Consider the following 57,536-nt stretch of genomic DNA (forward strand, 5'->3'; position numbering starts at 1 on the left):
CACCGGGAAGCCGAGGATCAGTGCGGGTTTCGGTGCCCCGGCATCGAGCATTTCCAACAGGTAGAACAACGCGGTGGGGGCGTTGCCGATCACCACCACGCTGCCTTCCAGGTGCGGGCGCCACAGCTCCAGGGCCGCCGCCGAGCGGGTGTTGCCCAGCTCCCGGGCCAGCTCCGGCACGCTGTCGTCGCGCAGGGTGCAGATCACCTGATTGTGGGCGGGCAAACGCGCCCGCGTGATGCCTTCGCAGACCATCCGCGCATCGCAGAGGATCGGTGCACCGGCGGCCAGGGCATCGCGCCCGGCCTTGCCTGCGCCTGCCGAGAACTGCAGGCCGTCGATGGCCTCGACCATGCCGCAGGCGTGGATCACGCGCACCGCGAGTTTTTCCAGGTCGGCAGGGATGCGATCGAGCCTGGCTTCTTCGCGGATGATCGCGAAGGAGTTGCGATAGATCTCCTGACCGTCGCGGATGTAATCAATCATCAAGGTGACTCCGTGGGCGGGCTTCAAGTACAGCCTCTGCCGCTTCAATAGAAAGGTTACGTGCGTGCAACGTGCCGAAACCCGGCTGCGCGGCATCGCGAAAATAAACGTCATAGCGCCCGGGGGCCACGGCCAGCAAGGTGGCCGCAGCCACATGGGCGGCAGCACAGGAGCGCGAACAGGCCGACAGGTGCACATCCAGGCAGCGGCCGTGACGTTGCAGCAAGGCTGCCAGCCTGACGGCATCACCCTTGGTCTCGGCCAGGGCCTTGCCGCAACCGTTGGAACCGGTGCAGGCAATCAGATGGGCCAAGGCCTGCCCAGGGCTGCACAGCAGGCCCAGTTGACTCAGCTGCGCAGTGACTGCCGGAGCGTCCGCCAGGGCAATGAAGGGCAGCAGCAGGCTCTGCCAGGGGGTGAAACGCAGGCTGGCGTCGCCGTAACGCTGCGCCAACTGCGCGACGCCCTTGAGCACGTCGGGGTCGAGGCGTCCCAAGGGCGTGACCGCGCCGACATACACCCGCCCGCTGTCGCTCTGTGGATAAGTTCCCAGGTGCAGGCCTTCGGCGGCGGCCGGGCGCTGCCAGCCATCGATGTTCAGCAAGGGACGACTCAAACGCTGATCCAGCAGCGCGACAAAATCGCTCACCGGCATTTGCGCCAGCAAATGACGCATGCGCGTCTGCTCGGGCAGGGCCTGTTCGAGGAACAGTTCGAGCACCGCCACCAGCAGCTCGTGGCCCTGCTCCAGCGGCACCGCGGCTACAGGTTTATCCACAGGGCAACCGGCCAAGCCAAAGGCCAGCAGCAATTGTCCGTCGCGCTCAAGGGCCGCCAGCCACAGATCGTGGTGATGCTCGAGCATGGCCAGGGCCTCGCCGCCGTCGAGTTGCACGGCAAACTTGGCCGACAACTCGTGGAAGCGCGGATGGCTCTGCAAGGTCTCGAGGATCTGCCCGGCCAGGGGCCGGGTGTCCAGCAGCCGCAGCGGGTCAATGCCGGCGCTGGGGCTGAGCATCAGGTTGCGCACATCGTCGCCGGCGGCGGAGGTCGGTCCCAGGCCGGCCGCCAGCAGTTTGGCGATCAACGCCTGATGCTCCGCACCAATGCCGCGAATCTGCAGGTTGGCGCGATTGGTGGCCTCGATCACCCCGCCGGCATAAGCCTGCGCTGCTTCGGCCACCGCCAGCGCCTGGGTCGCGCTGATGGCCCCGCCCGCCAGCTTGATCCGGCAGATGCCACCGTCCAGCGCCGGGACGATGCGCAGCAACCCCGGGCAAGCCGAGGGACGGATGGCAGTGGACATCGAGCGTTCGTTCAAAGGGGTGGCCGGCAGTGTGGGAAAAGCGCTTCGTCAGCGAAGGCGCGGTATTATGCCTGCTTTGTCCGAAGGCATGAAAAGCCTGCCTGTCGGAACATCAGGTTTTATGTTCGAGGAAAAGTGATGTCGCCCTGGCTGACAGTAGTGGGAATCGGTGAAGACGGCTTCAAGGGCCTGGGCAGGAATGCCCGTCACGCCCTGCTGAGGGCCTCGCGGATCGTCGGCGGCCAGCGCCAGCTGGATCTGCTGCCGGCGTGCATCCGTGGCGAGCGCCAGCTGTGGCCCAGCCCGTTTTCACTGGAGCCGGTACTGAGCCAGCGGGGCACAGCAGTCTGCGTGCTGGCCAGCGGCGACCCGATGCTGTTCGGCGTCGGTGCCAGCCTGGCGCGGCAACTGCCGGCGCATGAACTGCAGGTGCTGCCCTTCCCTTCCGCTTATTCCCTGGCCGCCGCGCGCTTGGGCTGGCCGCTGCAGGAAGTGGTCACCCTGTCGGTGGTGGCGCGGCCAATCGCCGCGCTCAATACCCAGCTGTTCAGCGGCGTACGCCTGGTGGTGCTGAGCAATGACGGCCACAGCCCGGCGGCCATCGCCGGTCTGCTGCGTGAACGCGGCTTCGGCCCGAGCCGGATCAGTGTGCTGGAGCACCTGGGAGGGCCACTGGAGCGACGGGTAGATGGCACTGCCAATGACTGGAGCGATCCACCGATTGCCGACCTGAACCTGCTGGCCATCGAATGCCGGGCCGAGCCCAATACGCTGCGTCTGTCGCGCCTGGCCGGCCTGCCTGACTCAGCCTTTCAGCACGACGGCCAACTGACCAAGCGCGACGTGCGCGCCATCACCCTGGCGCGCCTGGCTCCGGTGCCCGGTGAATTGCTCTGGGATGTGGGGGCCGGCAGCGGCTCCATCGGCATCGAATGGATGCGCGCGCACCCTAGCTGCCGAGCCCTGGCCATCGAGGCCGACACTGGCCGCCAACAGTTGATCGAACACAACCGCGAAGTGCTTGGAGTGCCCGGACTGCAACTGATTCGCGGCAGCGCACCCCAGGCCCTGGTCGGGCTGGAGCGTCCGGACGCGGTGTTCATCGGCGGCGGCGTGACCCGTGACGGCGTACTGCAGGCCTGCTGGGAACAACTCAAGCCTGGCGGACGCCTGGTGGCCAATGCGGTGACCCTGCAAAGCGAAATGACCTTGATGGACTGGCGTGGCCGGCACGGCGGTGAACTGACCCGCATCCATATCGCCCAGGCCCAGCCCCTGGGGGAATTCGACACCTGGCGCCAAGCCTTGCCGATCACCCTGCTGGACCTGCAAAAAACCCAGGAATTGCCATGACCCTGGTAGCCGCGGGCTTGCCTGCGAACGCGTCCTCGTGCGGGTGCGCAAACGCTTGTTCACGGGCACGCTCGCCCTTGCAGGGTGTGCGCTATGCGTGAGGAAACGGCTGAGCAGCCCACGCCCCTGCGCAGTGGCCTGACCACCGGCAGTTGCGCCACCGCCACCAGCCTGGCCGCTGCTCGCCTGCTGTTGGCGGGCGTCAACGCGGATGCGGTGGATATCGTCCTGCCCAAGGGCAAGCAGGTACAGATGCGCCTGGAGTTCTGCCGCCACACCGTAGACGGCGCCGAAGCCGGAACCCTCAAGGACGCCGGCGACGATCCGGATGTTACCCACGGCGCCCTGCTGTACTCCCAGGTGTGCCTGACCCGCGAACCGGGAATTCGCTTCGTCGCAGGCTCAGGGGTCGGCACCGTGACCCGCCCCGGCCTGGTCCTGGCAGTGGGCGAGCCGGCGATCAATCCGGTACCGCGGCGGATGATCAGCGAGCATCTGCAGCGACTCGCCGAGGAGCAAGCCTACGCCGGCGGCTTCGAAGTCACGGTGAATGTCGAGGGCGGTGAAGCCCTGGCCCTGAAAACCATGAACCCGCGCCTGGGGATTCTCGGTGGGTTGTCGATCCTGGGCACCAGCGGCATTGTCCGGCCCTTCTCCTGCGCAGCCTATATCGCTTCGATCCACCAAGGCATCGATGTGGCCAAGACCAATGGCTACCAGCACATCGCCGCCTGCACCGGCAACGCCAGTGAGGACACCATGCGCCGGGTCTATGGGCTGCCGGAAATCGCCCTGATCGAAATGGGCGATTTTGTCGGCGCAGTGCTCAAGCACCTGCGCAAAGTGCCGGTGGCCAAACTCAGCCTGTGTGGTGGCTTCGGCAAGATCAGCAAGCTGGCGGCCGGGCACATGGACCTGCACAGCCGCCACTCCAGCATCGACTTGCCACAACTGGCGCAATGGGCTGCTGAAGTGGGCGCCGATCCGGCCCTGCAACAGGCCATCCGCGAGGCCAACACCAGCCAGCAGGCGCTGGCCATGGCCAGCGCTGCCGGGGTCGCCCTGGGCAACGCGGTGTGCCAGCACGCCCTGGACTTCGCCCGCAGCGTGGTGCCGTCCCAGGTCCAGGTGGAAGTCTTCGCCATCGATCGCCAGGGCGGCATCGTCGGCCACGCTGGAGCGTTGCAATGACCCGCATCCTGTTGTTGGGCGGGGTCACCGAGGCCTTGGCCATCGCCCGCACCCTGGGTCCGCAACATATCTACAGCCTGGCCGGCGTCGGCCGGGTGCCCAGCGACCTGGCCTGCCAGGTGCGGGTCGGCGGTTACGGCGGGGCCGAGGGCCTGGCAGGCTTTATTCGCGAGCAACGGATCAGCCTGTTGCTGGACGCCACTCACCCCTATGCCGCGCAGATCAGCGCCAATGCCGTGGCCGCTGCAACGCTCAGCGGCGTGCCCTGCTGGGCCCTGCGGCGCCCCGCCTGGCAACCCCAGGCGGGCGATGACTGGCGTGAAGTAGCCGACTGGTCACACCTGGTACAGGCCCTGCAGCCATTCAAGCGCCCCCTGTTCACCCTCGGCCGCGAACCCTTGCAGCACCTGGATGAAATCCCTCCCGAACAGTTCTGGACCCTGCGCGCCCTGGAGGCGTACCCCGGCAACCCGCGCTGTGAAGTGATTGGTGCCCGCGGGCCGTTCCTGATCGCGGAGGAGCGCGAACTGTTCGAGCGTCGGCAAATCGATGTGCTGATCAGCAAGAACAGCGGCAGCAGCGCCACCGAGCCCAAGCTGGAAGTGGCTCGCGAACGCGGGGTACCGGTCCTGGTGCTCAAGCGCCCCGACCTGCCCGAGGTCGACCGCAGCTTTGCCAGCGTGACCGAGGTCCTGGCCGCCCTGAGTCAACTGGCCTACGCCTGACAGACAAAGACGTCGTACCCCACACACTCTTGGGAAACCCCTGGCAGCGACTGGCCCGGCAATATTTTAGCCTCCTTGGAAAGGTTCAGCAGCGACCGCACCCGCTACAGGTCCGGTCGTCGCTCCACTGCGTTTAAGTCTGGCGAATGACTTGCCAGCTCGTATCCCAAGGAATACAGTCGCCACGTTCATCTTTGAGCAGACTCAGGAGTTCACCCGCTGGCTTGTACGTCTGAAAGCCCCCCAAGGAAAAACCCGCGTGCTGGCCCGGATCAGGGCTGCACAACTGGGCCGGTTCGGCGACTGTGAACCCGTGGGTGAAGGTGTTCATGAGATGCGCATTCATCGCGGCCCGGGTTATCGGGTGTACTTTACGCGCCGCGCCCAGACGATCTACCTGTTGTTGATAGGTGGCGACAAAGCCACCCAAAGTCGCGATATCCAACGGGCCAGGCAGCTGGCTCACGACCTCAAGAGCGAGGGCTGAAACATGCGTACCCCAGTGAGCCGCTTCGACGCGGCAGAGTATCTCAAGACCCCTGAAGACATGGTCGCCTACCTCGACGCCTGCTTCGAGGAAGACAGCGGCGATGGCGTACTGATCCGCGCCGCACTCAACGACATCGCCCGAGCCCGGGGCATGACCCAGGTCGCACGTGACACCGGCCTGGGCCGCGAGAGCCTGTACAAGGCCCTGGGCAGCCAGGGCAATCCCGAGTTCGCAACGATCATCAAGGTCATGAAGGCCCTGGGGCTGAAGCTCCACGTCAGCCCTGCCTGAGCCGGCACTGCGACACCACACCGCACACGGTGTTTTTTTACTTATCCACAGCGATCAGGCTAAATACCCGCCTGATCGCTCAACCGACGGATCGTCCATCATGTCCCGACAACGGCTCGCATTTGCCTGGATCGCCTGCTTCGCAGTGCTGTTCAACATGCTTACCATGCCGCTTTCCGGGGCCATGCAGCGCACTGGCCAAGGGCTGGACGAACAACTGCTGTGGGGCAGTTTCTGCTCGGCCAGCGGCACCAAGCTGGTGGCCATTTCCCTGGGCAAGCTTGAGCAGAATGCGCCACAGAATGACGACCACTCGAACATGCAGCACTGCTGGTGCTGCTCCGGCTCGGCCCCTCTGGTGGCCTTGCCCGGCCATCCGCCCCAGCTGAATTTCGTTCGCTTCGCCGCCCTGCCCGGCGCCCCGCAACCGAAGATCGAAATGCTCACGCTGCGCCAGCAATGGCCGAGCCTGAACCCTGGTGCCCCACCTCTGGCATGATTCCCTTTCGCAAGTGATCTGCGTTTTTGAATCGTTCTGGAGAACCGCCATGTTGAAACCGTCCCTGGTCAAGCAATCCCTGCTGCTGGCCGCGTTGCTGCTGCCTGCCTGTTTCGCCACCGCCCATGACTACAAGGCCGGCGAGTTGCAAATCGCCCACCCCTGGTCCCAGGAGCTGCCGCCGAACGCGCCGACCGTTGCGGCCTACTTCGTGGTGCACAACCCGGGCAAGAATGCCGACACCCTGCTCAGCGTCGACTCCCCGATTGCCGGCAGGGCCGAGCTGCATGAGCACGTCATGCAAGGCGACCTGATGAAGATGCAACAAGTGGACAAGGTTGCCGTACCTGCCAACGGCGAAGTGAAGTTCGCCCCCATGGGCTACCACGTGATGCTGATGGAGCTTAAGGACCGCAGCCTGCTCACCGATGGCAAGCGCTTCCCACTGACCCTGCACTTCGAGAAGTCCGGTGAGGTGACCGTCGAAGTGGCAGTGCAGAAGCAAGCGTCAGAGACCACGCCAGAGCATAAGCACGCCCAGTAAGTACTGACCGGCCTCTACCGTGAACGCCCCGCGTATGCCTGGCGTCAGGTGCCCCGTGCCGCGTCGAGACTCGCTCCGAGTCCGCCGCGGCAGCTGGCTCAGCCTGTTCGCCATGTTGATGATCTTTATCGGCCCGCTGATTTCCCAGTCGATGCCGATGGATCACGCGATGCCGATGAACATGTCCGTTGCGATGGACATGGGCGACAGTGCGCCCGGCTGTCACGGTGAAGCCCCGCAGCACTCGGAACACGGCAAGTCCCAGGGCGAGCAGCATGTGCTCTGGGAGAAATGCGGCTACTGCAGCCTGCTGTTCAACTGCCCGGCGCTGCCCTCGAGCCTGTCGTTCGCAGCCCTGTCGGCGCCCCCTACCCAGTCTTTCCTGATCCCCGCCACGCGCCTGGGCCACGCCCGGCAGACCGTGTTCCCCGGCGCACTGACCCGCGCCCCACCGATCATCGCCTGAGTCCCCCGCTCAACTCACACGGCCGGCTGTCATCGCGACAACCGCGTATTCGCGGCCGTGTCATTCAAGACCGATCGATGGAACATCTATGTTTTCTGCTAATACTCGCCTGGGCGTTGCCCTGCCTTCCAAGTCCTTTGCCCTGAGCCCTTCGCGCCAGGGTTTCAACCGTGCCCTCGCCGTGTTCTGCGGCGTGTTGCTGACCCCCCTGGCCCTGGCCGACGACGCCCCGACGGACCATTCCCAACACATCAACGAACTGAGCCCGACGGTGATCACCGCCATCGCCCCCAGCTCGCCCCTGACCGTGGTCACCAACCCCAAGGACCCGCGCCAGCCGGTCCCGGCCAGTGACGGCGGCGACTACCTGAAGACCATCCCCGGCTTCGCCCTGGTGCGCAACGGCGGTACCAACGGCGACCCGGTGCTGCGGGGCATGTTCGGCTCACGGCTGAATATCCTGACCAACGGCGGCATGATGCTCGGCGCCTGCCCGGGTCGCATGGACGCCCCGACGTCCTACATTTCACCAGAAACCTACGACAAGCTGACGGTGATCAAGGGACCGCAGACTGTGCTCTGGGGCCCAGGTGCCTCCGCCGGCACGGTGCTCTTCGAGCGTGAGCCGGAGCACTTCGGCGAGCTCGGGACCCGAGTCAACGCCAGCCTGCTGGCCGGTTCCAACGGGCGCTTCGACAAGACCCTGGACGCCGCCGCTGGCGGGCCCCTGGGTTATGTGCGGGTGATCGGCAACACCGCACATTCCGACGACTACAAGGATGGCAACAACGACACCGTGGCCTCGCGCTACGACAAGTGGAACGGTGACGTGGCCCTGGGCTGGACCCCGGACGCCGACACCCTGCTGGAGCTCACTGCCGGCAAGGGCGATGGCGAAGCCCGCTACGCTGGCCGCGGCATGGACGGCTCGCAGTTCAAGCGCGAAAGCCTGGGCCTGCGCTTCGAGAAATCCAACCTCGGCGAGGTGCTGGACAAGGTCGAGGCCCAGGTCTACTACAACTACGCCGACCACGTGATGGACAACTACAGCCTGCGCACTCCGTCCGGCACCGGGAAGATGGCCGGCCCCATGGCCTCCAACGTCGACCGTCGCACCCTCGGCGCGCGGATCAAGGCCACCTGGCGCTGGGCCGATGTACAGCTGATCAGCGGCATGGATGCGCAGACCAGCGAGCATCGCAACCGCGCCAGCAGCGGCATCGATACCTACAAGCAACTGCCACGGACCAAGGACGCCGACTTCCACAATTATGGCGTCTTCAGCGAACTGACCTGGTACGCCGCAGAACGGGATCGCCTGATCACCGGCGCCCGGGTCGACCGCGCCTCGGCCAAGGACTACCGCCAGAACATCGGCTCGGGAATGATGAGCCGCCCCAACCCCACCGCAGGCGACACCCGCGCCGACACCCTGCCCAGCGGTTTCGTGCGTTACGAGCATGACTTGGCCGACAGCCCGACCACGGTCTATGCCGGCATCGGCCACACCCAGCGCTTCCCCGACTACTGGGAGCTGTTCTCACCGAAGATGGGCCCGGCCGGCTCGGTGAATGCGTTTGATTCGATCAAGCCGGAAAAAACCACCCAACTGGACTTCGGCCTGCAATACCAGACCGCCGACCTGGAGGCCTGGGCCTCGGGCTACATCGGCCAGGTACGCGACTACATCCTGTTCGACTACCGAACCGCAATGATGGGCATGACCATGTCCAAGGCCGAAAACATCAACGCGCGAATCATGGGCGGCGAACTGGGCGCGGCCTACAAACTGACCTCCAACTGGAAAGCCGACGCGACCCTGGCCTATGCCTGGGGCAAGAACAGCAGCGATGGCAAGGCCCTGCCGCAGATGCCGCCACTGGATGCGCGCTTCGGCCTGACCTACAGCGAGGACAACTGGAGCGCCGGCGCCTTGTGGCGAGTGGTGGCAGCACAGAACCGGGTCGACCTGAACAAGGGCAACGTGGTCGGCAAGGACTTCGGCAAGAGCGGCGGCTTCGGGGTGTTCTCCCTCAACGGTGCCTACCGGATCAACAAGAACCTCAAGGTCAGCACCGGCGTCGACAACCTGTTCGGCAAGGCTTACGCCGAGCACTTGAACCTGGCGGGCAACGCCGGCTTCGGCTACCCGGCCAATGACCCACAGGCCATCAATGAACCGGGGCGCACGCTCTGGACCAAGGTCGACCTGAGCTTCTGAACATCCTTCGCCGGCCAGCCGGCTCCTGCACCCAGGAGTCGGCTGGCCGGTGAACAGGCGGTAACAACCGCCCCATAAAAACAGATCCATTGCCCTGCGGAGCGTTCCCTGATGAATCGACCCAAAGTGTCTTTCTACAACCTGGCCTGGCGCTGGCATTTCTACGCCGGGCTGTTCGTCGCCCCCTTCATGGTGATGCTGGCCCTGACCGGTATCGTCTACCTGTTCAAGCCGCAACTGGATCCGCTGATGTACGGCAGCCTGCTCAAAGTCCCCGCCGGGCATCACAGCCTCAGCGCCGATGAGTTGCTGCAACGGGTGCAATCGGCCTATCCCAAGGGCCAGGTCAAACAGTACCTGCCACCCATCGACGCCGAGCGCAGTGCCCAGTTCGTGGTGCAGGACGCGGGCCACGAGCTCAACGTGTTCATCGATCCCTACCACGGGGACGTGCTCGGCGAGCAGGATGCCAAGCGCAACCTGCAGGCTGTGGCCCGGGCCATTCATGGCGAACTGATGATGGGTACCGTCGGTGATCGGCTGGTGGAACTGGCCGCGGGCTGGGGCATCGTCCTGGTGGTCTCCGGCCTGTACCTGTGGTGGCCCCGGGGCCAATCCTCGGCGGGGGTGCTGTGGCCGCGCTTCAATGCTCGCGGCCGCCTGTTCTGGCGCGACCTGCACAGCGTGCTGGGTTTCTGGGGCGCCGCCTTCCTGCTGCTGATGCTGCTGAGCGGCATGACCTGGACCGGCGTCTGGGGCAAGCAGTATGCCGATCTGTGGAACCGCTTCCCGGTGGCGATGTGGAACAACGTGCCAACCTCCAACCAGCAAGCCGGAGAGCTCAACAGCGCAACCCGTCAGACTGTGCCCTGGGCCTTGGAAAACACCCCGATGCCGCTCTCCGGCGACCACGCCGAACACATGGCACACAACGCCGCGGATGCGGCACCGGCAGCACCGGGCATCAGCCTGCAGGCGGTCCAGGATATCGCCCACCAGCGCCAGGTGGAGCCGGGCTACAGCATCACCCTGCCGACCACCGCGATCGGGGTGTTCACCATCGCCGTATTCGCCGATGACCCACGCAACGACGCCACCTTGCATGTCGACCAATACACCGGCAAGGTCCTCGCCGATGTGCGCTGGCAGCACTACAGCAACGTGGCCCGGGCCACCGAAATGGGAGTGATGCTGCATGAGGGCAAGATGTTCGGCCGCGTCAACCAGATCATCGTGCTGGTGGTGTGCCTGATGATCCTGCTCAGTGCCGTGAGCGGCATCGTCATGTGGTGGAAGCGTCGTCCTCAAGGTCGACTCGGCGTCCCGCCGCTGCGCCACGATCTGCCACAGTGGAAAACCGCGATGCTGATCATGGCTCTGCTAGCCCTGGTCTTCCCGTTGGTGGGGGCTTCATTGATCGCGGTATGGCTGCTGGATCGGCTGCTGCTCTCACGCTTCAACCGTGGGCCTGAATCTGCCTCATCTTCAACATGAAGCAGCTGAGATGCGCGTTCTAGAGAGGTCTGTACAATTTCGGCGCTTAAGCCGCGCACAGTTATAATGTTACTTTATAACACTTAAGTGTAAGATCCTTGCCCGCAGTATCCCCCCACTGCGGGCAACCCTCTCGAAGAAGCGATTCACCGTCCCGATGAACAAGTACCTCCTGCCCAGCCTCTGCCTGCTCGCCCTACCGTCCCTGGCCCAGGCGACCGAGGCCGGCACCGCCCTGACCCTGCCCGCCGGCACCATCTCGGCCCCAGCCAGCGAAACCGCCGACCACATCAGCCTGAAGACGCCAACCAGCGCCGGCTCACGCCTGGGTCTCAGCGCCCTGGAAACCCCGGCCAGCACCGACAGCCTCAGTGGCGAGCAGATCCGCGCCCGGGGCGATCGCAGTATCCAGGACGCGGTCTCGCGCAGCGCTGGAATCAGCCGCACCGGCACCCCGGGGGACGGTGGCACCTCACTGTCGGCACGGGGCTTTACCGGGCAGAGCTCGGTGATGCAGCTCTATGACGGCAACCGCATGTACACCGGCATGGGTACCGTGACCTTTCCGGTGGACAGCTGGGCAGTGGAACGGGTTGACGTCCTGCGTGGCCCGGCCTCGGTGCTGTATGGCGAAGGCGCCACTGGCGCGGTGATCAACACCGTGCCGAAAAAGCCCTTCAGCGGCGAAATCGAAAACCACCTGCGCCTGGGCTACGGTTCCTTCGATCGCCAGCAACAGGCCCTGGACAGCGGCGGCTCCCTGAACGACACCTTGAGCTACCGGTTGAACCTCAATCGCCTGCGCAGCAACGGCTGGATCGACCGTGGCGATTCCTCCGGCGATTTCGTCAGCGCCGCCCTGCGCTGGCAGGCCCGCGATGACCTGGCCTTTACCCTGGCCCACGATTATGGCGACCAGAACCCGATGAACTACTTCGGCACGCCACTGATCGACGGACAATTCCACAAGAGCCTGCGGGACAAGAATTACAACGTCAGCAATAACAAGCAGCACTACAACGACCAGTGGACCCGCCTGACCAGCGAATGGCAGATTTCCGACAACGTCAGCGCCAGCAACGAGCTGTACTACCTCAAGGCCCAGCGCCGCTGGCAGAATGCCGAAAACTACAATTTCAACACTGCAGATCACCAACTGACCCGTAGCGGTTACTACGGCATCGGCCACCAGCAGGAACAGGTTGGCGATCGCCAGACCTTCACCTTCAAGCACTCGCTGTTCGGCCTCGACAGCCAGACCCTGGTGGGGATGGACTACAACCGAATCCGCTTTCATATGAAAAGCAATTCGCCGTTCAACGATGTGCTGAGCAGTGGCGATCCCATCGACCTGTATCACCCAGCCAAGGGCGGGTTTGTCAGCGCCAGCCCCTACATCGATCAGTTCAAGACCACCACCCGGCAAATCTCCGGCTTTGCCGAAAACCGCCTGCAGTTGAGCGAACGCTGGTCCCTGGTGACCGGTATACGCCGTGACTATGCGCATGTGGACCGTGATGACCTGGCGAAGGGCGGACGGGATGACAGGACCCTGACGGGCAACAACTGGAAAGCCGGGCTGGTATTCGCGGTGACGCCGGATACCTCCCTGTACGGGCAGTACTCCACCAGCACCGATGGCGTCGGCGGACTGATTTCCCTGAGCCCGAGCCAACAACAGTTCGACCTCTCCAATGCTAAACAGACCGAGATCGGCCTCAAGCAGGCCTTCTGGGACCAGCGCGGCGAATGGACCCTGGCCGCCTATCACATTGTCAAAAAGAAACTGCTGATCGATGTCCCGCAAATTGCCGGCGTCCCACAGCATAAGGATCAGGTCGGCCAGCAATCGTCCAACGGCCTGGAAGCCAGCCTCGACCTGCAACTGCCCCACGCCTGGCAGCTACAGGCCAACGCCGCCATCGTCCGTGCCCAGTACGACGACTTCACTCAGGTAGTAGACGGTCAGCAGGTTTCCCGCGACGGCAATCGCCCGATGGACGTCCCCCGCCGTACCGCCAACCTGTGGCTGAGCAAGGCCATCACCGATGACCTGCGGGCCGGTGCCGGGGTGCGTTACGTGGACGCGCGCTACGCCGACATGGCCAACCAGAATGAACTGCCTGGCTACACCGTGGTGGACGCGACCCTGTCGTGGAAAGCCCTGCGCAATACCACCCTGGGCCTGAAATTGAACAACCTGTTTGACCGCCAGTACGCGCAAAGCCAATACAATGACGGCCAGCAATGGATACTCGGCGAACCGCGCTCGTTCTTCGTCACCGCCGACTACACCTTTTAACTACTCCCGACGCCACGGCGCGGGGCTCACACGGACATGGCATGACCTCGCTGAACCTCACCAACCTGGCCTGGACGCCCCTGGGCCAGGGTCACTGTCATCACCAGTTCCAGCTGCGTGAGGCCAGCCTGCAGGTGGCGGCCGGGGAGTTTGTCGGCCTGATCGGCCCCAACGGCAGCGGCAAGACCAGCCTGTTGCGGTGTGCCTATCGCTTCAGCAAACCGCAGCAGGGCGAAGTGCAACTGGCCCAGCACAATGTGTGGAAGCAGTCGCCACGCTGGTGCGCACAACGCATCGCCGTGGTGCTCCAGGAGTTCCCCGACGCCTTCGGCCTGACCGTCGAGGAAGTGGTCGCCATGGGCCGCACCCCGCACAAGGGCCTGTTCGACGGCGACACCCTGGAGGACCGCCGTATCGCCCGCGAGGCCCTGGAATCGGTGGGCCTGCTGGGCTTCGAGCATCACGCCTTCGCCACCTTGTCCGGGGGTGAAAAGCAACGGGTGATCCTGGCCCGTGCCCTGGCCCAACAGCCGCAACTGCTGATCCTCGACGAACCCACCAATCACCTCGACCCGCGCTACCAGCTGGAGCTTCTGCAACGGGTCAAGCACCTGGGCATCGGCACCCTGGCCAGCATCCATGATCTGAACCTGGCCGCGGCCTTCTGCGACCGCCTGTATGTCCTCGATCACGGGCGCATCGTCGCCAGCGGCACGCCTGCCGAAGTGCTCACTGTCGAGCTGTTGCGCGAGGTGTTCGGAGTCGCCGCACTGATCGACTCCCACCCCCTGTCTGGCTACCCACGAATCACCTGGATCACCCAACCATGACCTTGCGCTCCCTGCTTCGCTCCAGCCTGTTTATCGCCCTGTCGCTGGGGGCTGCCCAGGCCTTCGCCGAGGCCACTCGTTACCCGCTGACCATCAACAGCTGTAACCGCGAGGTGACCTTCAAGCAAGCACCGCAGCACGCCCTCAGCCATGACATCAACATGACCCAAATGATGCTCGCCCTGGGGCTCAAGCCGCGCATGGTGGGCTACAGCGGGGTCAGCGGCTGGAAAGCCGTGACCCCGGAAATGGGCGCCCTGCTGGACGGCCTGCCGGAGCTGGCGGCCAAGTACCCCTCGGTGGAAACCCTGCTCAACGCCAACGTCGACTTCTTCTTCGCCGGCTGGGACTACGGCATGCGCGTCGGCGGCGACCTGACCCCGCAGACCCTGGCTCCGCTGGGCATCAATGTCTATGAACTGACCGAATCCTGCGCCTTCGTGATGAAGCGCCCGGCGGCCAGCCTCGACGACACCTACAACGACCTGCGCAACCTGGGAAAAATCTTCAATGTGCAGGACCGCGCCAACGCACTGATCGCGCAGATGCAGCAGCAAGTGGCGCAGGTCCAGCAGGACCTGCCCAAGGACAAGCCCCGGGTATTCCTCTATGACAGCGGCGAAGACCGGGCCATGACCTCGGGTCGCCTGGGCATGCCACAAGCGCTGATCGATGCCGCTGGCGGACACAACATCCTCGATGACGTCGAGGCCAGCTGGACGCGGATCAACTGGGAGACCGTGGTCGAACGCAACCCGCAGGTGATCGTGATCGTCGACTACAGCGAAGTCACCGCCGAACAGAAGCAGCAGTTCCTGCTCGACAACCCGGCCCTGCAAGGGGTCGACGCGATCAAGAACCAGCGCTTCATCGTCATCCCCTACGTGCAGGCCACACCGGGCATCGACAACGTGCTGGCGGTGGAAACCCTGGCCAAGGGCTTCCACGGCGAATGATCAACGGTCGTTATGCCTGGCTGTTGCTGATCCTCGGCGCCCTGCTGCTGGTGTCCTGCGTGCTGTCCCTGGGCTTTGGCCCGGCGCGGGTGCCGGTGGATGTGGTCTGGCGGATTCTCCTGCACAAGGCCCTGGGCCTGGGTGCAGCAGACTGGAGCCCGGGCCAGGAACATATCGTCTGGCTGATCCGCGTGCCGCGCATGCTCCTCGGCGCCCTGGTGGGGGCCGGGCTGGCGCTGATCGGCGCGGTGCTGCAAGCGGTGACCCGCAATCCACTGGCTGATCCGCACCTCTTGGGAGTGACCTCCGGCGCCACCCTTGGAGCAGTGATCGTGGTCCTGCATGTGGGGCAGATCATCGGCCTGCTGACCTTGCCCCTGGCAGCCTTTATCGGGGCCCTGGCGAGCATGCTCCTGGTGCTGGGCATCGCCGCCCGCAACGGCCGCCTCGACAGCGACCGCCTGCTGCTGTGCGGCGTGGCGGTGTCGTTCGTGATGATGGCGGCGGCCAACCTGCTGCTGTTCATGGGCGATCACCGGGCCAGTTCCGCGGTGATGTTCTGGATGCTCGGAGGCCTGGGCCTGGCGCGCTGGGAGCTGCTGGCGATTCCTGCCACCAGCGTGTTGCTGGGGCTGTTGTTGCTACTGGGCATGGCCCGCCCGTTGAATGCGCTGATGGCCGGTGAACAGACCGCCGTGACCCTGGGCCTGAATGCACGCAACGTGCGCCTGAAGGTGTTCCTGATCGCCTCGCTGATGACTGGGGTGCTGGTGTCCATCAGCGGCTCCATCGGTTTTGTCGGGCTGATGGTGCCGCACATTGCCCGGCGCCTGGTGGGCGCCGAGCACCGGCGCCTGCTGCCGGTATGCGTACTGTTGGGTAGCCTGTTCCTGGTCTGGGTCGATGTGGCCGCACGCACCCTGATCGCCCCCGAGGACCTGCCCATCGGTGTGGCCACCGCAGCCATTGGCGGGGTGTTCTTCATCGGCCTGATGCGCCGCCGCTAAGCTCGCCCCTGTAGGAGCCGGCTTGCCGGCGAAGGCACCCGTGAGCCTTGTGCCAGGATCGAGGGCCTCTTCGCTGGCAAGCCAGCTCCTACAATCGTTGCCCGTGCTTTAAGATCTAGCCCTTCAATCTCTCAGGATGAGTCTCATGCTTAAAACCGCGCTCCTGGCAGTACTGCTCGGTACCTCTCTTGGCGCCTTGGCCGCCACGCCTGTCGATGTCTCGAAAATCTACGGCAACATCCAGCTCGTCAACAGCTTCCCGGACTACAAGGTCAAGGTGGTGAACTCCTTTCCCGACCTGAAGGTGAAGCAGGTCAACGCCTTTCCCGACTCGGCGGGCAAGTGGAAGATCGTCAACAGTTTTCCCGATTACAAGATCCAGATCGTCGACTCTTTCCCGGACTTCACCATCAAGTATGTCGACGCCTTCCCTGGCGTGAATTGAAGCCTTCCTCCAGCCACGGCTGCCGCCCAGCGGCAGCACCACAATGACGCACCCCCACGCACCATCCTCCGCTCAAGGCCTCCTCTTGGGGCATCGCCGGCCCTGCGCCTGCCCGTAAAGCAAGGTTTTTCATGCCTTGCGCCGACTCGGCACACCCCTTGCAAAACAGCCCTTCAGTAGTCCGCATCTGCCTCTCAAAACAATTCAAGAGTTCATGGAGATCGCACAATGAAGCGTCGTAGCGTGCTCAAGGCTTTCACCCTCACGGCATCGATCGCCGCGATGGGCATGACCTGGACCGTCCAGGCCGCCGAGACCATCAAGGTGGGGATCCTGCACTCACTGTCGGGAACCATGGCGATCTCCGAAACGTCCCTCAAGGACATGGCGCTGATGACCATCGACGAGATCAATGCCAAGGGCGGGGTCAACGGCAAGCTGCTGGAACCGGTGGTGGTGGACCCGGCCTCGAACTGGCCGCTGTTCGCCGAGAAGGGCCGACAGTTGCTGACCCAGGACAAGGTCGCAGTGGTGTTTGGCTGCTGGACTTCGGTGTCGCGCAAGTCGGTGCTGCCAGTGTTCGAGGAACTCAACGGCCTGTTGTTCTACCCGGTGCAGTACGAAGGCGAAGAAATGTCGCCCAACGTGTTCTACACCGGTGCAGCGCCGAACCAACAGGCAATCCCGGCAGTGCAATACCTGATGAGCGAGGACGGTGGCAGCGCCAAGCGTTTCTTCCTGCTGGGCACCGACTACGTCTACCCACGCACCACCAACAAGATCCTGCGTTCGTTCCTGCATTCCAAAGGCGTAGCCGACAAGGACATCGAAGAGGTCTACACCCCGTTCGGCCACAGCGACTATCAAACCATCGTCGCCAACATCAAGAAGTTCTCCGCCGGCGGCAAGACCGCGGTGATCTCCACGGTCAACGGCGACTCCAATGTGCCCTTCTACAAGGAGTTGGCCAACCAGGGGCTGAAAGCCACCGATGTACCGGTAGTGGCCTTCTCTGTGGGTGAAGAGGAATTGCGCGGCATCGACACCAAGCCGCTGGTGGGCAACCTGGCGGCATGGAACTACTTCGAGTCGGTGGAGAACCCGGTCAACCAGAAATTCGTCGCTGACTGGAAGGCTTACGCCAAGGCCAAGAACCTGCCGGGGGCGGACAAGGCCGTGACCAACGACCCGATGGAAGCCACCTACGTGGGCATCCACCTGTGGGCCCAGGCGGTGGAGAAAGCCAAGTCCACCGACGTCGACAAGGTCCGCGAAGCCCTGGCCGGGCAGACCTTCGCCGCCCCTTCGGGCTACACCCTGACCATGGACCAGACCAACCACCACCTGCACAAGCCGGTGATGATCGGCGAGATCCAGCCCGACGGTCAGTTCAACGTGGTGTGGCAGACCGAGGGCCCGATCCGCGCCCAGCCCTGGAGCCCGTTCATCCCGGGCAACGACAAGAAGCCGGACTACGCAGTCAAGAGCAACTGATCCAGCCCCAGGCCTGACGCCTTCCCTGTAGGAGCGAGCTTGCTCGCGATGAGGTCCGCAGGACCTCCAACGAAAACCGCCCGGCTGGCCGCTGCGCGGATCGCGAGCAAGCTCGCTCCTACAGGTTACCCGGGTGCTTTCAAGGACATCGCCATGCCCACTGCCCTCTACCGTTTGATCCTCGCCTGCCTGTTGCTGCTGCCCATTGCAGCCCATGCCGGTGAAGCCGAAGATTTTGTTGCGGCCAATTCCAACCAACAGGCGCAACTGCTGGAAGCCTGGGCCGCGCAACCCGACCCCGCGCGCCTTGCGCTGCTCAACGCCCTGCAACAGGGCCAGTTGAACCTCGATGGCCAAGCCAAGACTCTGCGCCTGAACAACCGCCTGCGGGGGCTGATCGACATGGCCCTGGCCAGCCATCGACTGCTGGCCACCGACGCCCCAACCCGGCTCGATGCCGCCCGCCAACTGCAAAAAAGCGCCAGGCCGGCGCAACTGAAATTCCTCGATGCGCAACTGGCCGCCGAGCAAGACCCCGGTGTACACGATGCCCTGAGCCTGGCCCTGGCCAACCTGCAACTGGTGGACAACGACCCGGCGGTACGTCTGGCCGCCGTGCGCCTGCTGGGGGAAACCGGCGACCCGCTGGCCCGCACCCGCCTTGAAGGCTTGCTGGAACCGGGCGGCGAAGCCGACACGGCGGTACGTACCGCAGCAGAAACCAGCCTGGCCCAGGTCAAGCGCAAGCTGCTGGTCGGCGAAGTGCTGGGCCAGGCGTTCAGTGGCCTGTCCCTGGGTTCGATCCTGCTGCTGGCAGCCCTCGGTCTGGCCATTACCTTCGGCCTGCTGGGGGTAATCAACATGGCCCACGGCGAGATGCTGATGCTCGGCGCCTACGCCACCTATGTGGTGCAGTTGCTGTTCCAGCGCTACGCGCCCCAAGCCATCGAGTACTACCCGCTGCTGGCGCTGCCAGTGGCATTTTTCGTCACCGCCGGGATCGGCATGGTCCTGGAGCGCACGGTGATCCGTCATCTCTACGGACGCCCTCTGGAAACCCTGCTGGCCACCTGGGGCATCAGCCTGATGCTGATCCAATTGGTGCGCCTGCTGTTCGGCGCGCAGAACGTCGAAGTGGCGAACCCAGCCTGGCTTTCGGGTGGCATCCAGGTGCTGCCGAATCTGGTGCTGCCGTACAACCGCATCGTCATCATCGTCTTCGCCCTGGCGGTGGTGCTACTGACCTGGCTGCTGCTGAACAAAACCCGGCTGGGACTGAACGTGCGCGCCGTCACCCAGAACCGCAACATGGCGGCCTGCTGCGGCGTGCCTACCGGCCGTGTCGACATGCTCGCCTTCGGCCTCGGTTCGGGCATCGCCGGTCTCGGCGGCGTAGCCCTGAGCCAGATCGGCAACGTCGGCCCTGACCTGGGCCAAAGCTACATCATCGACTCATTCCTGGTGGTGGTGCTGGGCGGGGTCGGGCAACTGGCCGGCAGCGTGCTCGCGGCCTTCGGCCTGGGGATCGCCAACAAGATCCTCGAACCGCAGATCGGTGCCGTGCTCGGCAAGATCCTGATCCTCGCGCTGATCATTCTGTTCATCCAGAAACGCCCGCAGGGACTCTTCGCATTGAAAGGACGGGTGATCGACTGATGAATCAACCACTGCTGCTGACCGCCACCCAGAAAGCCGGGCCCAAATTCACTGTCGCCATCGGAGCCGTGCTCCTCGTCCTGCTGCTGGCCCTGCCACTGCTCTCCCTGCTGGCGCCGGACCATCCACTGCACGTCTCGGCCTACACCCTGACCCTGGTAGGCAAGATCCTCTGCTACGCCATCGTCGCCCTGGCCCTGGACCTGGTCTGGGGTTATGCCGGGCTGCTGTCGCTGGGCCACGGCCTGTTCTTCGCCCTGGGCGGCTATGCCATGGGCATGTACCTGATGCGCCAGGCCGCGGGGGATGGCCTGCCGGCGTTCATGACCTTCCTCTCGTGGAGCGAGTTGCCCTGGTACTGGACCGGCACCAGCAGCTTCCTCTGGTCCCTGTGCCTGGTGGTACTGGCACCCGGGCTGCTGGCCCTGGTGTTCGGCTTCTTCGCCTTCCGCTCGCGGATCAAGGGCGTGTACTTCTCGATCATGACCCAGGCCCTGACCTTCGCCGGCATGCTGCTGTTCTTTCGCAACGAAACCGGCTTTGGCGGCAACAACGGCTTTACCAATTTCCGCTCGATCCTCGGCTTCGGCATCACCGCACCCGGGACCCGCGCGGTGCTGTTCCTGGCCACGGTGCTGTTGCTGGTGGCCAGCCTGTACATCGGCTGGCGCCTGGCCCGGAGCAAGTTCGGCCGGGTCCTGACGGCGCTGCGCGATGCCGAGAATCGCCTGATGTTCTGCGGCTACGACCCCCGTGGCTTCAAGCTTTTCGTCTGGGTCTTGAGCGCAGTGCTGTGCGGCCTGGCCGGGGCCCTGTATGTGCCCCAGGTGGGCATCATCAACCCCAGCGAAATGTCCCCGACCAACTCCATCGAGGCCGCCGTATGGGTCGCCCTGGGCGGACGCGGCACGCTGATCGGTCCGTTGCTGGGGGCGGGGCTGGTGAACGGCATGAAGAGCTGGTTCACCGTGGCCTTTCCCGAATACTGGCTGTTCTTCCTCGGCGCGCTGTTCATCGTGGTGACCCTGTACCTGCCCAAGGGCGTGATCGGCCTGCTGAAGAAACGAGGTGAACAATGAGAGTCACGGCAACGGCTGATTTCATGCTCGAACCCATCCTCGAACCCAATAAGGATGCAGGTGCCAGCCGCGACGCCATCGGCCTCGGCCGGGCTGCCGGCAAGGGCCTCAACACCCGCCACGGAACCATCCTGACCCTGGAGGACATCAGCGTCAGCTTCGACGGGTTCAAGGCCCTCAACGACCTCAACCTGTACATCGGCGTCGGTGAACTGCGCTGCATCATCGGCCCCAACGGCGCCGGCAAGACCACCCTGATGGACGTGATCACCGGCAAGACCCGCCCGACCCAAGGCAAGGCCTGGTTCGGCGAAACCCTGGACCTGACCCAGATGAGCGAAGTGCAGATCGCCCAGGCGGGGATCGGCCGCAAGTTCCAGAAGCCCACGGTGTTCGAGGCCCTGAGCGTGTTCGAGAACCTGGAGCTGGCACAGAAGGCCGACAAGTCGGTGTGGGCCAGCCTCGGCGCCCGGCTCAGCGACGAGCAGCAAGCGCGCATCGAACAGGTGCTGGAGACCATCCGCCTGACGGCCTCGGCGCAGCGCCAGGCCGGCCTGCTGTCCCACGGCCAGAAGCAGTTCCTGGAAATCGGCATGCTGCTGATGCAGGACCCACAGTTACTGTTGCTCGACGAACCGGTGGCCGGCATGACCGACGCCGAGACCGAGTTCACCGCCGAACTGTTCAAGACCCTGGCCGGCAAACACTCACTGATGGTGGTGGAGCACGACATGGGTTTTGTCGGCTCGATTGCCGACCACGTCACCGTGCTGCACCAGGGCAGCGTGCTGGCCGAAGGGTCCCTGGAGCAGGTGCAGGAAAACCAACGGGTGATCGAGGTGTACCTCGGCCGTTAGCGCAACCGCCGTTCGCCGGCAAGCCGGCTCCTACCCCCTCCCGTAGGAGCTGGCTTGCCAGCGAAGACCACCCCGCAATTCCCACAAGATTCGAGTACCCGACCATGCTCCAAGTCGACCAGCTGCACCAGTACTACGGCGGTAGCCACATCCTCCGCGGCCTGAGCTTCGAAGCGCAGATCGGCGAAGTCACCTGCCTGCTCGGGCGCAACGGGGTGGGCAAGACCACCCTGCTCAAATGCCTGATGGGCCTGCTGCCGGCCAAGGAAGGCGCGGTCAACTGGGAGGGCCGGACCATCACCGGCTACAAGCCGCACCAGCGGGTCCACGCCGGGATTGCGTACGTGCCACAGGGCCGAGAGATCTTCGCTCGCCTGACGGTGGAGGAGAACCTGCTGATGGGCCTGTCGCGCTTTCCAGGCGCCGAAGCCAAAGAGGTTCCGGCGTTCATCTACGAGCTGTTTCCGGTGCTGCTGCAGATGAAGCAACGCCGTGGTGGCGACCTTTCCGGCGGCCAGCAGCAACAGTTGGCCATCGGCCGCGCCCTGGCCAGCCGCCCGCGGCTGCTGATCCTCGATGAGCCTACCGAAGGCATCCAGCCCTCGGTGATCAAGGAGATCGGTGCGGTGATCAAAAAGCTCGCGGCCCAGGGCGACATGGCCATTTTACTGGTGGAGCAGTTCTACGATTTTGCCGCCGAACTGGCGGACCAGTACCTGGTGATGTCCCGCGGCGAAATCGTCCAGCAGGGCCGCGGAGAAAATATGCAGGCAGAAGGTGTACGCGGCCTGGTTACGATCTAATCTGTAGCCTCCTAACGATAACGACCCAGCATGAACTCACCTGCCGCCACCGCCCTGTTCACCCCCAGTTGGCACGCCGAGCTGGAGCTGGCCTATGCCCGGTTCGGCGCTATCACGCGCCCGGTACTGCGCCGCCATCTAGGTCCGCTGCGGGTGCAGAAGCACCTGTACGCCGAAGGCCCGGAGGTTTGCCAGCACATCATCGTCCACCCTCCCGGCGGCATTGCCGGCGGTGACCGGCTGACGATCAATGCCCGTGTCGACAACGGTGCCTGGGCGCAATTGACCAGCCCCGGGGCCGCCAAGTGGTATCGCGCCACCGGCAGCGCCAGCCAGACCCTGAACCTGCAGGTCGCGCCGGGGGCAACCCTGGAGTGGCTGCCCCAGGAGACCATTGTGTTCAGCGCCGCCCAGGCCGAGCTGACAACCCTGATCGAATTGCACGGGGATGCGCGGTTGTTCTATTGGGACATCGTTGCCCTGGGACGCCCGGCCAGTGGCGAACGCTTCGAATACGGGCATTTCCAGGCGCAGCTGGATATCCGCCGCGACGGCCGACCGCTCTGGCATGAACGCCAGCGCATCAGTGGTGGCGATGGTTTGCTGGACTCGCCGATCGGCCTGGATGGCCAACCGGTGTTCGCCACCTTGCTGGTCACCGGCGAGGTCGACAGCCAACTGCTGGAACGCTGCCGCGCTCTGGAGCACCCGGTGCGCGGCGACCTGACACAACTGCCGGGCCTGTTGGTGGCCCGCTGCCTGGCCAGCGAAGCCCTGCAGGCCCGAGCCTGGCTGATCGCCCTGTGGCAGCTGTTGCGCCCGACCCTGCTGGGGCGCGAGGCCGTGCCGCCGAGGATCTGGAATACATGAAGCGACTGCGCCCCTTTTAACTGCCCAATGACGGATTGATCACGATGGACCTGACCCCACGCGAAAAAGACAAGCTGCTGATCTTTACCGCCGGCCTGGTAGCCGAACGGCGATTGGCCCGCGGCCTCAAGCTCAATTATCCGGAAGCCATTGCCTACATTTCCGCGGCGCTGCTCGAAGGTGCCCGGGACGGGCAGACCGTGGCCCAACTGATGCACTACGGCACCACCCTGCTCAGTCGCGAACAGGTGATGGAAGGCATCCCGGAGATGATTCCGGATATCCAGGTGGAAGCCACTTTCCCCGACGGCACCAAGCTGGTTACCGTTCACCAACCCATCGCCTGAGACCGTGCCATGACCTATCGCATCCGCGACGCGCTGCACGCTGACCTGCCGGCGATCCGCGACATCTACAACGACGCCGTACGCAACACCACGGCGATCTGGAACGAGCAGCCGGTGGACCTCGGTAATCGCCAGGCCTGGTTCAGCGCGCGCCAGGCCCAGGGCTATCCGATCCTGGTGATCGTCAACCCCGAGGAACAAGTGCTCGGCTACGCTTCTTTCGGCGACTGGCGCCCCTTCGATGGCTTTCGCCACACCGTGGAACATTCGGTCTACGTGCGCAGTGACCAGCGTGGCAATGGCCTGGGGCCGCAACTGATGACGGTGCTGCTGGAACGCGCCCGCAGCGCTGACAAACACGTGATGGTGGCCGCTATCGAAAGTGGCAACAGCGCCTCGATCCGCCTGCATCAGCGCCTGGGTTTCATCAGCACCGGACAGATGCCTCAGGTAGGCACCAAGTTCGGACGCTGGCTGGACCTGACCTTCATGCAGCTGATTCTCAACCCTGGGGCGCAACCGCCCGCCCCTCACAAGGAGTGAAATCTCGATGAACGCCGCCCAACTGCGCCGAGTCCATGGAGAAAGCTTTGCCCATTACCGCCAGGGTTTGATCGACCTGCTGCTCGACTCGGTGCAACACGGTGCGTCCGTCGGCTTCATGGCTGACCTCGACGACAGCCAGGCCCGGGACTACCTCAGCACTGTGCAGGCCGGTGTCGAAGACGGCAGCCTGCTGTTGTGGGTGGTGGTTCACGATGAGAAGGTCCTGGCCAGCGTGCAACTGGCGCTGTGCATGAAGGCCAACGGACGCAACCGCGCCGAAGTACAGAAGCTCCAGGTGCTGCACAGCGCTCGGCGCCGGGGGCTCGGCCAGCAGTTGATGTCGGCGCTGGAGCAAGCGGCTCATCAGCACCAGCGCGGGTTGTTGTACCTGGACACCGAGGCCGGCTCGGCCGCCGAGGACTTCTACCGCTCGCTGGGCTATACAAGGGTCGGCGAGCTGCCCAACTACTGCCAGAGCCCGGACGGCACCTACACCCCCACTGCCATCTACTTCAAGACCTTGGGACAACCCTCATGATTCCTGGCCAATACCAGATCCAGCCCGGCGAGATTGAACTCAATGCCGGGCGCCGCACCCTGAGCCTGAGCGTTGCCAACAGTGGCGACCGGCCGATCCAGGTTGGCTCCCACTACCACTTCTTCGAAACCAACGACGCCCTGACCTTCGATCGCGCCGCCAGCCGCGGCATGCGCTTGAATATCGCGGCGGGTACCGCCGTGCGCTTCGAACCGGGACAGACCCGGGAAGTGGAACTGGTGGATCTGGCGGGGCATCGTCGGGTGTTCGGTTTTGCCGGGCGCATCATGGGCGACCTCTGACCCCCTCGACGCCACGCGCGTAGGAGCCGGCTTGCCGGCGAAAAGGCCCGAAAGGTCGCCTTCGCTGGCAAGCCAGCTCCTACAGGTTTTGTTTTCTGTAAGGAGCTGCGATGAAGATTTCCCGTGAGGCCTATGCCGATATGTTCGGCCCGACAGTGGGCGACAAGGTGCGCCTGGCAGACACCGAGTTGTGGATCGAGGTGGAGAAGGATTTCACCACCTACGGCGAAGAGGTGAAGTTCGGCGGCGGCAAGGTGATCCGCGATGGCATGGGCCAGAGCCAACTGCTGGCCGCCGAGGTGGTGGATACGCTGATCACCAACGCGCTGATCATCGATCACTGGGGCATCGTCAAGGCCGACGTCGGCTTGAAGGACGGGCGCATCGCCGCCATCGGCAAGGCCGGCAATCCAGATATCCAGCCCGATGTGACCATCGCCATTGGCGCCAGCACCGAAGTGATCGCCGGCGAGGGCATGATCCTCACCGCCGGCGGTATCGATACCCATATTCACTTCATCTGTCCGCAGCAGATCGAGGAGGCGCTGATGAGTGGCGTCACCACCATGATCGGTGGCGGCACGGGGCCAGCCACCGGGACCAACGCCACCACCTGCACTTCGGGGCCCTGGCACATGGCGCGCATGCTCCAGGCGGCGGACGCCTTCGCGATGAACATCGGCTTTACCGGCAAGGGTAACGCCAGCCTGCCGGAACCGCTGATCGAGCAGGTCCGGGCTGGGGCCATCGGCCTCAAGCTGCACGAGGATTGGGGCAGCACTCCGGCGAGTATCGATAACTGCCTGAGCGTGGCCGACGCGTACGACGTGCAGGTGGCAATCCACACCGACACCTTGAATGAATCCGGCTTCGTCGAAACCACCCTCGGTGCCTTCAAGGGCCGGACCATCCACACCTACCACACCGAAGGCGCCGGCGGCGGCCACGCCCCGGACATCATCAAGGCCTGCGGCTTCGCCAACGTGCTGCCCAGCTCCACCAACCCGACCCGGCCCTTCACCCGCAACACCATCGACGAACACCTGGACATGCTCATGGTCTGCCACCACCTGGACCCGAGCATCGCCGAGGACGTGGCCTTCGCCGAAAGCCGCATCCGCCGGGAAACCATCGCTGCCGAGGATATCCTCCACGACCTGGGGGCGTTCTCGATGATCAGCTCCGACAGCCAGGCCATGGGCCGGGTTGGCGAGGTAGTGACCCGCACCTGGCAAACCGCCGACAAGATGCACCGCCAGCGCGGCCCGTTGCCGGGTGATGGCCCGGGCAACAGCAATTTCCGGGTCAAGCGCTACATCGCCAAGTACACCATCAACCCGGCGATCACCCACGGCATCAGCCATGAAGTGGGCTCGATCGAAATCGGCAAGTGGGCCGACCTGGTGCTCTGGCGCCCGGCGTTCTTCGGCGTCAAGCCGACCCTGATCCTCAAGGGCGGGGCGATTGCCGCGAGCCTGATGGGTGATGCCAATGCCTCGATCCCGACGCCACAGCCGGTGCACTACCGACCGATGTTCGCCAGCTACGGCGGCAGTCGCCACGCCACCAGCCTGACTTTCATCAGCCAGGCCGCGCTGGAGGCCGGGGTGCCGGAACAACTGGGGCTGAAAAAACGCATCGCGGTGGTCAAGGGTTGCCGTAACGTGCAGAAGACCGACCTGATCCACAACGACTACCTGCCGAACATCGAGGTCGATCCGCAGACGTATCAGGTCAAGGCGGACGGGGTTCTGCTGTGGTGCGAACCGGCGGATGTACTGCCCATGGCCCAACGCTACTTCCTGTTCTGAGGCGCACTCAGCCGCTGGATTAGGCGCTAAGATGCCTCTCGGTTTCCCCTCTCTGCCCAGTAAGGTGCCCGGCTATGCGCCTGTCCGATTTCATCGTGCAGCACGTTGATCGAATCGTTGATGAATGGGAGCAATTTGCCAGGACCCTGGCCCCCGAGCCCGGCACCATGACCCGCACCGACCTGCGCGATCACGCCAGGTCGATCCTGCTGGCCGCGGCCCGGGACATGCGCACCGTGCAGAGTCCCGGTGAACAAGTGGCCAAGGCCAGGGGCGAAGGCCCGGAAAAAACCCCCAGCCTGGATGTGGCCGCCGCCAGCCATGGCGAACTGCGCCATCACGTGGGCTTCGACCTGGTGCAAATGACCTCGGAGTTCCGTCACCTGAGGGCCAGCGTGATCCGCCTGTGGGTCGCCAGCCTGATCACCCCGGACCTGAACAATCTGCAGGACATGATCCGTTTCAACGAAGCCATCGACGAGGCCCTGGCCGAGTCCACAGCGGCCTATGCCGAACAGGTCAGCCGCTCGCGGGATATCTTCCTGGCGATTCTCGGCCACGACCTGCGGGCGCCATTGCAGGCGGTGAGCATGTCCACCGAGATGCTGGCGCGCAAAGTGGCGCTGGACAGCGATGCCCAGGCCTTTGTTTCTCGTATCAAGAGTGGCACCCGGCACATGGCGGCGATGGTCAGCGACTTGTTGGAGTTCGTCCGCAGCCGCCTGGGCAATGGCCTGCCCATCGACCCGGCCCCCATGGACCTGGCCAGCGCGGCCAAGGCCGCCATGGATGAAGCCTGCGCCGGGCAGCCCGATTGCACCCCGTTATTGAGTTTCGACGGTGATAGCCATGGCATCTGGGACCGTTGGCGCATCGAGCAGTTGCTGCAGAACCTGATTGGCAACGCCCTGCAGCACGGTAGCAACCGCCGTACCGTGACCGTGACCATCACCGGCGGTGCCGAACAAGTGCTGCTGACTGTGCACAACTATGGCACACCGATCCCCAAGGAAGCCCTGAACACCCTGTTCGACCCTTTGGTGCGCAGCGCCGACGAGGAACTGGGCAGTACCAGCACCAGTCTTGGCCTGGGCCTGTTCATCGTCAAGGAAGTGGTGACGGCGCACCAGGGCAGTATTGAAGTCAGCTCCAACGCCAGCGACGGCACCACCTTCACCGTGATCCTGCCGCGGGTTTCCCGCGCCACCTCGTAGGAGCTGGCTTGCCAGCGAAGGCGTCGGCACAGATTGCGCAAGGCCCGAGGGCCCTTTCGCCGGCAAGCCGGCTCCTACGACGAACGGATGGCAAACCGTAGGAGCTGGCTTGCCAGCGAAGGTGTCGGCACAGATTGCGCAAGGCCCAAGGGCCTCTTCGCCGGCAAGCCGGCTCCTACAACGAACGGGGGGCAAACCGTAGGAGCTGGCTTGCCAGCGAAGGCGTCGGCACAGATTGCGCAAGGCCCAAGGGCCCTTTCGCCGGCAAGCCGGCTCCTACGACGAACGGATGGCAAACCGTAGGAGCTGGCTTGCCAGCGAAGGTGTCGGCACAGGTTGCGCAAGGCCCGAGGGCCCCTTCGCCGGCAAGCCGGCTCCTACAACGAACGGGTGGCAAACCGTAGGAGCTGGCTTGCCAGCGAAGGCGTCGGCACAGGTTGCGCAAGGCCCAAGGGCCTCTTCGCCGGCAAGCCGGCTCCTACAACGAACGGGTGGCAAACCGTAGGAGCTGGCTTGCCAGCGAAGGCGTCGGCACAGATTGCGCAAGGCCCGAGGGCCCTTTCGCCGGCAAGCCGGCTCCTACGGGGCGGTCAGTCCGCCAGCAGGCGCCCCAGGCGCTGCTTGAGCATCTGGTTTTCGGCGCGCAGTTGTCGCACCTCATCCAGCAGGTCCAGCGCCAGGGCGACGCCTTCCCACTCCAGGTCCAGGTCGCGGCGCAGCTTCGCCGCACGCTTGGCCAGGGACAACTCAAAATCGTTGAAACGCCAATCCTTGGGCGTCGAGCCCTGAGGTTCGAGGATGCCATGTTCGACGATTTCGATCACGTAGGCCGCCGACAGGTCGGCCACTTCACAGAACTCTTCCATGTCCAGCTGAACGATCAGGGTACTCATGATCAGCGCCTCCTAGTGTCGAATCAGAAATGTTCCCGAGGATCGAACGCAGCCTTTTTCGCCAGTGCCTGCCACAACGCCTTGACCTCATCCCCGTCCTCCTTGGGCATCACCGCCTTGAGCTGCACGAACAGGTTGCCACGGTGGCCGGCCTTGTTCAGCAGGCCGTGACCCTTGGCGCGCATGCGCTGGCCGTTCTGGCTGCCGGCCGGAACCTTGAGGTTGATCTTGCCGGTCAGGGTCGGCACCGCGACCTCGGTACCCAGCGCCAGCTCCCAGGGGGCCAGCGGCAAGGTGATGATCAGGTTCTCGCCCTCGACATCGAACTTCGGATGAGGAGCAAAGCGGATAGTCAGGTACAGGTCGCCATTGGCTCCGCCGCCAACGCCCGGTGCGCCCTGGCCCTTGAGGCGGATGCGCTCGCCGTCGCTGACCCCGGCCGGAATCTTCACGTTCAGGCTCTTGCTGGTATTGCTGACGTGCTGGCCCGCAGCGTTGTATTGCGGCACCTGGAAGCTGATCTTCTTCGACTCGGTCGACAAGGTTTCTTCAAGAAAAATCGGCAGTTCCATTTCCACATCCTGTCCACGACGGCCACTGCTGCGGCGCTGCTCCGGGCCGCCGAATCCTGGCCCCCGGTTACCAAAGATCGAACTGAAGAAGTCCGAGAAATCGCCACCATCGGCGCCATCGCCGCCGCCAAAACCGCCACGGCTCTGCCAGCCCGGCGGGCCCTGGAACGGCTGGCCGTGCTGGCCGTACTTGCGCAGGTCGTCGTACTCGGCGCGCTTGTCGGCGCTTTTCAGCGCTTCATAGGCTTCCGAGGCGTCCTTGAACTTGGCCTCGGCGTCCTTTTCCTTGCTGACGTCGGGGTGATATTTGCGTGCCAGCTTGCGATAGGCGGCCTTGATCGCCTTGTCGTCAGCAGTCGGCTCGACGCCGAGAATCTTGTAATAGTCTTTGAAGTCCATCGCGGGATTCACCATCCGTTATCTAGGTCGCGCGGCGTGCAGTACAGCATGCCCGGTCTGGCAGCATGAAGATTGACCAATCTCAATCCTCTGACTGAACGGCGCATCAGAAGTTTATCGGCAGCCTCGGGCGGATCTTGCGATCCCTTGTAGCTGCCAGGCTCATGCCTGCAAGTTTGGGGGTCAAGGATAGTCTTTCAAGGCACGACAGGTTGCGATTTAGCAGATAGTCGGCCTTTGCAACGCGCGAGGACTGGCGTACGCTTCGCGGCCGTTTTTTTCACCGGATCGAAAGACATGAATAACGCCTCCCCGGCCCGTGCTTGCGGCATCGACTTCGGCACCTCCAACTCTACCGTCGGCTGGCTGCGGCCCGGCGAGGAGACGCTGATCGCCCTGGAGGACGATAAGATCACCCTGCCTTCGGTGGTGTTCTTCAATATCGAAGAACGCCGTCCGGTGTACGGCCGCCTGGCGCTGCACGAGTACCTGGAAGGCTACGAAGGCCGGCTGATGCGCTCGCTGAAGAGCCTGCTGGGCTCCAAGCTGATCAAGCACGACACCAGCGTGCTGGGCACTGCCATGCCGTTCAAGGACCTGCTGGGGCTGTTTATCGGCCAGTTGAAAAGCCGTGCCGAGGCCACCGCGGGTCGGGAATTCGACGAAGTGGTGCTGGGCCGCCCGGTGTTCTTCGTCGATGACGACGCCGACGCCGACCAGGAAGCCGAAAACACCCTGGTGGACGTGGCTCGCAAGATCGGCTTCAAGGAAGTGTCCTTCCAGTACGAACCGATCGCCGCGGCCTTCGACTACGAGTCGACCATCGAGCGCGAGGAGCTGGTACTGATCGTCGACATCGGCGGTGGTACCTCGGACTTCTCCCTGGTGCGCCTGTCCCCTGAGCGCCGTGGGGTCGACAACCGCCACGACGACATCCTCGCCACTGGCGGTGTGCACGTCGGCGGGACCGACTTCGACAAGCAACTTTCGCTCGCTGGGGTGATGCCACTGTTCGGTTACGGCAGCCGGATGAAGAGCGGCGCCTACATGCCCACCAGCCACCACATGAACCTGGCGACCTGGCACACCATCAACTCGGTGTACTCACAGAAGTCCCAGTTGGCCCTGGGCAGCATGCGCTATGACATCGAGGACACCGGCGGCATCGACCGACTGTTCAAGCTGATCGAGCAGCGTGCAGGCCACTGGCTGGCCATGGAGATTGAAGAAACCAAAATCCAGCTGACCCATGCCGATAACCGTCTGGTGCCCCTGGATCGCATCGAGCGCGACCTCAGCATCGATCTGAGCCGGGCCCTGTTCGAGTCGTCCATCGACAACCAACTGCAGCGCATCCGCAACAGCGTCACGCAACTGCTCCAGGACGCCAACGTCAGCGAAAGCCAGGTCGATACGGTGTTCTTCACCGGTGGCTCCAGCGGCATTCCGGCACTGCGCCAGAGCGTGGCGGCGATGCTGCCCAACGCCCGGCATGTGGAAGGCAATATCTTCGGCAGCATCGGTAGCGGCCTGGCGATTGAAGCCAAAAAGCGCTACGGCTAAGCATCCCGCGCCCGACGTTCGTACCCCAGGGATGGGAAAAAATTTCGCAAGGAACCGCAACGATGAACCTGTGCAAACTGCTGCCCCTACTGACCGCCCTGCTGCTGACCGGCTGCAAGGAAGACTTCATGTCCCTGCACTTCGAGCAGCCGGTGGGTTATCGCGGCCAGCAGATCAATGCCAAGGTCAGCACCCTGCTGAAGGAGGCGATTCGCTCCCGCGGCATCGCCCCTGAACAGATCGTGCTGGAGCTGGATGAGCAGGACACTCGGGTGGTCCATCTGGCCCTCGACGGCGAGTTGAGCCCTGAGCAGCGGGCGACCCTGCGCGCCCTGTTTGACGACATCATCAAGGCGCGGGCGGCCAGCAGCATGGCCATCGACCTGACCCTCCAAGCCCAGCCCGGGGCTGCCACCCCGCAGCCAATCACCCTGGACCTGGCCATCACGCCCGAGGTGCAGCTTTCGGCTCGCTACCAATATCTCGATCGGGCCATAGGCCTGTTCAACCAGAGCGGGGTTCCGGTGCAGATCATCTGCAGCATCGAGGGGCAATTGAACGGCGAGCTGCCCTTCAAGGGGCTGAGCGTGCGCCAGATCCCCGAGCAATCGCCCGAGCATGCCTACCTCAATTACCGCACTCAGAACTTCCAGAGAAAGACCATGCCGGTGCTGATGCAGGTCAAGGACGCCCAACTGCGCGAGAGCATGAGCAAAGGCGATATTCGCCTGTGGAGCGAAGAGCAGATCGCCGACGACCTGCTGCGGACCAAGCTGCAATTGTCGATTGAAATCGGCAACCTGGGCGACCAGGTGCTGGCCGCCGACTTCAGTGCCGACAGTCGCCAAGACACCTGGACCAGCGAATGTGCGAAGAAGATCGAGCACCTGGGCCGACCGTTCTCCTTCCATATCGGCTCAGGCCTCGATCGCCTGCAGGCGGTCACCTATGAGGATGCCGGGCGCGGTTGAGGCCCGGCAGGGTTCAGACCAGCCCCGCCAGCTTCAGCTCGCTTTTCAGATAGGCGTAGTAGATCGGCCCCGCCACCACCCCGGGCAGGCCGAACGCCGCCTCGAACACCAGCATCGCCAGCAGCAACTCCCAGGACTTGGCACTGATCTGCCCGCCAACAATCCGCGCGTTGAGAAAGTATTCCAGCTTGTGGATAAAGATCAGGTAGCCCAGAGCCGCCACCGCCACCCAGATCGACAGCGACAGGCCGACGATGGTGATCAGGGTGTTGGAGATCAGGTTGCCGATCACCGGCAGCAGGCCCAGCAGGAACGTCAGCACGATCAGGGTCTTGGTCAACGGCAGCTTGACCCCGAACATCGGCAGGATCACCGCCAGGAAGATCCCAGTGAAGAAAGTATTGAGCAGGGAAATCTTGATCTGCGCGAAGACGATGTTGCGAAAGGCCTGGACCAGCAGGTGCAGACGATCGAACAGCGCCGCCGCCAGAGGCTTGCGCTTGGTCAGGTCGGGGATGCGCTGCAAGGCGATGATCGCCCCCAGGACCATGCCGATCAGCAGGGTCACGAACATGTGCGCCGCGTCCTTGCCCACCAGTTGCAACTCGCTCAGGTGCTTGCTGGCCCAGGCGCCGATGGCGGCCTGGAACTCCGCGGCGCTGGCCGGCAGATAGGAATCGAGGAACGGCGGCAACTGGCCCCGGGCCTTGTCCACCACCACCATGAACTTGTCCAGTGAGGCGCCGGGATTCTCCGCCTCATGCAGCAGGAAACTGATGGCTCCGGCAAACAGCAGGGTCAGCAGGCTGACCACCAGGGTGCCGAGCAGGGCCACCGCCAGCCAGCGCGCACGCTGGCCTTCGATCAGCCGCTGCAACTGCGGCGTGAGCATGTTGACCAGCTCGAACACCAGCAAACCGGCCAGCAGGCTGGGCAACAGCCGCAGCGGCAGGGCCAGCAGCAGGCCGCCAAAGATAATGATCCAACTGATGAACAACAGATGACGCTGTGAAAACGCTGGCATATAGCCTCAAGACAAACAGCGGGAAAAGACCGGCAGTCTGCCAGCCTTCACCGCAGAGGAATAGTGGCAGGCGCCGCAAGGGCGCGGGCTTACGGGGTACTGGAGTGTTGTGACGACTGAAGGTTCAGTCGGTTTTGGCCTGGGGCTGCGGGGCTGAAAGGTCGGGCAACGGCACGTCGTAGCCGCAGTAGTGCAGTTCGGTCAGGGTCAGTCGCTGGTCCGGATAATCGGCCCCCCATGGCAACCCCTGATCGTAGCGGGACTTGGCATGAGCGCAGATCGCCTGCAGCTTTCGTTGCGACTCGACCAGCACCGGTACCGGCAAGGGATTGATCTTCAGACTCTGGAAAAACGGCTGGATAAAGGTCTGGTCGAGATCATAGCCCTTGGCTCCCAAGGGCATACGCTGCCCGGCATGCACATAAAAGGGTTGCTTGAGCCCACTCTCGCCCTCCCAGCACCAGTACTTGACCTCATCCTCCTGCAGCCCTACCGCCTGGCCCCTCCACGACTCGTAGAAACGCAGGCATTGATAACCCCCACGCGTGACCCAGTCCGCCTGATTGGGCTGGAACCCGCCACCGGGCAGCGCCAGGGCCGCCAGCTTGGCCTTGGCAAATACTTCCTTGGGGTACAGCAAGCCATCACCCTTGCCGCTCAGGAAGCTGTCGACCCCCATGTACAGCGACCCGGCCGTGACCTGGACAGTCCCGTAGCTGAACGAGCCCGAGGTTCCGACAGACAACGCATCATGGTCCTTGCGGTAAGTGAAGCCGCTGCTCAGCGTGCCACACACGGTGTGCCGGAAGGGTTCCGGCAGGTCGAAGGAATAACGCTGGGTCAGCGTCACCCGTTTCGCCCCTTCGGTGCACAGCATTCGGCTGTCCAAGCGATCATTTTCGTAAACCAGGGACGGCGCCATGCAACCGCTGATGGCAGCGAGAACGCCACAGGTCAGCGTGTTCTCGACACAACGGCGCACAAGCCTCGCCCGCCCGGGAGAACCCCTCACTTGTATTTGCTGATAAACGAATACTTGATGCCCGCAGCTTCGACGATGCCGCGCATTTCCTGCTCCTGCTCCGGCTCGCCGACAAAGAACAACCAGACCCGAGGAAAGCGCTGATCGCTCAATGCTCCGCCGACAATCGCCTTGTCCAGTGCCGGGTTGGCGCCGAACATCAGGAACCTGCCACTCTGGCTCTCGGAGACCTGGGCGAACATGTCACGCACATTGAAACGCTCACGCGCACCGCCCGCCACAATCACCAGGCGATCGGGAAGCAGCCCATGACTGTTGATCCGCGTGGCAAGCAACTGCTGATCCTGGCCCCCGCCTTGTGCCGCACCGTTGCCGTCCCTCTGCACCCGAGCCGCGACCTCGGACAGAACCTGCTCTTCATCCTTGCGCTGTGGTTGCGAAGCACAGCCACTCAAAAACAGCAGCAAGGCAATCCAAGCCCACTTTTTCATGCTCATCTCCCTATGTATTTATGTATGACAGACCTGTCGGCCAAGGCGCCCCAAAACGCCTCCAAAGGCTCAGCGCGACGGTGCCTGGAGGTCGGGCAGTGGTACGTCGTAGCCGCAGTAGTGCAGGCGGGTCAGCGCCAGACGCTTGTCCGGATAGTCATCGCCCCAGGGCAGGTTCTGGTCAAAACGGGATTTGGCATGAGCACAAGCCGCTGAGGTTTTTGCACGAATCTCGGCCAGCGTCGAAGCGGGTAATGGGTTGATCGTCAAACTGCGAAATAGCGGTTCGATATAGAGCTGATCGAGATCGCCCCTTGGCTGACCGGCTTTACCGCTCTGGCTGGCGCTGACATAAAAGGGTATCGACAAACCGCTTTGCTTTTCCCAGCACCAATACTCGACCTCATCACCTTGCATGCCTACCGCGGGCAAATCGTTCACGCGGTAGAACCGATAACAGGCAAAGCCGTGGACCTGACGTTTCTCCACACTGTTTGGCGGGCGTTGGGTTCCGGGTAGCGCCAGATACGCCAGGCGAGCGTCGAGAAACCCGTCTGGCGGATAGAGCAGCCAAGACCCCTTGCCATCCATAAAACTCTCGATCGACATCGCAGCTGATGTCGAACGAGCCTGTACACTGCCGTAGCTGATGACGGACTCAAGGCTAACTTCGACCGCCGCGGAGGACTTTCTATAGATGAACCCCGGTGCCAAGGTGGAGCAGGCAGCATGACGAAATGGCTCGGGTAGATCATAGGAAAGACGCGGGCTAAGGGTCACCCGCTCACCGCCAATCTTGCATAACAGACGAGCCTGCAGATTTTGATTCTCATACTCCTTGGAGAGGCCTGCGCAACCAGTCAGAGCACAGACTCCGATACAAACGATCAAGAATCTCTGCATCATTTCAACAACTCCGCATTGCCATGCTTGTCGATCAATGTCAGCACGATGTACAGATCCGGACGTTTTTTAAAGTCCGTCTGCATAAAGCTGCTCGTGCCAGCCCATAGCTTCTGAGTAATGCATACGCAGGCCTCCGATGATTCAAGGTGAAGGTGCCTTGAGATCGGGCAGTGGCACGTCGTAGCCGCAGTAGTGCAGGCGGATCAGGGTCAGGCGCTTGTCAGGATAGTCATCGCCCCATCTCAGGTTCTGGTCGTAGCGCGATTTGATATGGGCACAAGCCTTTTGAATACCGGCTCGAGCCTTGGCCAGCACCGACTCTGGCAGGGGGTTGATCTTCAGACTCTGGAACAACGGCAGGATAAACACCTGATCCAGGTCATAGCCCTTGCTCCCCAGGGGCAGGCGTTGGCCGGCATGCACATAGAAGGGCTGCTGCAGGCCGCTCTCCTGCTCCCAGCACCAGTACTTCACCTTGTCCTCGAGAATACCGACCGCCGCCCCTTCCCAACGCTCGTAAGAACGCAGGCATTGGTAGCCCTGCAGGGTCACCCAGTCGAGGCTGCTGGGCTTGACGCCGGTATGGAATGGCAACGCCTGCCTGGCCAGCAAATCATCAAGAAAGGCCTGCTTTGGATAGAGCAGCCCCACTCCTTGACCATCGAGAAAGCTGTCGACCCGCATGTAGAGCGCGGAGGCCGTCACCTGGGTGTCGCCATAGGAAAAGGACCCGGAAGTTCCCACAGACAGTGAGTCACTGGCCTTTTCATAATAAAACCCTCCGGTAACGGTTCCGCATTCGGCATGCCGGTAAGGCCCTGGCAAATCGAAGGAATAGCGCTGCATCAGGGTGACCCGCTTCGCGCCCTCCTGGCAGAGCAGCCGGTTGTCGAAGCGGGCGTCCTCATAGACCAGGGGCGGCGCCATGCAACCACTGATGATCCCCTGCAGCCCACAGATCAAGGTGATTTCGATACAGCGGCGAATGCTCCTGGCTACTCCGAGCAAGCTCATTCCTTGTACTTGTTGATAAACGAATACTTGATGCCTGCGGCTTCGACGATGCCGCGCATTTCCTGCTCCTGCTCCGGCTCGCCGACAAAGAACAACCAGACCCGAGGAAAGCGCTGATCGCTCAATGCTCCGCCGACAATCGCCTTGTCCAGTGCCGGGTTGGCGCCGAACATCAGGAACCTGCCGCTCTGGCTCTCGGAGACCTGGGCGAACATGTCACGCACATTGAAACGCTCACGCGCACCGCCGGCCACAATCACCAGGCGATCGGGAAGCAGCCCATGACTGTTGATCCGCGTGGCAAGCAACTGCTGATCCTGGCCCCCGCCTTGTGCCGCACCGTTGCCGTCCCTCTGCACCCGAGCCGCGACCTCGGACAGAACCTGCTCTTCATCCTTGCGCTGTGGTTGCGAAGCACAACCACTCAAAAACAGCAGCAAGGCAATCCAAGCCCACTTTTTCATGCTCATCTCCCTATGTGTTGGCTGCCTGACAGGCCTTTCGGCCAAAGCTCCAAGGGCTCAGCGCGACGGAGCCTGGAGGTCGGGAAGTGGTACATCGTAGCCGCAGTAGTGCAGGCGGGTCAGGGTCAGGCGTTTATCGGGATAGTCGGAGCCCCATCTCAAGTTTTGATCGTAACGGGACTTGACCAGAGCACAGGCCGATCTGATTTGCGAGTTCAAGTCAGCGATCAGCGAATGGGATAACGGGTTGATTTTCAGAGACTCAAACACTGGCATGATCAATGTTTTTTCTAGATCTATGCCAGAAACGCCTATTGCTAAACGCTGCCCCGCTTCGAGATAAAATGGCTGATTCAAGCCACTTTCTTGCTCCCAGCACCAATATTTGACTTCATCGTTCCAGATTCCGGCTGGCGTGCTTTTCCAGAATTCATAAAAGCGCACACACTGATATCCCTTGAAGCTGACCCGATCAACTTTATCGGGAAGACCCGGGCCATCCGGCAAAGCCGCATAAGCCAGGTACTCCTCAATAAACTTCTCTCTTGGATAGACACTTCCACGGCGATCACCGCCCAAGTACCCATCAACACTCAAATACAACGATGATGCATAGGCTTGGGTCGTTCCGTAGTTGAAACTGCCTGAGCGAGTCACCGAGACCTCATCACGTTTTTTGTCATAGCTGAAACCGCTGCTGATGGTTCCGCAAGGAGCACTCCTGAAGGGGTCCGGCAACTCGAAAGACAGCCGCTTGGCTACGGTGACTGGCTGATTACCCACTTCGCACAGCATCTTTTTGATCAGCCGATCATTTTCATAGACCAGTGGCGGTTGCACGCATCCCACAAGCAGTACCGCCGCTGACGCATATCCTATGACTCGCAAGTTCAAATCTCGCGCCCCTGAAGTACATTCCCCTTAGGACCCAATAAGGTGGGAGTAATATAGGCCTCACTCTTCTTGAACTGCTCCTGTAGAACACTGGCATTCCCACCACAGAGCTTCTTGGAGATGCACAGGTAATTGGAGTGGGCGCTGGGCGGCCCTAATCCAATCAAAGAAGGAAGTGACACAACGGCCCCCACATACTGCAATACCGGTGATGCCGAATGGCCCGCATTATTCCCCAGCAAGTCCGATACCGAGTCTGTAAACGGTACTAGCCCGAAAACCACCCTGGTATCAGGTCGATTGATTTGGAAGAACGCATTTTTCTCATCAAACCCAGACTTTTCCGCAGCTTTATAAAAATCCAGAACCCCGACAGGTGCACCGGAGAACTGAATAACACCGATATCTCCTCCTACATTGAAGTTCAAACCGTCAATGGCTCGGTAGGTTAACAATGCGCCTTGGCTATGCCCCACCGGGCTCAGGACAAACCCCTGTTTAATCCCATCTTCAAAGAAGTTGTGCAATTGCTGAGCATTACCCGACTTGATTGTCCCTCCCAGCAGTACATCCCATGCCGACTCCAGCAGGTCCCCCAGGAATCCATGCTCAGGGTTATAAGCCTGTATGAAAGTATCCTGACCGGTTTGCATTCCACCATTAACCAACGCCGCATCGCGGGAGTTTTGAATCCCGTTGGTTGCAATAGGCCCACTACCATCTGGTTGCGTAATTGACGTCAGGCTGGCAATGGTTTTAGCCAGGTCAAGCATTGGCTTCCCTTCAGCATCATTTTGGATATTTCCATGTTCATCTTTCAGGTAAACCGCATGGGCCCGATAAAAGCTCATGTCTCCACTGAGAAGAACCGGCAACTGTGTCGCCACCCCTCCATGGCTCGCAACACCGGGCATCAATCCCAGAGTGCCATAGGATGTACTGTCCATTACTTTTTCCAGCGCCCCGGGAATCCATGCCAAAGGCCACAACCCGGGATTGTCAGCCAGCGCCTTTTGCGTCGCCTTGCTTAGATCCCCATATTGTGTGAACGCCGCCGAGGCGTTCTTCCCGTACTCGGACATCCCCTTCTGCCAATTGTCCAAGGTGACGCCCGGGTGGCTCACCGCGTCCAGCGAAGACTGGGTGACATACAGGTCGGTACGTTTCTCCTTGTCCTTGGTAATCTCATAAGCCTGTGACACATCACGGTTCAGACCCGCTGTAGAGTCCTGGCCAGTCTTGGCATCGTTACGGACCACAACGTTGCCCGCGCCAACGGTGGCACGTACTTCCTGCTCCCGCTCCTTGCGATAGTCATAGCCGCTGACACTCCAGCCCGAGGCGCCGGTCTTGCCCTTGCCTTCCAGGCTCTTGTCGTTGGTGAAGGCCACCTGCTTGCCAGTGGTTGCCTGATTGGCTCCGTCGCCACTGGCGCCCCAGCCGAAAGTGCCGCCAACGTTGAGGTAGTAGCTGTGCTCTTTGTCCTGGCCGGAGATATCGCGAAAGCCCAGGGTATTGGTGTCCAGCTTGAGGTTACCGTTGTCAGCTGCGACCAAGGCGCCGTCAATCTGAGTGTGGTTCTCGGTACGGATATCCACGCCGTTCTTGCCGGTGATGCTGGTCTGCTCCTGCACCCAATTGGTCTTTCCGGTGGTCTTACCTACACCGGCCGAGCCACTGACGCTGCCGCCACCGCCCAGACCAATACTCACGGTGACACTCAGGTCAGACTGTTTACCGCTGACTTTTCCGGTGTCCGGTACCGAAGACACCATCAGGTCGCCACCCACTCGACCGACCACCTCATTGCCACGCAAGGTTGCACCCGCAATGGTGGTGTCCTTGCCACTGGTAAAGCGCAGTTGATCACCAGCCACCAGTTGCGCGTTCTGCTGCTTCTGGTTTTCCCGTTCAAGTTTGCCCTTGCCCATATCGACACTGGCATAAACCGAGATAAAGTCCTTGCCACCCAAGGCCAGTCCCACTTCCCCCCCACCACTGCGGCGACTGGACTCGCTACTGGAGTCGTTCTGCGCCGCACGAATGGTCAGGTCCTTGCCAGCGCCGAGGTCGATGTCCCGGCCGGCTTGCACCTGGGTACCGATCAAGGTCAGGTTGTCCCGGGCCTCGAAGCTGACGTCGCGACCGGCCAGCAGCACCGAGGGGGAGTTGGTACCTTGGGTCAGCGATTCGCTGGCCACGCCATTGCTGCCGCCGATACCCGCGCGGGCGCTGCCACCTCCGCTCTGGCCATTGATGCCACCCTGGCTGCGGGCAGTCTTGCTTTCCTCGGATACCGAACCGCGAGCCACGTCCACGGTGACGTCGCGGCCGACCACAGTGATGTCGCGACCGGCATCGAAGTGGCTGCCTCGGATGCTCACGTCATTGCCGGCCACCGCACTGATGTCCCGTCCCGCCCCCAGGCTCGACGGGCTGCTGGTCTGCACTTGCTGCCGCGAACTGGTGGACTGGCTGGCCGAGCCGAAGTGAGTGGCTGAGGTCGGCCCGGAGGTGAACTGGTTGATCGCATCCACGGTACTCAGCACGCTGGAAGCCTTACTGACCCCGTCCTCGCCCTTGCCGGTGCCCTTAAGGGCATCCATGGTCTTGCCGTAGTTGTGGCTGACGTTGACCGTCAGGCCATTGCGATCACGGCTCTTGCTGGACTCCTGCAAGGAGTGCTCATCGCCCGCATTGATGTTGATGTCATGCCCAGCCTGCAGGTTGACATCGCGCTTGGCATCCACCCGCGAGCCTTCCACGGTGAGGTCGCGCCCGGCGTTGACGGAGACATCCTGCCCGGCCAGCAACTGGCTCGGCGCCACCGTCTCCTGGGCATTGCGGGATTTTTGCTTGAGGCCCTCGCTGCCCAGGAAAGCGGTAACACCATTGCGGTCGCTTTCCAGCGACAGGCCCACCTGCTTCGAGCTCTTCCAATTGCTCTGGTCCGAGCTGTTGCTGCCGGCCAGGACGTTGACGTCGCGCCCGGCACCGACGTTGAGGTTGCGCTCGGCGGCCGCCGTGCTGCCAATCATGTTGACGTCGCGCGCCGAATGCAGGGTGGTGTCGCGCCCAGCACTGACCACACCGCCAACACTCTGGCTCTGCTGGTTTTCCTGCCCCGACTTCTTCGATGAGGCCACAGAAATGAAGGTGCCGGAACTGGAGAACCCAACCTTGCTCTTGTACTTGTCACTCTGGCTGCTGGAGGTGTTGGCCGCATCCATCAGGTTGATGTCGCCACTCTTGTCGATCAACCCGGCACGCACTTCGGCATCACGCTTGGCCTCGATGCTGCTCGCCGAAAGGTTGACGTTGGTCCCGGCAATCACTACTGCGTCGTTACCGGCACTCAGCTCGCTGCCGACCTGGGTGGTGCTGCTGGAGGTGCGGCTGTTGCCACTCTTGTTGAGGCCGAAGCTGCCTTTCTTCTTCTGGCTGTAGGAGCTGTCCTGCTGCTCCTGGGCCGAGACCAGGCTGACGTCCCGGGCGGCACCCACCAGCAGGTCGTTGCCGGCCTTGAGCTGGCTGCCGACCACGGTGACGTCGCGCCCGCCGTTGAGGCTGATGCGGCCGTCCTTGTCCTGGCTGACGTTGACCATCAGGTCATGCCCGGCGCTGATTTCAGACGCCACATTGGTGGTCGAGGAGTCGGCGCTGCGAGTGGTCTTGCTCTTGCCCCAGGAGCCTTTCTTCTTCTGGTAGAAGGTCGAGGACTGTTCGTCCTGGGCCGAGGCAATGACCATATCGCGCTCGGCCCCCAGCGACAGGTCATGCCCGGCGCTGACCTTGCTCGCCACCACGGCCAGGTCACGCCCGGCCTTGAGTTCGAGATTGCCGCCGGCGGTCACGCTGGAACCCAGGGTCTGCACCGTGTCATTGGTCACCAGGCCGCGACGGATCGCACTCTGGGTGAAGGTGTGGTCCTGCACTGCCAGCAGGTCGATATCGCGACCGGCACTGAGCTTGGCATCACCCGCACTGGCGATCTGACCTTTGTTGGTCAAGTCGCGGCCGGCGGTGAGATCAAGCTGCTGGCGCGCACTGATCTGGCCACCCTGATCGAGGATGGTCCGAGTTCCAGCGCCATAACCCACAGCAACCGCTACGCGATCATTGAGGATGTCACCCTTGATTGCCGATACGCTAACCTGATTGCCGCGAATTTCGCCGGCCAGGGCATTGCGCACACTGTCCTGGGCCATCAGGCTGACGCGCTCGTTGGCTTCAATCAGCCCGCCCTGGTAGAGATTGCCGCCGACATCGGCCTTCAGGTCATTACTGGCGCGCAAGGTGCCGACGTTGGTCAGGTCGCCGCCGGCAACCAGAGTCATGTCTCGACCCTGGATCAAGCTGCCGCCGCGCAAATTGCGCGAGTCGGCCTGGGCCAGGTAGAGCACCGGTACCAGTACCTTCTCGCCCTGCACCTCACGGGTTTCCATCCATACGATGTCATGGGTCAGCGAAGCCACCTGCGCGGATGACAGGGACACCCCGACGCTAAGGTTCAAACGGTCCTTGGAGGCGATGGCGTTATCCATCAGGTAGCGATACTGGTCGTAGTCGCTGGTCAACCCTGAGGCCAGGAAGCGCTGCCCGGTCTGGGCCAGCACCGCGTCGCGAATCAAGCGGGTTTCATACAGACCGTCGCCCAGGCGACGCCAGGTCTGGTCGGTGCTGTAGTTCAAGTGCCCGAGCATGTAGTCCGAGCTCATGAAGCGCGAGAGGTCGGTAAAGGTCGGGTTGGTTTCGATCAGGTAGCGGCCCTGGGGATTCTGGCTCTTGATGAACAGACCGTACTCGCCCTGGGGAACTCTGTAGCTCGACAAAGCGGTGGGGTCGACAGCCGCGAAAGGCACGCCGGAGAAATCCACCGGGACGAAACTGACCTGGGTCGTGCCGTCGGCGGCAACTCGCTCGATACGCTGTACATCCTTGGCCACTTGAGCTGCGGCTGCCGTGCTTTGCGCGTTGACCGTGATGGTCTGCCCGCCCACTTGGGAAAGGCTGTTCTGCAAGGTCTGGCCCGTAAGCTGGGCACGGGCCTGTTCACTCAGGGTGCCGTTTTCCAGGGTGCCGCTAACCTGCAGGTGCAGGCGCTCTCCGGCCTGCAAGGTGGCGCTATAGCCGGTCTGTGTACCGGGAAGGATCACGTTGCTGCCAATCGAGGACTTGTACTGCAGCAGCGCTGCCGGCAGTGGGTCTTGCTGGTCCGGCGCACGCCCGCTGTTGCGTGAGTTCCAGGCCTTGGTCTCACGCTCGACAAAACGGTAGGCGCTTTTTTTCAGCCGGAACAATGTGTAGTTCACGGCCTCGACCCGCTGATCCAGAGTCAGGCCGCGGTTGTAGAAATTGTTGGCGGTGACAAAGGCATCACGGTTGGCCGCGATCAGGCTCAGCTGGTTCTCCACCGTATCGGCATTGATGGTCAGGTCACGGTTGGACACCAGTCGCGCGGCTGCGGAATGCTCGCCCATGGTGTTTTGATAGGTGGTGTTGACGGTGTAGACCGCCGAGTGGTGCTTGCCTGAACAGTCGGTGCAATTGATCGCGATACTGCGCCGGGCAATGCTCTCGCTGACGTCATACTTGTCCATGGCGTTGACCAGGGTCGCCACGTTGAGGTTCATGTCGCCCTGGCTTTCGATGGTCCCGGAGCGGTTGCTGAGCAGCACGGCACGGCCGCCGTCGAGGGCGGCGAAACTCAGGTTGCCGGCGCTGTAGATATCGCCGTAGCTGTTGGCCAGGCCGTTGCCCCGCAGGAGCATGTCGGCGCCACTGTAGATCAGGGTATCGGCCGAGGTGGTGATGCCATTGCTGGAACGCAGTTGCATCTGCCCCAGAGCTCCCAGGGTCCCGCGGTTGTTGATCTGCGCCGCGGACACATTGAGGTTCTGGCTGGCGATCAGGCGCCCCAGATTGTCCAGGGTGCCCCGCAGGTTCAGCTGGGTATCGCCGCCACTGGCGATACGACCGCCGTTCTGGTTCAGGTCGGTGGCACCGACGGTGAGCTTGCCCCGGGACGAAAGCAGGCCGCTGTTGTTCAGGTTGCCACCCAGTTCCAGGGTCATGTAGCCGTCGCTGGCCAACTCGCCGGCATTGTTCAATGTGGCAGCCGCCAGGCGCAGGCCCGTAGCACTGGCGATGCGATCGCCGGCATTGAGATTGAGGTCGGCGCCGGTACTCAGGTCCAGCTCGCCATTGAGTTGCATGAGCCCGCTGCGATTGATCGAGGCAATATCCCAGTCGCCACGTCCCAGGCCGGTCATGCGCCCTTGAAACCCGGAAAGCACGCCCAGGTCGAGTTTGAACAGGGCGTTGCCGGCGTGCTCGACAGTCCCCGACTCGTTGTTCAATTGCCCGGCGCTGAGGGCAAAGGCACTGCTGCCCGATGCCAGGGAGCCACCCTGGTTGTTGAAGGTTCCTCCCAGGGTGATCCGGCTTTGTTCGCCTGCAACGACCCGTACACGGCCACCGGCGCTGTTGTCCAGATTGCCAGCGGCCAGCAGCAGACCGTTGGCCGACTCGACCAGGCCGCCCTGGTTGTACAGATTGGCATGGGCGGTCAGGTCCAGCTGTTGGGCACTGATTTCACCGCCCCAACGGTTGTCCAGGGTCTGCCCGACGGAGCTGAGCAAACCGCTGGCGTAGAGCTTGCCCGCCTGGTTGGTGAGACGATCCACCACCAGCTTGAGTGCACCGGCCTGACTGCTGATCAACCCGGCCTTGCCATTCAAGGCACTGTTATCCACCGCTCCGGCGGTCACGCCAAGGGTCGCGCCCTGCAAGGTGCCGCCACGGTTATCCAGGGTTCCCTGCCCCAGGGCGACTTCGCCATGGCTGTCCTTGGCGAGGATCATGCCTTCGGCGTTATTCAGGCCTCCGGCCACCAGGTTCAGGCCGGCGCTGCCAGCGAGTAATTGCCCCTGGCGGTTATCCACCGCTGCGCCATCGATCTCCAGGCGCTTGCCCTTCAGGGTGCCTCCCAGATTGTCGAGCTGAGCCACTTGGCTGACCCGCAGTTTCTGCTCGCCGGCGTCGATCATCCCGGAATTGTTGTTCAACGCACCGTTGTTGAGAGTCAGGTCGATCGTGCCATTGTTGGCCACCACTGCACCCTTGGTACTGTTGTCCAGGCCGGCAGCATTGATCCCGATGCTGTTACCCAGCAGGACGCCGCCACTGTTGTGCAACTGGCCACCGTCGATCTGCAGATGCCCGTCGCTTTGCAGGCGCCCCTGGCTGTTGAGCAGTTGGCCTGGGGTGACGCCGTCGGTGCTCAGGGTCAGGTGCAGACCGTCAGTGCCGGCTGCCAGCAACCCGGATGCCCGGTTGTCCAGGCGCTGGGTAGTAACCGTCAAGCGATCCCCCACCAGTTGCCCGCCACGGTTATCCAGCAACCCGCTGTTGGTCAGCAGCAATTGATTACCCACCACCACCCCGCCCTGGTTGGCCAGCCCGGCCGACTCGATCTGCACATCGCCCTGCTTGGCCTGCAGATGGCCCAGGGCGTTGTTCAAGTGCTGCTTGACGGTCAGCGTGAGTTTGCCGTTCTCGGCGCTCAGCGCTCCACCCTGGTTCTGGCTGAGGCTGTCGAGGCTGGCGGTCAATACATTACCGATCACCCGGCCCTGGTTGTTTGCCAGGTCCCGGGCTTCCAGCAGCAAGCGCTCCTTGCCTTGCAGCAAGCCACCCTGGTTGTCGATATCTGCAGTGTGCAACTCCAGCCCGTCGGCATCCACGGTGCCACCCTGGTTGTCGAGCTTGCCGCTGCTATTGAGGGTCAGTTGCGGCGCAACCAACGTGCCGCTGCGGTTATCCACGCTGGCGGCCTTCAGGCTGAGGAGAGAAGTGGCCTGAAGCTTGCCGCCGGCATTGAGCAGGTCCTGATCGAGGCTGATCTCTAGCGCACCTTTCTCGGCACTGATCAGCCCCTTCTGGCTATTGTCCAGGCGCTTGCCTGTCACCTTGATCTGGTCGGCGAGCAACTTGCCCCCCTGGTTCAGCAACTCTCCGCCCTCAGTCTCCAGCAGGGTCAGGGCCTGGAGCTGGCCGGCATTGTTGTTGAGTTGATCGCTGATCTTGAACGTCGCGCTGCCTTGGCTGGCGCCGATCAGGCCATGCTGATTGTCGAGGCGATCAGCACTGATCTGCACCTTGTCGGCAATGACCGAGCCCTTCTGGTTACTCACTTCGCCGGCGCTGAGGGTCAAGCTGGCGCCCGCCACTTCAAGGCGCCCGCCATTGTTGTTGAGGTTGTCGAGGGTCAGGGTTACGGCCTGCTGATCGCCAAAGCGGATCAGGCCGCCCAGGTTAGCGATGGCCGGGGTGTCGAGGACCAGTTCGTTGTGTGCCAGGACCCGGGCCTTGTCGCCCTGGTTGACCAGGCGGGCTGCGTTGATCTGTACCTTGGGCCCCTGGATTACCCCATTCTGGTTGCTCAGGGCCTCCCGCGCCTCAAGTTCCAGACTGCGGCTGGCCAACACACTGCCCTGGTTCTCCAGGTTGTTGCCAGTCAGCTTGACCTCGCCGTGATCGTTGCGGCTGTTGTCTGCATTGACCCCGGCTTCGATGATGCCGTGGTTGACCACCTGCGCAGCGTCCACCACCCGCACCCGGTCCCGGGCCGCCAGGCTGGTCTGGACCTTGATCTGCTCCTTGGCCTGCAGCGTCGCCTCGGTACCGGCGTAAGCCTTGCCCTGGAGATCGATGCTCTGGGCGGTGACCGCAATCGCCTGCTTGGCCCCCATATTGGCCACGGTGACCTTGCCATTGGCATCGATCTGGATGTCGCCAGTGCTGGCGGCCATCTCTGCGGACATGTTCACACCCACGCCCTTTTCTGTGCCCACCAGGCGGATCGCCCCGGCGTACATGCCGCCCAGTACCGAGCTGTCGATGGCCAGTTCCGGCTTGATGCTGGCGTCGGCTGCCCGGGCAGTGACGCTCAGGTCATCGGCCTTGACGTCGTTGCGCCCGGTGATGATGTTGAGCTTCTTGGCATACAGGTTGGCATTGAGCTTGGTACTGCGGGTGATCAGGTCGAACTGATCGAGATTGCTCGCGTTGAGGTCGGCACCTTCGATGCTGATATCGCCGCCATCGACCTGGAAACGATCAAGCCTCTGTCCCTCGAGCACCGGTTTGCCCGTGGTCAGCGTGGCCCGCGGGGTGTTGATGAAACCACAACCGTTACAGGTGATGCCGTGGGGGTTGGCGACGATCACCCGGGCGGCCTGCCCGGCCACCTCGGTGTAACCCGCCAGCTTGCTGCGATTGCTGCCGGTGACTTCGTTGAGGATGACCTGCGCCGCCTGCCCCTTGAGGTTGGGGTTGCCGATGATGTAGCCACCCAACTGAGTGCTCTGGGTCGAGCCGGTGGCGTTGTTGAGGATCAGGCCGTTGCTGCCGACGTTGTATTCGCTGAACTTGTTATGGGACAAGCCGCTGCCATTGGCCGCGTTGATATTGACGACGGGCACGCCATTGCCCGCAGCGCCAATGGTGGCGTTGCCGCCGGCTGCCGGGTCCAGGGTCAGGCCAGCGGCGACACTGACGATCGGGTTGAGAAACAGGACTCCCGACAGTGACAGGGCAATGCATTGGGCAAAGGGCTTGCGTACGTCCATGTGCAAATCATCCATCCATTAACGTTTGAGTCGAGTCAAAAGAACAGGTCTACCCGGAAGTACACCGGATGCTCTCGCCTCTCGATAATTGCCGGCCGCTCCAGGGAGCGCGCGAAGCTGACTGACGCGGCCAGGTACTGACCACGGGCATTGAGTTCTAGGGCATTGCCGCTCATGCGGCCCTTGGCGTCATGGTTGTAGCGATCGGCCTTGATCACCCCGACGTCGTAGGCGAAGGCCATGCCGTATTCCTGGACAAAGGGCTGCAGCGCCGGCCAGGTCACCGCGCGGCGCCAGCGCAGTTGGTTGCGCCAGTAGCCGCCACTGTTGCCGGACAGGCTCTGATCCTGGAAGCCACGCACCGAGTTGAGTCCACCCAGGCTGATGCGCTGGGGACTGAACAGCACATCCTCGCTACGCTGCCCGGTGACCAGGCTGTCGAAGCTGAAGTTCTCGTCCCATAGGCGCAAGGGCTGCAGGTAGCTCAGAGTCAGGCTGTACTTGTTGTAGCGGGCGACCGGCTCGCTGCCCTGGGGCCGGCCACTGCCTTGAGCGTCCAGGGCGCCGATGCCCTGCTGCCAGCCAATATCGGCGTTGACCAGGGCGTTGCCGATGCGCCGTCCGTGATTGAAGCCAAGCTGGGTTTCGGTAATGCGGTTGCTGGAAACGTCGATCAGGTGGTCATCAAGGTAGTTGCGCGTACGCAGATGGCTCAGCCCAAGGCTCACGCCGGTCTTGCTCAAGTTGTCCCGGTGCAGCACGCGCTCGGCCCGGACTTGCTGGTTATTGCTCTCGCCATCGAGGACGAAATTGAACCCGGTGGCGTCATTGCGCGTGCGGTAGTAACTCTGGCTGTAGGAGTAGTTGAAGGTCCACCAGCCCCAGGGCAGGCTGTAGTACAGGCTCTGGTTGTCGGAATGGCGCCAGCGATCGCTGACCGCATCCTGATTGGCTCGCAGGTTCAACTGGTCGGCCAGCCCCAACGGGCTATCCCAGTCCAGGCCCAGGCCCATCTGCTGCTCACCGGTACTTTTGTCGCCATCGTTATTACGCGTCGCCGACAGCCGCCAGGGCTTCAGGCGCTGGCCCTTGAGCCCGACATGACTGCCGCCCAATTGGTCCCCTGGGGCCAACTCCATCTCGACCTGGCGCGAAGGCAGGCGGGTCAACTGATCCACCAGTTGTTCCAGTTCCCGCAAGTTCAGCACCTCGCCGGTGGTTCCGGGAAAAGCCATGGCCAACTCTCGGGAGCTGGCCAGGGCCGAGCTGTCCAGACTTTCCAGGCGGCCCTCGACGACGACAATGATCAGTTGCCCCGACGCCAGCTCCTGGGCAGGCAGATAGGCACGGGTAGTCACGTAGCCTCGTTCGAGGTAGTGATGAGTGATGGCCTTGAGCAGGGTATTGATCTGTGGGACCGACAGGCATTGGTCGCGGTACGGTGCCAGCAGCCGCTCACGATCAGCGGAGCCGAGGTGCTCGGCGCCCTTGAGCGTCACAGTCTTGATGGTGAAACAGCGCTGCTCGCCAGGTTGCTCGGCAGGTGCGGGAGGCAAGGGCTTGCCTGGCAACTGCTGGAGTTCATCAAGGCGCTTCTGCTGATCTTGCAGCAATTGCTGCTGACGATCGCGGATCAGGTCACGATCACCCGGTGTCTGCAGAGGCGCAGCAGCGACGGTGAACGAACCCACTAGAGCACAAAACGCTACAACAGGCCTTAAGCAGCCAAAACGCGACATGCCTTCCATTCCCTTGAAAAACAGACCCTCGATTGAGTGTCCGTACGGCGCGTCCAGGCACCTGTTTTCGAAGGGGGTAGAGTCTAATGTGAAAAATTGGTTACACAGAAAAAATAGACGAGTGGTATCACTTTGACATAAGTCATTGAAAAAAAATGGATTTTGCAGAGGTGATCAGGCCATCAAATCGACGCGAGCCAGGGATCTGTATCCATTTTGATACCTTGGCCGCATCGATCCAGGCTTATTTTTTCTTCAGGCAATCACTCATGAACGCCTTGCGCGCATCGCCCTTCAGCGCCTGGCTGGTGGCGGTGGCGTTGCACGATTTCATTCTTTCCTGAGGCGTGGACGGTGTCGCAGCGGCGGCCGGAGCAGCCTTGAGGCAGGTACTCATGAAGGCCTTGCGCTCATCGCCCTTGAGGGCCTTGGCAGTGGCTTCGGCGTTACAGGTGGTCATCTTGTTCTGCTGGGCGGTGGCGGCAAAGCCTTGGGAACAGAGCAGCAGCCCCACCATCAACAAAGGAATACGCAACATCTTCATGGAGTTTTCTCCTTGTCACCGCACCGACGGGCACGGCCTCCAGCGCAGTGTAGACAAAGCCTGTTACACCTTCACCTGTTCTGCAGGCTGGCCCGGCGATACTGCTCGGGAGTACAGCCGGCTTGACGCTGGAACATGGCGATAAATGCCGAGGCGGTGCTGTAGCCCATGTCGAAGGCAATTTCCTGGATGCTGTGCGGGCTTTCCAGGGCTTCGATGGAAGCAAGGAAACGCTGGCGCTGGCGCCATTCGCCGAAACTCATGCCCAACTCGCGAACGAACTGCCGGGCCAAGGTCCGTTCACTGACATGCGCCTGCTGCGCCCAGTGGGCCAGCGGCTGGCTGTTGCCCGGCTCCGCCTGCAGGGCCAGGAGCACCCGCAACAGATCGGGGCTGCTGGCATAGGGCAGATAACAGTTGTGGACCGGGGCCTGGCGCAGTTGGTCCAGTAGCACCTGGGCCAGGCGTTGGTCAGCCTCGCCTTCGGGGATCTGCACGTCCCTGGCGGCAAAATCCTTGAGGATCGCCTTGAGGATCTCGCTGATGGCCAGGGTGCTGCCCTGCTTTGGCAAGTCCTTGCACAACTCCGGTGCCAGCAGCACCGCGCGATAGTTGATCGGCTGGCTGGTGTAGAAACTGTGGGCGGTCTGCGGCGGCACCCAGATCGCATATTGCGGTGGCGACATGAACCGCTGGCCGGCGATGTCCATGTGCATCACACCGTGGGCCGAATACTCCAGGCAGCCCCAGGAATGCCGGTGTTCCAGGGCATGGCTGTGGGCGGCGAAGTCGGCATAGCGGAAGTACACGGGCGCGGGCAGCCCATGGAATTCCAGGAGGTCGATATGTTTTTTGCTCATGCTGTCCGGATGCAGGGGCGGGTTGTCTGTTTCGCAGTATAGGCATTGATCCGGACAGGAGGATAATCAACCTTCATCAACTCTATGGTTGTCTCCATGCAATACGCCTATCCATTACTGGCCATCTTCATCTGGGCCGGCAACACCGTAATCAACAAACTCGCCGTGGGTGCGATCTTCCCAGCGGAGATCGGCTTCTATCGCTGGTTGCTGGCGGGCTTGCTGTTCACCCCCTTCATGCTCAAGCCGGTGCTCCAGCATTGGCCGGTGATCCGTCCCAACCTGGGTCGGATCTTCGTCCTCGGCGTGCTGGGCATGGCGGTCTATCAGAGCCTGGCCTACTACGCCGCCACCCTGACCTCGGCCACCAACATGGGGATCATTCTCTCGCTGATGCCGTTGATGTCACTGGCCATGGCCATCGCCGCCCTGGGCCAGCGCCTGACCGCCGGCGCCTTGGTGGGTGCCGTGCTGTCCTTCGCTGGGGTGCTGGTGGTGGTGTCTTCCGGCAGCCTTGCCGCACTGCTGCAACACGGGGTCAACCTGGGGGACGCGATGATGCTGATCGCCACCCTGGCCTATGCGATCTACAGCACCCTGCTGAAAAAGTGGCAACTGCGCCTGCCGCCGCTGGTGTTGCTGTACCTGCAGGTGCTGGTGGCGGTGCTGGTGCTGCTGCCGTTGTTCCTTGCTTCACCGAAGGTCGGCCCGACCCTGCAGAACATTCCGCTGGTGCTCTATGCCTGCTTGCTGGCATCGATGGTCGCGCCTCTGGCCTGGATGCAGGCGGTGGTGCGCCTGGGGCCGAGCCGAACCACGCTGTTCTTCAATCTGCTGCCGTTGATCACCGCGCTGATTGCCGCATTGGTGCTGCACGAACAACTGGCATGGTTCCATCTGGTGGGTGGGTTGTTGACCCTGGGCGGGGTGATTCTTTCTGAACGCTGGACCCGGGTACTGGGGCTCGGAAAGACGCTGGCCTGACGGGGTCTTTCGCCGGCAAGCCAGCTCATACAGGTGCAGCCGTGGGCAAGTGTCAGACCCCGGCAGCCTTGAGCCGTCGGGCATGTTCGACAAACAGGCGGACCGGGTCGGCGCCCTTGCCCACCAGCCCCAGGGACTGGTTGATGATATCGAAGTGGTCCAAGGGGTAGTCATCGCCAATGACCTGGCCCAAGTGCGAGCTGTAGCGCCCCACCATGCCATCGCATTGGCCAGCTTCGCGGACAAAGGTGCGGGCGAACAGGCGACAGCTGCGATTGGTGCCGTCGAACAGATTGGCACCACGATCGGTCTTGCCCGGCTGCAAGGTGCCGGACCAGGAGTAGTAGCGCACGCCGTTGACCTGTTCCGGGCCCTGCCCACCCCAGGTTTGCGGCAGCCCCTGGGGGTACTGTTGATTGAACAGGGCCACCCCCTCGGTGGTCAGGGAATGGTGCGAAGCGTGGATATCCACCGGCAGCTTCGCTCCGCGATAGCCGGTTTCCAGCAGCGTCATCAAGGCCGAGATAGCGCGCAGCACCAGGCTCAGCACACGCCCCCGCATGCTGCTCGCAGGGGAGCGTCGCTGCAGGTAATCCGCCAGTTCGGAACCGTGATTGGGGCCCGCCACCGAGGTCACCGAAGCCACCCAGTCCGGGCGCTTGGCCGCCGCGTAACGGGCGGTGAGCGAGCCCTGGCTATGGCCGATCAGGTTGACCCTGGCAGCCCCGGTCTGGGCCATGATCTGCTGGATCTGGGCCAGCAATTGCTCGCCGCGCACTTCGCTGGAATTGAGCGGCGAAACCTGTATCGCAAACACCCGGGCCCCGCCCTGGCTCAACGCCGGGACGATGCCGTACCAGTAGGGATACAGCAGCAGGCGGACAAAACCGAGCATCCCGGGCACCAGCACCAGGGGGTAACGCGTGGCAAGCTCTTGGGACATGCTCGGACATCCTTGCGGTGGACTCGTGAACCCAGGCTGAAAGCTAGACCATAACCAAGGGCATCGTCAGTACCTGTGACGATTCGACGACAGAGCCATGACAAGCCCCCGTTTCCCCGCCTATTTCAGCCCGATCACCCCCGCCACAATCAACCCCACCGACACCAGTTTGATCGCGGTGAGACTTTCCCCGAGCAATACGAAACCCAGCAGTACCGTGCCCAGGGTGCCGATGGCGGTCCAGATCGGGTAGGCCACGCTCACCGGCAGCTCGCGCATGGCCAGGGTCAGGAAGTAGACCCCCGCCACGGCTGCCACTACGGTCACCAGCGAAGGCCAGAACCGGGTAAAGCCCTGCGCATACTTCATGCCCATGGCGAACGTCACCTCGAAGGCCGCCGCCACCAGCAGGAACAACCAGGCCATGGCGCCTCCTCAGAACGTTTCAGCCAGTGCCAGAAGACGCCGTTGCGCCTCGGCACAGGATTGCTGGAAACGCTCCGGCGCCGACTCTTCGCCTTCCGCGGCGACCACCGTGACATCCTCGATGCCGATAAAGCCCAGGGCCGTGCGCAACCAGCGATCCGCATGATTGAGCGCCTCATGTTCACCGCCGGGACCAAAACCACCGTCACCGCGGCTGGTGACGATCAACACTTTCTTGCCCTGTACCAACGGTTGATATTGGGCGACACCGTTGTCTTGCCGGGTGTTGAAGGTCAGCCCCAGGCGCACGATGTGATCGACCCAGGCCTTGATCCCGCTGGGCACACTGAAGTTGTGCATGGGGGCCGAGATCACCAGGCGCTGGTGGCCGAGCAACTCAGCCACCAGCGCGTCACTCAGGGCCAGGTCGGCCTGCATCGACAACGGGCGTGCCTCAGGTTGTGGATAAAACGCCGCGGCGATAAAGGCTTCGCCGACGTGAGGCAGCGAACCTCGTCCAACCTCGCGCCGGGTCAGGACTGCCCGAGGGTTCGCCGCTTGCCAGGCCTGGAGAAACACCTCGGTCAAACGCCGACTGTGGGAGCGTTCGCCCCGTGGGCTGCCGTGAATTGCAAGAACTGTATTCATCCGAATTCTCTCATGTGATTTGCTCTTGATGGCCTTGAAGCTACAACTGCTTCGCGCTAAATCTAGAATCACAGCCACTCACCAACAAATGAGTAAAAATTCATTTGAATGAATAGATTTCATCCATGGAGCCCAACATGTTCGCTCACCTGCCCCTCACCGCACTGCGCACCTTCGAATCCGCAGCGCGACTGTCGAGCTTCAAGGCCGCCGCCGAAGACCTGGCGGTAACGCCCACCGCGGTGTCCCACCAGATCCGCAACCTGGAGCACTGGCTGGGGGTGCAACTGTTCGAGCGCCTGCCGCGCCAGGTGCGCCTGACCGAACCCGGCGACCGATTGTTCCGCAGCCTGCATGGTGCCCTGCTGGATATAGCCCAGAGCGTCGACACCCTGCGCCCCAAGCCCAGTAACACGCTGTTGACCGTCTCCACCACCGCCGCCTTCGCCGCCCTGTGGCTGGTACCGCGGCTGGGACGTTTCTATGCTCGGTATCCCGGCATCAGCCTGCGCCTGGACACCCAAAGCGAAGTGGTCGACCTGCAACAGGACGCCAGCATCGACCTGGCAATCCGCTACAGCCAGGACGGCTACCTGGACCTTCACGGCCTGTGCCTGTTCGACGAACGCTTTGCAGTCTATGGCGCACCGCACCAGGTGGCCCTGGCGCAGCAACAGCGGCCGACGCTGATCAGCGTGCATTGGCGCAACTCCAAGCTCTATGCCGATGGTTGGCAGGCCTGGTGCACCCAGGCTGGAGAAAACTGGCTCGACGGCCAGCCGCAGATCCGCTCCTACGACGAAGAACAGTACGCCCTGCAAGCCGCCATCGCCGGTCAGGGCCTGGTACTGGCGAGCAATATCCTGGTGTCGCAAAGCGTGGCCAGCGGCCTGCTGGAGGCTTACCGGCCCGAGATTCAGGTAGACGGCGCGGGCTACAGCGCCCTGTGCGTACCAGGGCGCGAACGACACCCGCCGGTACGGGCATTTTTTGCATGGTTGCAGCAGGAATCATTGCTGGCCGGGCATCCCTTGCTGGCCCGCAGCTGAGCCACAACGCGAAAAACTCCCGAGCATTGCCACTGGGCACATCCGATAAAACTTTTTGCCTCGTCCGTCACTCACACCCAAGACAGGTCAGGCCAACAGAGCCTGGCGTGAAACGGATTAGCCTCCAGGAGACAGAGATGAGCGAGATGCATTTGTCTGATGTGAACAGCCTGCGCGAACGGGCTCGCCGACACGTGGAAAACGGCGCCGTGACCGAGGGTTACAACGCCGATCGCGAGGAGCTGCTGCGCCTGCTCAACGAATCGCTGGCCACTGAACTGGTCTGTGTCTTGCGCTACAAGCGCCACTACTTCATGGCCAACGGCCTCAAGGCCAGCGTGGCCGCCGACGAGTTCCTCGAACACGCCACCCAGGAAGCCGAACACGCCGACAAACTGGCCGAACGCATCGTCCAGCTCGGCGGCGAACCGGAGTTCAACCCCGACCTGCTGTCCAAGCACTCCCACGCCCAGTACGTCGCCGGCAACAACTTGAAGGAAATGGTCTACGAAGACCTGGTGGCGGAGCGGATCGCCATCGACAGCTACCGTGAGATCATCCAGTACATCGGAGACAAGGATCCCACCACCCGCCGCTTGTTCGAAGAAATCCTCGCCCAGGAAGAAGAGCACGCCGATGACATGGCGGACATCCTCAACGACCTGTAGCCCCTCGCCCAAGCCCGCTCCTGCCTACAGGGGCGGGCTCGCCCACGCAACGCTCGACCTTCGCGCTTACTGACTCGGCTTGACTGTGACCGGCGCCTTGCCTGAACGCATCTGCTGCAGCAACGGCGCACACTGGTTGGGTTCATCACCGCTAGGCGCCACCAATGCCAGCAGCCCTGCCGCCGGCCCGGCGATCAATCCCAGAGCCACCATACCGGCCCCCCGCAGCACCAACGGCACCGCCTTGACCCCTGCACTGGGCTTGATGAACTTGCCCTGCACGTAGAGCGGCGAACGCAGAGAGAACAGACGCAACCCCTTGGACTCAGGGGTGATGGTCAGGTCCAGTTGCTCGGAAGCCATGTTCGCGGTGCCATCGACGTAAATGATGGAGTTCTCGGTGTCGAAGACGAACAGCCGAGAGGTGGCCAGGCCCGACTTGATGCCGAAGTCGGCAGCGGCGCAATTGATCTTCACTTCCTTGTCGCCAAACATCTTGCCTACCACGTAGTTGCCGACATTGAGCCCGGCGATTTCCATCAGGCTGCGGCTGATGGCGCCGTCGTTGATCAACATTTTCAAGTCACCGTTGGCGCTACCCAGCAGGGCCGCCACCGAGTTGCCACGCCCGGCAATATCGGCATCGCCATTAAGCTCGCCGAAGCTGGTCTTCATCGGCTCGAAGGTTGGGAACAACTGCTTGAGCTTGAAGTTGCGCGCGGTCAGTTTGGCCCGACCTTCCAACGGCGTGGTGTGACCATTGAGACGCACCTGGGCATCGAGCTTGCCCCCGGCCACGCCAAAGCGCAGGGGCTCCAGGCTGAGCTGGCCGTCGTTAAGCACCAGGTGGGTATAGAGATCGGTGAACGGCAGCTCGCTGCTGTGAACGATGCGCTTGCCGGTGAACTCGACGTCGGCATCCATATCCCGCCAACGCTCGGTGCGAAATTCCTCCACTGGCAGCACCTTGTCCGCCGGTTGCTTGCTTTCACCGCCCCGGGCCTTTTGCTTGACGTTGGAGTCGGCACCAATCAGCGGTGCCAGGTCGCTGAGCAACAGTTGATTGGACACCAGCGTGCCACTGAGTTTGGGCCGCGGCTGGCTGGCGGCATAGGTCAGGCTGCCATGGATATCGCTGTCGCCGATCTTGCCGTTGAAGTCCTGATAGCTGAACGTCGCACCCGCCGGATCACGCAACTTGGCGGTCAAGTGCCCATCCGTGGAATACGGCGGCGAATCCGGCAGGGTGACCCCCGTCAACGGATAGAGATTGCCGAGGCTGGTGCCCGCCAGTTTCAGGCGCAGGTCCAAGGCGCCGAGGTTGAGCGGATCGGTCAGGCTGCCCCGCAGTTCGACCCGGGTGTCGCCGATCTGCGCCTGGGCCTGCAACGGGAACGGTTGGCGCCCGTCCTGCAGCGCCAACAGGCCACCGATCTTGCCGGTGCCCACCAGTTTCTGCCCGTGGTACTGGCCTTTGACCTTGAGGGCAAAGGCATAGGCCTGGGGGGCGGCGCCTTGCTCGGTGATCTTCTGCGCCTCGCGCTCACCGACGATGTCGCTGAAGGGAATCGGTTTGCCGAGCAACTCCACCTGCAGGTCCAGTTGGGTTTTCAGGCTCTGGTCATCCAGGGTCACGTGGCCCTTGTCGAAGCCGATGGCACCGATGTCCACCGTCCACTTGGAAGGTTCGGCAGCGGGGTCTTGGGGATCGAACGTGAAAGTCCAGTTGGCGCGACCGTCAGCCAGG

At 62.8% G+C, this 57,536-nt stretch carries 52 protein-coding genes (2 of these 52 only partly in view); 33 read left to right on the forward strand and 19 right to left on the reverse strand.

Going from position 1 to position 57,536, the window contains the following annotated elements; all coding sequences use genetic code 11:
- Together GV819_RS25085 and cobG are read right to left on the reverse strand one after the other, a co-directional pair.
- Positions 1–486: the 5' portion of a precorrin-8X methylmutase gene (locus GV819_RS25085; protein ID WP_161758735.1), read on the reverse strand. Its footprint begins 141 nt before the window's first position; the window shows 486 of its 627 coding nt (coding positions 1–486); it begins with the start codon at positions 484–486; the stop codon falls past the left edge of the window.
- On the reverse strand, positions 479–1,792 hold the full coding sequence (gene cobG / locus GV819_RS25090) for a precorrin-3B synthase (protein ID WP_161758736.1): 1,314 nt from the start codon (positions 1,790–1,792) through the stop codon (positions 479–481). Before cobG ends, GV819_RS25085 begins: the two co-directional genes overlap by 8 nt.
- On the opposite strand from cobG, the gene GV819_RS25095 reads away from it, so the two are divergent.
- The 28 genes from GV819_RS25095 (at position 1,785) to GV819_RS25230 (ending at position 28,123) form a co-directional block, all read left to right on the forward strand.
- Complete coding sequence (locus GV819_RS25095; RefSeq protein WP_161758737.1) at positions 1,785–1,931, forward strand: hypothetical protein; 147 nt, start codon at positions 1,785–1,787, stop codon at positions 1,929–1,931. The genes cobG and GV819_RS25095 overlap by 8 nt on opposite strands.
- Positions 1,931–3,145 (forward strand): precorrin-6y C5,15-methyltransferase (decarboxylating) subunit CbiE, encoded by a 1,215-nt coding sequence (cbiE, locus tag GV819_RS25100; protein WP_161758738.1) that lies wholly within the window; start codon positions 1,931–1,933, stop codon positions 3,143–3,145. The genes GV819_RS25095 and cbiE overlap by 1 nt, the downstream gene beginning before the upstream one ends.
- Before the next feature lie 93 nt (positions 3,146–3,238).
- Positions 3,239–4,336: a cobalt-precorrin-5B (C(1))-methyltransferase gene (locus tag GV819_RS25105; RefSeq protein WP_161758739.1), complete on the forward strand. Its 1,098-nt coding sequence runs from the start codon at positions 3,239–3,241 to the stop codon at positions 4,334–4,336.
- Positions 4,333–5,061 carry a cobalt-precorrin-6A reductase gene (locus tag GV819_RS25110; protein WP_161758740.1) on the forward strand — a complete coding sequence of 243 codons (729 nt, stop codon included), beginning with the start codon at positions 4,333–4,335 and terminating at the stop codon, positions 5,059–5,061. Before GV819_RS25105 ends, GV819_RS25110 begins: the two co-directional genes overlap by 4 nt.
- Positions 5,062–5,212: 151 nt before the next feature.
- Complete coding sequence (locus GV819_RS25115) at positions 5,213–5,548, forward strand: type II toxin-antitoxin system RelE/ParE family toxin (protein ID WP_178126084.1); 336 nt, start codon at positions 5,213–5,215, stop codon at positions 5,546–5,548.
- Between the two features lie 3 nt (positions 5,549–5,551).
- On the forward strand, positions 5,552–5,842 hold the full coding sequence (locus GV819_RS25120) for an addiction module antidote protein (RefSeq protein ID WP_161758741.1): 291 nt from the start codon (positions 5,552–5,554) through the stop codon (positions 5,840–5,842).
- A gap of 100 nt (positions 5,843–5,942) precedes the next feature.
- Positions 5,943–6,341, forward strand: coding sequence for a DUF2946 domain-containing protein (locus tag GV819_RS25125; RefSeq protein WP_161758742.1), 399 nt, complete (start codon positions 5,943–5,945; stop codon positions 6,339–6,341).
- Positions 6,342–6,390: 49 nt separating this feature from the next.
- A complete protein-coding gene (locus GV819_RS25130) occupies positions 6,391–6,885 on the forward strand; it encodes a copper chaperone PCu(A)C (RefSeq protein WP_161758743.1) in 495 nt (164 codons plus the stop codon).
- 34 nt (positions 6,886–6,919) lie between these two features.
- Positions 6,920–7,351, forward strand: a complete 432-nt coding sequence (locus GV819_RS25135; protein ID WP_178126088.1) for a DUF2946 domain-containing protein — start codon at positions 6,920–6,922, stop codon at positions 7,349–7,351.
- Positions 7,352–7,439: 88 nt separating this feature from the next.
- Positions 7,440–9,572, forward strand: coding sequence for a TonB-dependent copper receptor (locus GV819_RS25140; protein WP_161758745.1), 2,133 nt, complete (start codon positions 7,440–7,442; stop codon positions 9,570–9,572).
- 111 nt (positions 9,573–9,683) lie between these two features.
- The gene (locus GV819_RS25145; protein ID WP_161758746.1) at positions 9,684–11,066 is read left to right on the forward strand and encodes a PepSY-associated TM helix domain-containing protein; all 1,383 of its coding nucleotides are present in this window, start codon (positions 9,684–9,686) and stop codon (positions 11,064–11,066) included.
- 157 nt (positions 11,067–11,223) lie between these two features.
- Positions 11,224–13,368, forward strand: coding sequence for a TonB-dependent receptor (locus GV819_RS25150; protein ID WP_161758747.1), 2,145 nt, complete (start codon positions 11,224–11,226; stop codon positions 13,366–13,368).
- 41 nt (positions 13,369–13,409) lie between these two features.
- Entirely contained in the window at positions 13,410–14,198 is a 789-nt protein-coding gene (locus GV819_RS25155) for an ABC transporter ATP-binding protein (RefSeq protein WP_161758748.1), read from the forward strand.
- Positions 14,195–15,154: an ABC transporter substrate-binding protein gene (locus GV819_RS25160; protein WP_161758749.1), complete on the forward strand. Its 960-nt coding sequence runs from the start codon at positions 14,195–14,197 to the stop codon at positions 15,152–15,154. The genes GV819_RS25155 and GV819_RS25160 overlap by 4 nt, the downstream gene beginning before the upstream one ends.
- Entirely contained in the window at positions 15,151–16,161 is a 1,011-nt protein-coding gene (locus GV819_RS25165; RefSeq protein WP_161758750.1) for a FecCD family ABC transporter permease, read from the forward strand. Before GV819_RS25160 ends, GV819_RS25165 begins: the two co-directional genes overlap by 4 nt.
- 145 nt (positions 16,162–16,306) lie before the next feature.
- Complete coding sequence (locus tag GV819_RS25170) at positions 16,307–16,606, forward strand: hypothetical protein (protein ID WP_161758751.1); 300 nt, start codon at positions 16,307–16,309, stop codon at positions 16,604–16,606.
- A 228-nt stretch (positions 16,607–16,834) separates the two neighbouring features.
- Positions 16,835–18,100, forward strand: coding sequence for an urea ABC transporter substrate-binding protein (urtA, locus tag GV819_RS25175; RefSeq protein WP_161758752.1), 1,266 nt, complete (start codon positions 16,835–16,837; stop codon positions 18,098–18,100).
- Positions 18,101–18,253: 153 nt separating this feature from the next.
- Positions 18,254–19,756 carry an urea ABC transporter permease subunit UrtB gene (gene urtB, locus GV819_RS25180; protein ID WP_161758753.1) on the forward strand — a complete coding sequence of 501 codons (1,503 nt, stop codon included), beginning with the start codon at positions 18,254–18,256 and terminating at the stop codon, positions 19,754–19,756.
- Positions 19,756–20,835 carry an urea ABC transporter permease subunit UrtC gene (gene urtC, locus GV819_RS25185; RefSeq protein ID WP_161758754.1) on the forward strand — a complete coding sequence of 360 codons (1,080 nt, stop codon included), beginning with the start codon at positions 19,756–19,758 and terminating at the stop codon, positions 20,833–20,835. Before urtB ends, urtC begins: the two co-directional genes overlap by 1 nt.
- Positions 20,832–21,692, forward strand: coding sequence for an urea ABC transporter ATP-binding protein UrtD (gene urtD, locus GV819_RS25190; protein WP_161758755.1), 861 nt, complete (start codon positions 20,832–20,834; stop codon positions 21,690–21,692). Before urtC ends, urtD begins: the two co-directional genes overlap by 4 nt.
- A 104-nt stretch (positions 21,693–21,796) precedes the next feature.
- A complete protein-coding gene (urtE, locus tag GV819_RS25195) occupies positions 21,797–22,495 on the forward strand; it encodes an urea ABC transporter ATP-binding subunit UrtE (RefSeq protein ID WP_161758756.1) in 699 nt (232 codons plus the stop codon).
- A 30-nt stretch (positions 22,496–22,525) separates the two neighbouring features.
- Complete coding sequence (locus GV819_RS25200) at positions 22,526–23,365, forward strand: urease accessory protein UreD (RefSeq protein ID WP_161758757.1); 840 nt, start codon at positions 22,526–22,528, stop codon at positions 23,363–23,365.
- A gap of 44 nt (positions 23,366–23,409) precedes the next feature.
- A complete protein-coding gene (locus GV819_RS25205; protein ID WP_161758758.1) occupies positions 23,410–23,712 on the forward strand; it encodes an urease subunit gamma in 303 nt (100 codons plus the stop codon).
- A gap of 9 nt (positions 23,713–23,721) precedes the next feature.
- Entirely contained in the window at positions 23,722–24,255 is a 534-nt protein-coding gene (locus GV819_RS25210; protein WP_161758759.1) for a GNAT family N-acetyltransferase, read from the forward strand.
- 7 nt (positions 24,256–24,262) lie between these two features.
- Positions 24,263–24,796: a GNAT family N-acetyltransferase gene (locus GV819_RS25215; RefSeq protein WP_161758760.1), complete on the forward strand. Its 534-nt coding sequence runs from the start codon at positions 24,263–24,265 to the stop codon at positions 24,794–24,796.
- On the forward strand, positions 24,793–25,098 hold the full coding sequence (locus GV819_RS25220; RefSeq protein ID WP_161758761.1) for an urease subunit beta: 306 nt from the start codon (positions 24,793–24,795) through the stop codon (positions 25,096–25,098). The genes GV819_RS25215 and GV819_RS25220 overlap by 4 nt, the downstream gene beginning before the upstream one ends.
- A 110-nt stretch (positions 25,099–25,208) precedes the next feature.
- Positions 25,209–26,909 (forward strand): urease subunit alpha, encoded by a 1,701-nt coding sequence (gene ureC / locus GV819_RS25225; RefSeq protein WP_161758762.1) that lies wholly within the window; start codon positions 25,209–25,211, stop codon positions 26,907–26,909.
- A gap of 74 nt (positions 26,910–26,983) precedes the next feature.
- Positions 26,984–28,123, forward strand: a complete 1,140-nt coding sequence (locus GV819_RS25230; RefSeq protein ID WP_161758763.1) for a sensor histidine kinase — start codon at positions 26,984–26,986, stop codon at positions 28,121–28,123.
- A gap of 590 nt (positions 28,124–28,713) precedes the next feature.
- Here the strand turns inward: GV819_RS25230 and GV819_RS25235 are convergent.
- Both GV819_RS25235 and GV819_RS25240 read right to left on the reverse strand, forming a co-directional pair.
- On the reverse strand, positions 28,714–29,016 hold the full coding sequence (locus tag GV819_RS25235) for a chaperone modulator CbpM (RefSeq protein WP_161758764.1): 303 nt from the start codon (positions 29,014–29,016) through the stop codon (positions 28,714–28,716).
- Between the two features lie 23 nt (positions 29,017–29,039).
- Positions 29,040–29,987 (reverse strand): DnaJ C-terminal domain-containing protein, encoded by a 948-nt coding sequence (locus GV819_RS25240; protein WP_161758765.1) that lies wholly within the window; start codon positions 29,985–29,987, stop codon positions 29,040–29,042.
- Positions 29,988–30,284: 297 nt separating this feature from the next.
- On the opposite strand from GV819_RS25240, the gene GV819_RS25245 reads away from it, so the two are divergent.
- Together GV819_RS25245 and GV819_RS25250 are read left to right on the forward strand one after the other, a co-directional pair.
- A complete protein-coding gene (locus GV819_RS25245) occupies positions 30,285–31,550 on the forward strand; it encodes an Hsp70 family protein (RefSeq protein WP_161758766.1) in 1,266 nt (421 codons plus the stop codon).
- Positions 31,551–31,612: 62 nt separating this feature from the next.
- Positions 31,613–32,521, forward strand: a complete 909-nt coding sequence (locus GV819_RS25250) for a hypothetical protein (protein ID WP_161758767.1) — start codon at positions 31,613–31,615, stop codon at positions 32,519–32,521.
- Positions 32,522–32,534: 13 nt separating this feature from the next.
- On the opposite strand, the gene GV819_RS25255 is transcribed toward GV819_RS25250, so the two are convergent.
- The 11 genes from GV819_RS25255 to GV819_RS25305 form a co-directional block, all read right to left on the reverse strand.
- The gene (locus tag GV819_RS25255; protein WP_161758768.1) at positions 32,535–33,545 is read right to left on the reverse strand and encodes an AI-2E family transporter; all 1,011 of its coding nucleotides are present in this window, start codon (positions 33,543–33,545) and stop codon (positions 32,535–32,537) included.
- 124 nt (positions 33,546–33,669) lie between these two features.
- Positions 33,670–34,422: a hypothetical protein gene (locus GV819_RS25260; protein WP_256667587.1), complete on the reverse strand. Its 753-nt coding sequence runs from the start codon at positions 34,420–34,422 to the stop codon at positions 33,670–33,672.
- Between the two features lie 131 nt (positions 34,423–34,553).
- Complete coding sequence (locus GV819_RS25265) at positions 34,554–35,018, reverse strand: hypothetical protein (protein WP_161758770.1); 465 nt, start codon at positions 35,016–35,018, stop codon at positions 34,554–34,556.
- A 69-nt stretch (positions 35,019–35,087) separates the two neighbouring features.
- Positions 35,088–35,924: a hypothetical protein gene (locus GV819_RS25270; protein ID WP_161758771.1), complete on the reverse strand. Its 837-nt coding sequence runs from the start codon at positions 35,922–35,924 to the stop codon at positions 35,088–35,090.
- A gap of 141 nt (positions 35,925–36,065) precedes the next feature.
- Complete coding sequence (locus GV819_RS25275; RefSeq protein WP_256667588.1) at positions 36,066–36,932, reverse strand: hypothetical protein; 867 nt, start codon at positions 36,930–36,932, stop codon at positions 36,066–36,068.
- A gap of 2 nt (positions 36,933–36,934) precedes the next feature.
- Positions 36,935–37,402, reverse strand: coding sequence for a hypothetical protein (locus GV819_RS25280; protein WP_161758772.1), 468 nt, complete (start codon positions 37,400–37,402; stop codon positions 36,935–36,937).
- 57 nt (positions 37,403–37,459) lie between these two features.
- A complete protein-coding gene (locus GV819_RS25285) occupies positions 37,460–38,242 on the reverse strand; it encodes a hypothetical protein (protein ID WP_368668939.1) in 783 nt (260 codons plus the stop codon).
- A 50-nt stretch (positions 38,243–38,292) separates the two neighbouring features.
- Positions 38,293–47,928 carry a hemagglutinin repeat-containing protein gene (locus GV819_RS25290; protein WP_161758773.1) on the reverse strand — a complete coding sequence of 3,212 codons (9,636 nt, stop codon included), beginning with the start codon at positions 47,926–47,928 and terminating at the stop codon, positions 38,293–38,295.
- A 35-nt stretch (positions 47,929–47,963) separates the two neighbouring features.
- On the reverse strand, positions 47,964–49,667 hold the full coding sequence (locus GV819_RS25295; RefSeq protein ID WP_178126085.1) for a ShlB/FhaC/HecB family hemolysin secretion/activation protein: 1,704 nt from the start codon (positions 49,665–49,667) through the stop codon (positions 47,964–47,966).
- Positions 49,668–49,911: 244 nt separating this feature from the next.
- Entirely contained in the window at positions 49,912–50,211 is a 300-nt protein-coding gene (locus GV819_RS25300; RefSeq protein WP_161758775.1) for a PsiF family protein, read from the reverse strand.
- 71 nt (positions 50,212–50,282) lie between these two features.
- Positions 50,283–51,071, reverse strand: coding sequence for an AraC family transcriptional regulator (locus GV819_RS25305; protein ID WP_161758776.1), 789 nt, complete (start codon positions 51,069–51,071; stop codon positions 50,283–50,285).
- Between the two features lie 96 nt (positions 51,072–51,167).
- Between GV819_RS25305 and GV819_RS25310 the strand changes: the two genes are divergently transcribed.
- A complete protein-coding gene (locus GV819_RS25310; RefSeq protein WP_161758777.1) occupies positions 51,168–52,055 on the forward strand; it encodes a DMT family transporter in 888 nt (295 codons plus the stop codon).
- A gap of 52 nt (positions 52,056–52,107) precedes the next feature.
- On the opposite strand, the gene GV819_RS25315 is transcribed toward GV819_RS25310, so the two are convergent.
- From GV819_RS25315 to GV819_RS25325, 3 genes are all read right to left on the reverse strand, one after another.
- Entirely contained in the window at positions 52,108–52,998 is an 891-nt protein-coding gene (locus GV819_RS25315) for an esterase/lipase family protein (RefSeq protein ID WP_161758778.1), read from the reverse strand.
- Positions 52,999–53,118: 120 nt separating this feature from the next.
- Positions 53,119–53,424 (reverse strand): DMT family transporter, encoded by a 306-nt coding sequence (locus GV819_RS25320; RefSeq protein WP_161758779.1) that lies wholly within the window; start codon positions 53,422–53,424, stop codon positions 53,119–53,121.
- A 9-nt stretch (positions 53,425–53,433) separates the two neighbouring features.
- Positions 53,434–54,072, reverse strand: coding sequence for an FMN-dependent NADH-azoreductase (locus GV819_RS25325; protein WP_161758780.1), 639 nt, complete (start codon positions 54,070–54,072; stop codon positions 53,434–53,436).
- A 125-nt stretch (positions 54,073–54,197) separates the two neighbouring features.
- On the opposite strand from GV819_RS25325, the gene GV819_RS25330 reads away from it, so the two are divergent.
- Both GV819_RS25330 and GV819_RS25335 read left to right on the forward strand, forming a co-directional pair.
- Complete coding sequence (locus GV819_RS25330; protein WP_178126086.1) at positions 54,198–55,121, forward strand: LysR substrate-binding domain-containing protein; 924 nt, start codon at positions 54,198–54,200, stop codon at positions 55,119–55,121.
- A gap of 137 nt (positions 55,122–55,258) precedes the next feature.
- A complete protein-coding gene (locus GV819_RS25335) occupies positions 55,259–55,789 on the forward strand; it encodes a ferritin-like domain-containing protein (protein WP_161758782.1) in 531 nt (176 codons plus the stop codon).
- 66 nt (positions 55,790–55,855) lie between these two features.
- Here GV819_RS25335 and GV819_RS25340 read toward each other — a convergent pair whose 3' ends face one another.
- On the reverse strand, positions 55,856–57,536 hold the 3' portion of the coding sequence (locus GV819_RS25340; RefSeq protein ID WP_161758783.1) for an AsmA family protein. 395 nt of this gene lie beyond the right edge of the window; 1,681 of the gene's 2,076 nt are visible here — the last part of the coding sequence; the start codon falls outside the window, past its right edge — the gene reads right to left on this strand; the stop codon is at positions 55,856–55,858.

Origin of the sequence: Pseudomonas sp. Fl5BN2 (assembly GCF_009908205.1) — a bacterium.
GTDB lineage: Bacteria > Pseudomonadota > Gammaproteobacteria > Pseudomonadales > Pseudomonadaceae > Aquipseudomonas.

Bases quoted from the DNA above. Each gene is read 5' to 3' on its own strand.
- cobG (WP_161758736.1), bottom strand. From the start codon at position 1,792: ATGTCCACTGCCATCCGTCCCTCGGCTTGCCCGGGGTTGCTGCGCATC.
- cbiE (WP_161758738.1), top strand. From the start codon at position 1,931: ATGTCGCCCTGGCTGACAGTAGTGGGAATCGGTGAAGACGGCTTCAAG.
- GV819_RS25105 (WP_161758739.1), top strand. From the start codon at position 3,239: ATGCGTGAGGAAACGGCTGAGCAGCCCACGCCCCTGCGCAGTGGCCTG.
- GV819_RS25110 (WP_161758740.1), top strand. From the start codon at position 4,333: ATGACCCGCATCCTGTTGTTGGGCGGGGTCACCGAGGCCTTGGCCATC.
- GV819_RS25120 (WP_161758741.1), top strand. From the start codon at position 5,552: ATGCGTACCCCAGTGAGCCGCTTCGACGCGGCAGAGTATCTCAAGACC.
- GV819_RS25125 (WP_161758742.1), top strand. From the start codon at position 5,943: ATGTCCCGACAACGGCTCGCATTTGCCTGGATCGCCTGCTTCGCAGTG.
- GV819_RS25130 (WP_161758743.1), top strand. From the start codon at position 6,391: ATGTTGAAACCGTCCCTGGTCAAGCAATCCCTGCTGCTGGCCGCGTTG.
- GV819_RS25135 (WP_178126088.1), top strand. From the start codon at position 6,920: ATGCCTGGCGTCAGGTGCCCCGTGCCGCGTCGAGACTCGCTCCGAGTC.
- GV819_RS25140 (WP_161758745.1), top strand. From the start codon at position 7,440: ATGTTTTCTGCTAATACTCGCCTGGGCGTTGCCCTGCCTTCCAAGTCC.
- GV819_RS25145 (WP_161758746.1), top strand. From the start codon at position 9,684: ATGAATCGACCCAAAGTGTCTTTCTACAACCTGGCCTGGCGCTGGCAT.
- GV819_RS25150 (WP_161758747.1), top strand. From the start codon at position 11,224: ATGAACAAGTACCTCCTGCCCAGCCTCTGCCTGCTCGCCCTACCGTCC.
- GV819_RS25155 (WP_161758748.1), top strand. From the start codon at position 13,410: ATGACCTCGCTGAACCTCACCAACCTGGCCTGGACGCCCCTGGGCCAG.
- GV819_RS25160 (WP_161758749.1), top strand. From the start codon at position 14,195: ATGACCTTGCGCTCCCTGCTTCGCTCCAGCCTGTTTATCGCCCTGTCG.
- GV819_RS25165 (WP_161758750.1), top strand. From the start codon at position 15,151: ATGATCAACGGTCGTTATGCCTGGCTGTTGCTGATCCTCGGCGCCCTG.
- GV819_RS25170 (WP_161758751.1), top strand. From the start codon at position 16,307: ATGCTTAAAACCGCGCTCCTGGCAGTACTGCTCGGTACCTCTCTTGGC.
- urtA (WP_161758752.1), top strand. From the start codon at position 16,835: ATGAAGCGTCGTAGCGTGCTCAAGGCTTTCACCCTCACGGCATCGATC.
- urtB (WP_161758753.1), top strand. From the start codon at position 18,254: ATGCCCACTGCCCTCTACCGTTTGATCCTCGCCTGCCTGTTGCTGCTG.
- urtC (WP_161758754.1), top strand. From the start codon at position 19,756: ATGAATCAACCACTGCTGCTGACCGCCACCCAGAAAGCCGGGCCCAAA.
- urtD (WP_161758755.1), top strand. From the start codon at position 20,832: ATGAGAGTCACGGCAACGGCTGATTTCATGCTCGAACCCATCCTCGAA.
- urtE (WP_161758756.1), top strand. From the start codon at position 21,797: ATGCTCCAAGTCGACCAGCTGCACCAGTACTACGGCGGTAGCCACATC.
- GV819_RS25200 (WP_161758757.1), top strand. From the start codon at position 22,526: ATGAACTCACCTGCCGCCACCGCCCTGTTCACCCCCAGTTGGCACGCC.
- GV819_RS25205 (WP_161758758.1), top strand. From the start codon at position 23,410: ATGGACCTGACCCCACGCGAAAAAGACAAGCTGCTGATCTTTACCGCC.
- GV819_RS25210 (WP_161758759.1), top strand. From the start codon at position 23,722: ATGACCTATCGCATCCGCGACGCGCTGCACGCTGACCTGCCGGCGATC.
- GV819_RS25215 (WP_161758760.1), top strand. From the start codon at position 24,263: ATGAACGCCGCCCAACTGCGCCGAGTCCATGGAGAAAGCTTTGCCCAT.
- GV819_RS25220 (WP_161758761.1), top strand. From the start codon at position 24,793: ATGATTCCTGGCCAATACCAGATCCAGCCCGGCGAGATTGAACTCAAT.
- ureC (WP_161758762.1), top strand. From the start codon at position 25,209: ATGAAGATTTCCCGTGAGGCCTATGCCGATATGTTCGGCCCGACAGTG.
- GV819_RS25230 (WP_161758763.1), top strand. From the start codon at position 26,984: ATGCGCCTGTCCGATTTCATCGTGCAGCACGTTGATCGAATCGTTGAT.
- GV819_RS25235 (WP_161758764.1), bottom strand. From the start codon at position 29,016: ATGAGTACCCTGATCGTTCAGCTGGACATGGAAGAGTTCTGTGAAGTG.
- GV819_RS25240 (WP_161758765.1), bottom strand. From the start codon at position 29,987: ATGGACTTCAAAGACTATTACAAGATTCTCGGCGTCGAGCCGACTGCT.
- GV819_RS25245 (WP_161758766.1), top strand. From the start codon at position 30,285: ATGAATAACGCCTCCCCGGCCCGTGCTTGCGGCATCGACTTCGGCACC.
- GV819_RS25250 (WP_161758767.1), top strand. From the start codon at position 31,613: ATGAACCTGTGCAAACTGCTGCCCCTACTGACCGCCCTGCTGCTGACC.
- GV819_RS25255 (WP_161758768.1), bottom strand. From the start codon at position 33,545: ATGCCAGCGTTTTCACAGCGTCATCTGTTGTTCATCAGTTGGATCATT.
- GV819_RS25260 (WP_256667587.1), bottom strand. From the start codon at position 34,422: ATGCTGTGCACCGAAGGGGCGAAACGGGTGACGCTGACCCAGCGTTAT.
- GV819_RS25265 (WP_161758770.1), bottom strand. From the start codon at position 35,018: ATGAAAAAGTGGGCTTGGATTGCCTTGCTGCTGTTTTTGAGTGGCTGT.
- GV819_RS25270 (WP_161758771.1), bottom strand. From the start codon at position 35,924: ATGATGCAGAGATTCTTGATCGTTTGTATCGGAGTCTGTGCTCTGACT.
- GV819_RS25280 (WP_161758772.1), bottom strand. From the start codon at position 37,402: ATGAAAAAGTGGGCTTGGATTGCCTTGCTGCTGTTTTTGAGTGGTTGT.
- GV819_RS25290 (WP_161758773.1), bottom strand. From the start codon at position 47,928: ATGGACGTACGCAAGCCCTTTGCCCAATGCATTGCCCTGTCACTGTCG.
- GV819_RS25295 (WP_178126085.1), bottom strand. From the start codon at position 49,667: ATGTCGCGTTTTGGCTGCTTAAGGCCTGTTGTAGCGTTTTGTGCTCTA.
- GV819_RS25300 (WP_161758775.1), bottom strand. From the start codon at position 50,211: ATGAAGATGTTGCGTATTCCTTTGTTGATGGTGGGGCTGCTGCTCTGT.
- GV819_RS25305 (WP_161758776.1), bottom strand. From the start codon at position 51,071: ATGAGCAAAAAACATATCGACCTCCTGGAATTCCATGGGCTGCCCGCG.
- GV819_RS25310 (WP_161758777.1), top strand. From the start codon at position 51,168: ATGCAATACGCCTATCCATTACTGGCCATCTTCATCTGGGCCGGCAAC.
- GV819_RS25315 (WP_161758778.1), bottom strand. From the start codon at position 52,998: ATGTCCCAAGAGCTTGCCACGCGTTACCCCCTGGTGCTGGTGCCCGGG.
- GV819_RS25320 (WP_161758779.1), bottom strand. From the start codon at position 53,424: ATGGCCTGGTTGTTCCTGCTGGTGGCGGCGGCCTTCGAGGTGACGTTC.
- GV819_RS25325 (WP_161758780.1), bottom strand. From the start codon at position 54,072: ATGAATACAGTTCTTGCAATTCACGGCAGCCCACGGGGCGAACGCTCC.
- GV819_RS25330 (WP_178126086.1), top strand. From the start codon at position 54,198: ATGGAGCCCAACATGTTCGCTCACCTGCCCCTCACCGCACTGCGCACC.
- GV819_RS25335 (WP_161758782.1), top strand. From the start codon at position 55,259: ATGAGCGAGATGCATTTGTCTGATGTGAACAGCCTGCGCGAACGGGCT.